The following is a 53,737-nucleotide window of genomic DNA, read 5'->3' as shown; positions in this document are numbered from 1 at the left end:
CGCATGCACCCGGACGACAGGGACAAGGTGGTCAATTTCTGCGTGTCGCAGTCGCAGGCCGGCACCGACCACGAGGCCGACTACCGCGCACTCACCAAGGACGGCGGCTATGTGTGGATACGCGACGTGGTGCACGTGGTGCGCAAGGAAGGCGAGGTCGAAGCGCTGATCGGCTTCATGTTCGACATCAGCCAGCGCAAGGCCACCGAGGAGAAGCTGCTGCAGCTGCAGAAGGAGCTGGAGGAGCTCTCCTACAAGGACGGCCTCACCGGCGTCGCCAACCGGCGGATGTTCGATTCGGTGATGGAAATGGAATGGACCAACGCCCGCCGCGGGCGCCAGCCGCTGTCGCTGATCCTGCTCGACGTCGATTACTTCAAGGAATACAACGACCGCTACGGCCACCTGCAGGGCGACGACTGCCTGCGCCAGGTCGCGCAGACGCTGGGCAAGGTGGCAACGCGGGCGCGCGACTTCGTGGCCCGCTTCGGCGGCGAGGAGTTCGTGCTGGTGCTGCCGGAAACCGATGCCAGGGCGGCGGCGCTGCTCGCCGAGCGCTGCCACAAGGCAATCGAGCAACTGGCGATCCCGCACGAGCGCTCGGCGATCTGCGAGCGACTGACCGTGAGCCTGGGGGTGGGCACCCTGGTGCCGGGTGCGGACGACGACGTCCAGCGCTTCCTCAACCGGGTGGACGGCCTGCTCTACAGCGCCAAGCGCAGCGGCCGCAACCGCTCGGCCTTCGAGGGATGAAGCGTTTGCTGCGGCGGGCGGTGCTGGGCCTGCTGCCCGCCGCCGTCGGCTGCGGCGAGTTCACCGACCCCGCCACCCGGCTGGCCTACGAACTGGAGGCCGGCGCGCAGCGGCTGGGCGACGTACCCGGCGCCACCCTGCAGCTGCAGCACCGCACGCCGTCGAAGGCGGGGGAATGCAGCGGCCCCTACAGCGTGCAGCTCGACAAGGTGGGCGCGCTCATCGTGTGGTGCAAGGACGCCGCCGGCGCGACGGTATCCAGCCACAGCACCTCGTACCACGCGCGCCACGTCGATACGCCCCAGACCTGGCTGCTGGACAAAGCGGCTGGATCGCCGCTGCTGATCGAGCTGGAAAGACGCGGCGACCGTGCCGCGATCCGCCGCGTCGACTAGGCTGCGGCGCCCCGGCCGGGCCGATGGTCCGCTGCCCCGTAGCAGCCGGCGGCGATGATGCGTAAGTGGTCGAATATGCCGACGTAGAAGTCTGCGGCGGCTGCCGCATGGTCGTCGAAGCACAGCCGGGGAATGATCTTCTGTGCGAACTTCGCCGGCTGTCTGCTATCGAACTTTTCTTGGGCAGCACGCCACCGTCTGCAGATCGATGACCGCGTGACACGGAAATGTCACGGCTCATCACCTACTCTTCATAGCAGACGGCTGCGCCGCCCAGGCGAAGCTGCAACCGGCAACAGACCGACCAGAAAGGAGACCACACCATGCAAGCACAGCACACCCATAGCGGCATCCTGTACAGCGCAGGTTGCGAGTTCTTTCCCCCCGTGGACGAAGCCGGCGTAGCCGAAACCCCATGGGACATGCAGCTGAAGGCGGCACTCGACTGGCAGGAGGCGGGCGCCAACAGCGACGGCACCTCATGCCAATGGGAAGATCCACCACGCCTCTGGCACGTGGGCCAGGCCAAGCTCAGCATGCAGACCGTGGTGCGGGTGAACACCCTCAACGTTGCCCTGCGAGAGCGCCTGCTGCAGATCACCAGCGAGATGTCCAACATCGCCATCGCCGAGATGGGCCTGCGCAAGGGCGAACCGGCGGAGGGCGCGGGCGAAGCCGCGGCGAAGCCGTCCTCCACCCCCGAAGTGCTGGATGAAGCCAACGCGCTCAAGCTGATGGCGCTGACCCGCGCCTGGTTCGAGGTGATGGCGATGGCCCAGGCCAGCATGAGCACGCTGACCGGCTACTCGCCGCGCGCCACCGGCGACGCCAGCGGCATGCAGACGCCCTACGCCGCCAGCCCGCTGGTGGAACGGCGCCAGCGCGTGATGCACATCGACTTCGCCGACCGGCGCAAGGCCGGCTGAGGACGGAGCCGATCCGGCGGGGCGGCCGGCAGCCTCAGCGCCGCCCCAGCCCGGTGAAGCCGATGGGATTGCCGGCGTCGTCCGTCACCGAGGACAAACCGCGGAAGGCCTTGGCCTGCACGCTGTCGGGCAGGCGGACGAAGTGGCTGGTCTTCACCAGTTCGTCGCCGTGCATGAAGGCCCAAGTGAAGAACTCGACCGCGCGCCGCACGCCGGGCGCGCTGCTGCGGCGGGGAAGGACGATGAAGGTGCCCATGGTGATGGGCCAGCTCCGGCTGCCGACCTGATCGGTCAGGGTGGCCGAGAAGTCGCCGCTACGCGGCCACGGGCTGGCTGCCAGCGCCGCAGCGAAGCTGTCGATGTTCGCGCTCACGAAGGCGCCGTCGCGGTTGCGCAGCGCGACCGCGGTGAGCGCGTGGCGCACCACGTAGTTGTAATCCACGTAAGCGATTGCGCCCGGCGTGCGCGACACCGCGTCGACCACGCCGCCGCTGCCCTTCACCGCCGTCACCTCGCCTTTCCAGTCGAAGCGGGTGGCGACACCGAAGTCCGCCCGCCAGCGCGGACTGGCCTTGGCCAGATAGTCGGCGAAGTTCCAGGTGGTGCCGGAGCCGTCGCTGCGCACGATCCGCTGGATCGCAAGATCGGGCAGCTTGAGGCCGGGATTGAGGCTGCGGATCGCGGCGTCGTTCCAGCGCCGGATATGGCCGGCGAAGATGTCCGCCAGGGTGGTGCCGTCCAGGCGCAGGGCACCGCCCGCCACGCCCGGCAGGTTCACCACCGGCACCGCGCCGGTGACCGCGGTCGGCACCACCACCATGTCGCGGCCCTGCAAGGCGTCGGCAGCCGGCACCAGGTCGGAAGCGCCGAAATCCGCCTCGCCGGCCAGCACCTTCTTGATGCCGGCCCCGGAGCCGGCCGCATCGTATTCGAGGCGCACGCCACGCTCGGCAGCATAGGCCTGCGCCCAGGTCGCGTAGACGGGCTGCGCGGCGGACGAACCCGCGCCGCGCAGGAGCGCGGCCTCGTCCGCACGGGCGGCGAAGCTACACGCGAAACCGAGGCTCAACAGCAGAAACAGGCGACGCATGAGTGGACGGCCCGGGCAAAAAAACGGGCCGCGATCATCCCACGCCGAGGTTACAGAAATATGCCGCCCGAACTCAGCGCTGGCTTTCCTCCGCTTCGCGCAGGCCCATCCGGTCCAGCGCCGCCGCCAGATGGGCCACGCTGCGGTCCACGTTGTGCAGCTTTTCCAGGCCGAACAGGCCGACGCGGAAGGTGGAGAAATCGGCCGGCTCGTCGCACTGCAGCGGCACACCGGCAGCGGTCTGCAGCCCGAGCGCGAGGAATTTGCGGCTGCTCTGGACCTCCGGGTCGCGGGTGTAGCTGACCACCACGCCCGGCGCCTGATAGCCCGCCGCGGCGACGCTGCGGATGCCGCGGCGCTCGAACAGCTCGCGCACCTTGCGGCCGAGTTCGAGCTGCTCCGCGCGCACCCTGTCGAAGCCGTAGGCGCGGGTTTCCGCCATCGCCTCGCGCAGCCGCAGCAGCGCATCGGTGGGCATGGTGGCGTGGTAGGCGTGGCCGCCGTTCTCGTAGGCCTCCATGATCTGCAGCCACTTCTTGAGGTCGCAGGCGAAGCTGGTGCTGGTGGTGGCGTCGATGGCGGCACGGGCGCGCCCGGACAGCATCACCATCGCGCAGGCCGGCGAGCTGCTCCAGCCCTTCTGCGGCGCGCTCACCAGCACGTCGACGCCGGTCGCTTCCATATCCACCCAGATTGCGCCGGAGGCGATGCAGTCGAGCACGAAGAGGCCGCCGACCTCGTGGGTGGCCTCGGCCACCGCGCGCAGGTAGTCGTCGGGCAGGATCATGCCGGCGGCGGTTTCCACATGCGGCGCGAACACCACGTCCGGGCGCTGGCGGCGGATCGCCGCCACCACTTCCTCCACCGGGCAGGGAATCCACGGCGCCTCGGGTGCGTCTGCCACCCGGCGCGCCTTCAGCACCACCGATTCGGCGGGGATCGCGCCCATCTCGAAGATCTGCGTCCAGCGGTAGCTGAACCAGCCGTTGCGGATCACCAGGGTCTTCTTCCCGGTGGCGAACTGGCGCGCCACCGCCTCCATGCCGAAGGTGCCGCTGCCGGGCACCAGCACCGCCGAGCGGGCGTGATAGACCTCCTTGAGGATGGAGGAGATGTCCTTCATCACCCCCTGGAAGCGCTTGGACATGTGGTTGAGGGCGCGGTCGGTATAGACGACGGAAAATTCCAGCAGGCCGTCGGGATCGATGTCGGGCAGCAGTCCGGGCATGGTGTCTCCTGATTGTTCTCGGGTGCGATGCCTGCAGGCCGGCGCCTGCGGATGGGTGCATTCAGCTTAGCATGCCGGCCACGCGCCACGTTCCATCCCGGCGGCATCGCAACGCCGGCTGCGATGGCCGCGTTTCGGGCGACAATCCGCCCACTCCTGCCCCCGTCGGACACCGCACAGATGGACGCTCCCGGAAAACTGCCGCCACTCCCCGCCCTGCGCACCTTCGAAGCCGCCGCCCGCCTGCTCAGCTACAGCCGCGCCGCAGACGAGCTGCATGTGACCCACGGCGCGGTCAGCCACCAGATCCGCGCGCTGGAGGAACAGCTTGGTCTCGCGCTCTTCGCCCGTCAGGGCCGGACCATGACGCTGACGCCGGCCGGCGCCGAGCTGCTGCACGCCACCAACGCCGCGCTGCGCCAGATCGCCGACGCGCTGGCGGCGATCCGGCGCCAGCGCAATCCCAACCGGCTGTCGGTGAGCGTGATGCCCTCCTTTGCCGGGCGCTGGCTGGCGCCGCGGCTGGCCGCCTTTCTCGACGCCAACCCCGGTTGCGAACTCAACGTGCTGTCGTCGGACGCGATTACCGACTTCGCCCGCGACGGCACCGACCTCGCCATCCGCTGGGGCTTTGGCGGCTATGCCGGGGTGCATTGCGAGCCCTTCATGGACGATGTGATGTTCCCGGTGCTGAGTCCGCACTTCGCCGGTGGCGTGCCGCGCGAGCCGGCGGCGCTCGCCGGCCTGCCGCTGCTGCGCTCGGTGGGCGAGGATTGGCTGCCGTGGTTTCGCGCCGCCGGTCTGGATTGGGACGAGCCGGCGCGCGGGCTGGCGCTGAACGATTCCGGCCTGGTGGTGCAGGCCGCCATCGACGGCCAGGGCATCGCGCTGGCGCGGCGCAGCCTGGCGCTGCGGGCGCTGCGCGAAGGGCGGCTGGTGCGCCCCTTCGACATCGAGGTGCCGCTCCACTACGCGCCGCACCAGGGCCTGCCGCCGGCCGTCGGCCTGGACGCCGAAGGCAACCCGCGGCGCTGGGCCTACTGGCTGGTGATGCCGCAGCGCCGCGCCGACAGCCCGCTGCGCGAGCGCTTCATCGCCTGGCTGCGGGCCGAGGCCGAAGCCGACCGTGCAGCGCTCGCCGGACCCGCGTGAGCCGCGCTCACAGCTGCGTGAAAACAGCTCGTTTGATCCGCGGCGCGCCAGCGGCCACCATTGCCGCCGTCATCACCCCACGCCCCTTCCGACCATGCAACTCGCCCAACTCAACGTCGCCCGCCTGCTCGCCCCCATCGATTCTCCGCAACTGGCCGGTTTCGTGGACCAGCTCGACGAGATCAACGCCCTCGCCGAGGCCAGCCCCGGCTTCGTCTGGCGCTTCGAGGGCGACGCCCGGCTGGGCAACACCAGCGTGCCCGACGACCCGCTGATGCTCATCAATCTGTCGGTGTGGCGCGACGTCGATGCGCTCTTCGCCTTCACCTACCAGTCGCTGCACAAGCGCCCGCTGGGCAGCCGGCGCGACTGGTTCGAGCGCCCCAGCGGCCCTCACCTGGTGATGTGGTGGGTGGCCGACGGCCACCGCCCGCGTGCGGACGAAGCGCTCGCGCGCCTGGCCCTGCTCGGCCGCGACGGCCCCGGACCGGACGCCTTCGATTTCCGCCGCCGCTTCGATGCGGACGGACGCGAGGCGGCCGCCAAGCCGGGCGCCGTCGCAGCCTGACCCAGCACCTGAACCGGCGCCTGAACGGGCGCGCGGATCAGCCCAGGCTGCCGGCGAAGCGTTCGGCGTAGCGCTCCCGCGCGAAGGCCTCGACGATGAAATCGACAAAGGCGCGCGTCTTGGCCGGCATCAGGCTGCGGCCGGGGTAGTAGAGCGAGATCGCGCCGGCATCGGCATACCAGTGCGGCAGCAGCCGTACGAGTTCGCCCCGCTCCAGCAGGGGCAGCGCATCGGGCAGCGCCAGCATCGTCACGCCCAGCCCGAGCGCCGCCGCATCGCGCATCGCCGCCGGATCGTTCACCACGATGGTCTCGGCCAGCGGCGCCGCCATCTCCCGGCCGGCGAGGTCGCGCATCGTCCAGTGGCGCACCCGACCGCTGCGCCCCGAACGCATGACGATGCCCGGCCACCCGGCCAGCCCGGCGGGGTCCACCAGCGGCGCGCGCCCCGCCGCCAACCCCGGCGCCGCCACCGCGACGATGTGCGCCGGCGCCAGCGCGCGCGCCACCACCCCCGGCGTCAGCTCGAAGCCGCCGCCGATGGCGGCATCGTAGCCCTCCGCGATCAGATCCACCTGGCGGTTCTCGAAGTGCCATTCCGGCCGCACGCGCGGATGGCGCGCGAGGAATTCCGGCAGCAGCGGCAGCACATGGCTGAGGCCGAAGGTGGGCGGCAGGCTGAGCTTGAGCACGCCGGCCGGTTCCCCCTGCGCGCTGCCGGCTTCGGCGATGGCCGTCTGCAGGGCGTCGAGATTGCCGCCGATGGCGGCGAGGAAGCGCTCGCCGGCCTCGGTGAGCGTGAGCTTGCGGGTGGAGCGCTGGAACAGCCGCAGGCCGAGGTTGCGCTCCAGCATGGCGACGTTGCGGCTGACCGCCGCCGGCGTCAGCGCCAGCCGGCGCGCGGCGGCGGAGAAGCTGCCGGTTTCGGCGCTGCGGACGAAGGATTCGAGGTTGGCGAGGGTTTCCATCGCCCTACCTTATACTAAAGCTTGAAAATCATTCAAGTAATTACCGGCTAATCAAGCGGCAATGGATCGGCGAAAGTGGCTCCACCTCAACCACACACGGAGCACACAGCCATGTCTTCCCACACCCTTCCTCTCGCCGGCAAGGTCGCCCTCGTCACCGGCGGTTCGCGTTCCATCGGCGCCGCCATCGTCAAGCGCCTGGCCGCCGACGGCGCCACCGTTGCCTTCACCTACAGCGCCTCGCCGGCGCGTGCCGCCGAGGTCGTCCGCGACATCGAGGCCGCCGGCGGCCGCGCGCTCGCCATCGCGGCGGACGCCGGCAATCCGGACGCGGTGCGCGCCGCGGTGGCGCACACGGTCGAAACCTTCGGCCGCCTCGACATCCTGGTGAACAACGCCGGCATCGCGCTCGGCGGCCCGATCGGCGACATCGCCTTCGAGGACTACGAACGCATGATCGCGGTCAACGTCACCGGCGTCTTCGTCGCCACCCAGGAAGCCACCCGCCACATGCAACAGGGCGGCCGGGTGATCCACATCGGCTCGTCGATGACGCGCTACGCCGCCTTTCCCGGCGCCTCGCTCTACACCCTGACCAAGGGCGCGGTCACCGGCTTCAACCGCAGCCTGGTGCGCGACCTCGGCCCGCGCGGCATCACGGTGAACACCGTCCATCCCGGCCCCACCGACACCGACATGAACCCGGACGGCGGCCCGGTCAGCAAGATCGTCGGCCCGGGCATGGCCATCGGCCGCTACGGCCAGCCGCAGGAAATTGCCACGGTCGTCGCCTTCCTCGCCAGCCCCGCCGCCGCCTTCGTCACCGGCGCCGACATCGTCGCCGACGGCGGCTTCACCGCCTGAACCCACCCCCATCCCCTTCAAGGAGCACATCTCATGAAAACCATCGGCATCCTCGGCGCCGGCGCCATCGGTACCGCCTTCGCCACCGCCCTCGCCACCAAGGGCATCCCCGCCGTCATCGCCAACAGCCGCGGCCCGGCCTCGCTGCAGGAACTGGCCGCCAGGCTCGGGCCGACGATCCGCGCCGGCAGCCGCGAGGAAGCCGCCGCGCAGGACATCGTGCTGGTGGCGGTGAATTGGTCGAAGCTGCCCACGGCCCTCGCCGGCCTGCCGGACTTCGGCGGCCGCATCGTCATCGACGCCAACAACCCGATCGAGGCTCCGCTGTTCAAGCCGGTCGACCTGGCCGGCCGCGTCTCCAGCGCGGTGTTCGCCGAACGGGTGCCCGGCGCCCGCGTGGTCAAGGCTTTCAACCACCTGCAGGCGCATTTGCTGGCCAGCGATCCGGCGGCCGAGGGCGGACGGCGCGTGCTGTTCTTCTCGGGCGACGACGCCCGTGCCAAGGCCGAGGTCGGCGCGTTGATCGCGCAGCTCGGCTTCTTCGGCATCGACCTCGGCACGCTGGAGGTCGGCGGCCGCCTCGCCCAGTTCCCCGGCGGCCCGTTGCCGGCACTCAATCTCGTCAAGTTCGACTGACGGCCGGCGGCGCGGCGACCGCCGCGCCGCCGCATCCCCAAGGAGGGCAAACATGTCCAAGACCGTCCTTTTCATTCACGGCGCCTGGCTCACGCCCGCGGTGTGGGCGCCGTGGCAGGCGCGCTTCGAAGCCGCGGGCTATTGCACGGAGGAACCCGCCATGGTCCGCCAGCAGTTGCAGAAATACGCCGCATCGCCCGCCACCACCAAGCTGCTCAGCTTCCCCGGGCGCAACCACTACCTGATCGCGGCGCCCGGCTGGGAGGAGATTGCCGATGCGGCGCTCGCCTGGGCAGATGCGACGACGCGTCGCCCGGCAGTCGAAGGGCCGCACGCGGGAGGCGTGGATGCCGTACCGGCCTGACGCGCACGCGCCGCGGGCGTCCAGCGCTCGCGGCACAAACGCATTGGGCATGTGCTCGACATATTGGCCAGGCAGGATGCCGGAACCGGCTGCGCCGACCGGGCTGCAATTGCCTCCCGGGCGCGGCGGGTTCAACATCCCTTCCGCATACCGAGCACGCGCCCCGATGCCCCTGATCCCCATCACCCATGCTCTCCTCGCGACCAGCCCGGTAGCCGGCTCCGCTTTCCTGCGCGCGCTGTGCGAGGCCAATCTGGCGAATTACCCGGCCGCTGGCCCGGTGTCGCCGTGGATGGCCTACCTGGCGGAGGAAGCGGGCAGCCTGGTTGGCGCCTGCGCCTTCAAGGCGCCGCCCGACGACGACGGCGTGGAGATCGCCTACTTCACCTTCCCGGAAAACGAAGGCCAGGGCGTGGCGACACGCATGGCCGCAGCGCTGATCGCGATTGCCGCCGAACACGGCGTGCCGGTGGTGAGGGCGTCCAGCCAGCCGGACAACCACGCATCCGGCCGCGTCCTCGACAAGCTCGGCTTCGAGCGGGCCGGCAACCTGATGCATCCGGAAGCCGGGGAACTTTGGGTATGGCGGCGCGCCGCCGCACGGACGGCCGCGGGAGAACACCCATGATCCGGATCCGGCCGCTGGCCGAAGGCGAAGCCCGCGCGCTGTGGGCGGTGTTCCAGTCCTCGGTGCGGGAAACGGCCAGCGCAGACTACTCGCCGGCGCAGATCGACGCCTGGGCACCGGCGGTGTATCCGGGTGCGGCGTGGGAGACGCGCATCGCACGCAACGCGCCCTGGGTGGCGGAGCTGGACGGCCGCATCGCCGGCTATGCCGATGTGCAGGCCGACGGCTACATCGACCAGTTCTTCGTGGCGGGCTTCGCCGCCGGCCGCGGTGTAGGCGCCGCGCTGATGCGGGCCATCGAGCAGCATGCGGGCACGCTCGGCCTGGCGCAGCTGTATGCCGACGTCAGCCTGACAGCCCAGCCCTTCTTCCGCCGCCACGGCTTCACGATCGTGAGCGAACAGGTGGTGACGGTGCGCGGCGAGCGGCTGCGCAATGCGCGGATGCGGCGGGTGCTGGCGGCCGGCTGAAAGACGCCGCCGCGGGGCGCAAGGCTTAGTGCACCACCTTGCCGCCATCGCCCAGCATGGCGAAATCGACGTAGCTCGACCCCGGCCGGCCGGGCTGGCCGAAGTCCAGCGTGTAGCCGCCGAGATCGACCTTGCGCATCGCCTGCAGGCTCTTCAGCACCGCGCCGCCGGTCGGCGTGCCCTCGGCGTTGCGCAGCGCGTGCACCAGGGCCTTGGCGGCGATGAAGCCTTCGATGGAGCGGCCGGACAGGTCGGGATCCTTGCTCTGCTCGCGCAGGCGCAGGTATTCGCGGTTCACCTCTATGGTCTGCTGGCTTTCCAGCGGCAGCACCACCGAGAAGGCAAAGCCGCGCGCGCCGGCGGGGCCGAGCTGGGCGAGCAGCTGGCGGGTGTCGATGATGGACAGCCCGTACAGCGTGGCGTCGCCGCCGCGGGCGCGGTACTGGCGCACGAACTCGATCGCCGCCGCGGTGGTAGCGCCGAGGAAGACGACCTGCGGATTGGCCTTGATCATCGCCTCCACCGCCTGCTCCACCTTGATCGTATTGCGCTCGTAGCCGGCCCGTGCGATCAGGCTGATGCCGTTGCGCGGCGCCGCCGCGTCGGCTCCGACGATGACGTCCCGGCCGAGCGCGTCGTCCTGGAACACCAGGCCCACCCGCGTCATGCCCAGCCCGGCCAGGCTCTTGAACAGGCGATTGACCTCGTCGTGGTAGCTGGCCTTGGTGACGAACACGTTGCGCCCGGCGATTGCGCTCGACGCGCCGGACACCGCGCCCACCAGCGGCAGGCCGGCGCGCTGCAGCACGCCGTCGGCGATCAGCGCATCGACGTTGGTGGTGCCGACGGTGCCGATCAGCGCCACCGGCGCTTCCTGCTGGATCAGCTCGCGCACCAGCGCCACCGTCTGCTCGGGCTTCTGCGCGTCATCGCGGGTGGCAAGGCGGATGCGCGCGCCCTTGACCCCGCCCTGCGCGTTGGCCTGGTCGAGGTAGAGCTTGATGCCGGCGTGGATGGCCTTGCCCGTCACCGCCTGCGAACCGGAAAACGGCGCCACCTGGCCGACCACCAGCTCGCGCCCCTGCGCGGCGGCCCCAAGCGGGACAAGGACCGCCAGCACGCTGGCGAGAAGGCGGAATCGGCGGAACAGCGTGGGCATGGGCGTATCGTCCTGGACTGGCACGCTACGCGTGCGGGGGGAGAGCGGCCCATTGTTCGGCGCCCCGTCACCGCCCGGCAATTGCGGATGTCCACAATACGGACCGCCATCGCGCCGAGCCGAAATTGCCTCCAATTTGATTACGACCATCCTCTATAATGAGAGCGGGCACAAAGCGGAGGACGGACATGCGAGTCAGCAGGGAACAGGCGGCGGAGAACCGCGAACGGGTGGTGCAGACGGCCGCGCGGCTGTTTCGCGAGCACGGCTTCGACGGCATCGGCGTGGCCGACCTGATGAAGGAAGCGGGACTGACCCACGGCGCCTTCTACGGCCACTTCGGCTCCAAGGACGACCTCATGGCCGAGGCCAGCGCGCGCGCGCTGGCGGATTCGCTGGCCTACTGGCAGAAGCGCATCGAGACCGCCGGCGACGACGGCCTGCCCACCATCCTGGCCAGGTACCTGTCGCCGGCCCACCGCGACCACCCGGGGCGCGGCTGCGCCTTCGCCGCGCTCGGCGCCGAAGCCCAGCGCCACACGCCGGCGGTGCGGCAGGCGATGACCGCTGGCCTGCGCCCGCTGATCGAGGTGTTCAGCCGGCTGCTGCCCGGCCGCTCCAAGGCCGCGAAGCGGCAGAAGGCGCTCGCCGCCTTCTCCGGCATGGTGGGCGCGCTGGTGCTGGCGCGCGCGGTGGACGACGAAGCCTTGTCCGAAGAGATCCTGCAGGCGGTGGCGACCTCCATCACCGGCACCGAAGCGGCACGCGACACACCATCGCCCGATGTGCCGCAGTCCTGAGCGCCGCGGGCAGTCTCGGGCTTAGTTTCGGACTGAGACTGCCCGTCTCAAGCTTCAGCAGGGTGGCGCATTGCCAGCGCCACGTGCATCGACCGCAAATCATTGTTTTCATGTAACAAGCTTTACGCCAGCGCCTCGCCTGAAAGCAGGAACGCTCCTTGCCATGGATGTCACGGGACCGCAAAGACGGCCACCCGTACCCCCAGAACAAGACGAGGAGATTCCATCCATGCACAGGCAAACCCGATGCGCTTTCGGCTGTACCCGCCTCAAACCCTTCGCCACCGCCCTGCTCGCCAGCCTCGGCCTTTGCGCCGCCGGCACACGGGCGGCGGAAATCGCCACCGATCCCGGCAACTACGCCGCGCTGCTGGCCGGCATCGCGATGGCACACGCAGGCCGCCAACGGCGACGTGCGCCTCGCCGCACAGATGCTGGGCATCAGCCGTGCCACGCTCTACCGGCGGCTGCGCAAGCGCACCGGCTGAGGCGGCCCGCTCAGGCCCGGCGCGGGCGGAACTGGCGGGTGTCGCGGTAGTAGTCGGCCTGCTCGCTGTCCGGCGTCACGCCCGGAATGCCGAGCAGCGGCAGCGGCGAGAACGCACGCGGCGTGAGCGTCGGCAAGGTGGCGGCAAGCTGCGCCGCCAGCCAGGCATCGGTTTCCGTCTGGCGCTCGGCCGCCGGTAGCCGCAGCCAGGCCGGATCGACCACGCGGTGGATGGCCTTGGCACAGAGGCCGAAGAAGGGCTGGCGCAACTGGTCCCAGCTGCCGTGGCCGAAGACGAGGAACCGTGTCGTCTCGCGCAGCGCGGCGCGCCGCTGCCAGAACACCGCCTCCCAGGCATGGGCCGCGAGCAGCGCGGGGATCTCCGCGTCGGTCGTCACCACCACGATGCCGCATTCATCGAACTGGGTCAGCGCGTCCCGCCGCGAGCCGCGCCCCGGCAGCCCGGCCGCCTCGCGCGCAGCGAGTTCGCGCACGTGCAGCGCATTGCAGGCCGATTTCGCCAGCGGCCACACGCACCAGGCGAGCGCATTGAAGAAGTCGTGCCAATCGCCGGCACGGGTGGGCACCTCGCCGCTGGCATGGATGCGCGCCTCGTAGGCGGGCAGCGCATCGTCGGGCGGCACGAAGCGAACCGGCCGACCGCCGCCGCTGACGGCCTGCGGCGCGCTCGCCTCGAGCAGCCGCTGCAGCGTGGCCAGATCCGGCAAGCCGTCGGGGAATCGCCTCAGCATCGGCGCGATCGGCGCATAAAGCGGACGGTCGGCGTAGTCGGCAGGCGTGGCGGCGACGATCATGCGGCAGGCGGGGCAGTGTAAGGGCGTCGATGCGGAACGGTCGGCAGCATAGCAGCGCCGCTCACCGGCCGGCGCGTTGCGCCACCGTGCTTTCGGCCGGCGGATGCGCGATCATGGTGGCATGCGCCCGACACCATCGGCGGCGCGTGGGGAGAAGGACCATGGCGAAACGCAGCTTCCCGCTTTCCAGGGTTTACGGCCTGCTCGAACCCGGCCCGGTGGTGCTGCTCGCCACCAGCCGCGGCGGCGTTCCCAACGTCATGACCCTGTCGTGGCACACGATGCTGGAATTCGAACCGCCGCTGGTCGGCGTCGTGCTCAGCGACCGCGACTACAGCCACGCCAACCTCGTCGCCAGCGGCGAATGCGTGATCGCCATCCCCACCGTGGACCTGGCCGACGCGGTGGTCGGCTGTGGCAACCGGTCGGGGCGCGACACCGACAAGTTCGCCACTTTCGGCCTCACCCCGCGCCCCGCCGCCATCGTGACCGCACCGCTGATCGCCGAATGCCAGGCCAACCTCGAATGCCGGGTGGCGGATACCACGCTGGTGGCGCGTTACGGCTTCTTCGTGCTCGAAGTGCTCAAGGCCTGGATGGACCCGGCGCGCCGCGGCCAGCAGACCCTGCACCACCGCGGCTATGGCCGCTTCATGGTGGCGGGCAACACCATCCGCCTGCCGTCGCGGATGCGCTGAACCCGCCGGCGGACTGCTTCCATCACCAGCCGGCTTCGCCAGGAGATCGTCATGAAGACCTCAACCCTGATCGCCCTGCTGGCGCTCGCCTGCCCGGCCATCGCCGCCGGCGAACCCGGCACGCCCGCGCTGCGCGATCCCACCCGCGGCGAACTGCTCTACGCCACCCACTGCATCGCCTGCCACGACGCCCAGCCGCACTGGCGTGCCAAAAAGCTCGCCGCCGACTGGCCCGGCCTGCGCACGGAAGTCGTGCGTTGGCAGGAGACCGGCGGGCTAGGCTGGAACGAGGACGATATCCGCGAGGTGACGCACTACCTCAATCGGCGCTACTACCACTACCCGGTGCCCTACTGAGGACCGACATCCCCGTTCAGCGCATCTCGAACAGTTCCTGGTGGAAGTCCGCCTGCGCCAGACCGCCGCCGGTGAAGTCGCGCCGCAGCGCGTCGCCGAAGGCGGCCGGGCCGCAGAACCAGACGTCGGCGCTGCGCCAGTCGGGCACCGTGTGGCGGATGCGCTCGGCGTCGAGCCGGCCGTCGCGGGTGCTGACCAGCACGTGCAGTGCGACGCCGGCGCGCTCGGCGTGCTGGCGCAGGCGGCCGATGAAGCCCTCGTCCGGTGCGGCGGTGCTGTAGAAGAGATCGACGTGCTTGCCGTCGGACTGGCCGGCCAGCGCCTGCAGGCGGGCGACGAAGGGCGTGATGCCGATGCCGCCGGCCACCCACACCTGGCGCGGCTTGCTGCCGGCGAAATCGAAGCGGCCATAAGGCCCTTCCACCGTCACCGGATCGCCCACCTTGAGCGTGTCCGGCAGGGTGGCGGTGTAGTCGCCCAGGCCCTTGATCAGGAACACCAGCCGGCCGTCATCCGCCCAGGCCGACGAGATGGTGAAGGGATGCGGCCCTTCGGCCGGGTCGAAGGTGACGAAGGCGAACTGCCCGGCGTCGTGCCCCGGCCAGCGGCCGAGCAGCCGGACGACGACGCGCAGCACGCGGTTGTCCGGGTGGCGCACCAGTTCCTCGATCTCGCCCACCGCCTTGCGGCCGTGGCCGACACGGCGGAACAGCGACAGGAAGGCGGCAACGGTGCCGCCGGCCAGCAGCAGCGCCACCACCGGGCCGACCGGCTCGCGCCAGAAGTCGAACTTCATCAGGATCACCGCATGCCACACCAGCGCCAGGTAGGCGATGGGGATCAGGCGGTGGGTCTTGAAGAAGTGGCGATAGGGAAAGCGCTTGATCAGCGCCAGCGCGATCAGCACCACTACGGCGTAGAAGGCCCATTCGCCGATGGTCTCGGCCAGGTGCGCCTGCTGCTCGAAGAAGCGGAGAACCGGATCGGTCTGCTCCGGCCGCGGCCCGCGCACCGGCCGCTGCAACCAGCCCCAGCCCACCATCCATTTCGTGCCCTTGGCCCAGACAAAATGGATGACGGCCACCACCAGCGCGGTGATGCCCAGCCACTTGTGCAGGCGGTAGCCCTTGTCCAGCCCGCCCAGCCGGGCATCCACCCAGGCAGGCCGCGCGGCCAGCATCATGCCCAGGCTCATGACGCCGATGGCGAGAATGCCGGTGTAGCGCACCATCGCCGCGCGCCAGGGAAAATAGCCCTGCAGGCCGAGCAGGGTCGGTTCGGCCTCCAGCCACAGGGCAGTGAGGACGAGCAGCAGGGCCAGGTAGATGGATTTGATGTTCTTCATGATGCAACCCGTAGCGGAAGTCGGCGCCGCCCCGCGCCCGCGAGCCGCCGCCACCCTTGCACTGTGGCACAACGCATACCCGGACTGTGTATCGCATCGTAGGCGCCGGCCGCTGCTACAGTGTCGCCGCACGACGGGCGGCCCTCCCGCCCGCATGAGGACATGGCGACGATGACGCTGCGCGACCTGCTGCTGGCCCTGCTGGTGATCCTGGTGTGGGGGGCGAACTTCGTCGTCATCAAGGCGGGCGTGGCCGAGGTGCCGCCGCTGCTGCTGGGCGCCCTGCGCTTCACCGCCGCGGCCTTCCCGGCGGTGCTGCTGTTCCGCCGCCCGGCGCTGCCGCTCCGGCTCTATCTCGCCTACGGGCTGACGATTTCGGTGGGGCAGTTCGCCTTCCTGTTCAGCGCCATCCACATCGGCATGCCGTCCGGCCTGGCCTCGCTGGTGCTGCAGTCGCAGGCCTTCTTCACCATGGTGTTCGCCGCGTTCTGGCTGCGGGAAAGGTGGCAGGCACCGCAGGTCGCGGGCCTGCTGCTTGCCGGCTGCGGGCTGGCGTTGATCGGCTCGGCACACGGCGTATCGATGCCGCTCGCCGGCTTCCTGCTCACGCTGCTGGCGGCGACGATGTGGGCCGCCGGCAACATCGTCACCCGGGAGATCGGACACAGTGCCCGCGGCCGGCCGGTCGACATGCAGGCACTGGTGGTGTGGGCCAGCCTGGTGCCGCCGCTGCCCTTCCTGCTGCTGTCGCTGCTGATCGAGGGGCCGGCGCAGATCACGAGCGCGCTGGCGCAATTCAGCCTGCGCTCGGCGGCAGCCGTGGCCTATCTGGCCTGGGCCGCGACCCTGCTCGGCTACGGCATCTGGAGCCGGCTGCTGGCACGCTACCCGGCCAACCAGGTGGCGCCGTTCTCGCTGCTGGTGCCGGTGGTCGGGCTTGCCGCCGGCTGGATGGTCTATGGCGAAGCGCTGCAGCCGGTGCATTTCGGCGGCGGCCTGCTGCTGATGGCCGGGTTGGCGATCAACCTCTTCGGCGCGAAGCTGATTGCGTGCTGGCGGCGCTCCGCCTGAGCGAAGCGCCGCCGCCGGTATCAGACGACGATACTGAGGCGCACGTCGATGTTGCCACGCGTGGCATTGGAGTACGGGCACACGATGTGGGCCGCATCCACCAGTTTCTGCGCGGTGTCGCGGTCCATGCCCGGCAGCGACACTTCCAGGTCCACCTCGATGGCGAAGCCGGTGGGAATGGGGCCGATGCCGACGCTGCCGTTGATCGCCACATCGGCCGGCAGCGCGACCTTGTCGCGGTGGGCGACGAACTTCAGCGCACCGATGAAGCAGGCCGAGTAACCCGCCGCGAAAAGCTGTTCCGGATTGGTGCCGTCGCCGCCGGCACCGCCGAGTTCGCGCGGCGTGGTGAGCCTGAGGTCGAGCACCCCGTCGGACGACACGGCACGGCCGTCACGACCACCGGTGGCTTTGGCATGGGCAACGTAGAGGACTTTTTCGATAGCCATTTGAATACTCCTGGTTTGAGCTTGGGTACTGCACATAGGACGTTGTTGAGTGGTTCGTCCGGACCACATTACACGCTATTAAATAGCGCACTATTTATATATCGCACTGCAACAGCAATCTGCCCTGCCTCACCCGCACGCGGCGGCAAGACGCTCGCGCAAGGTATCCAGCTGCACCTTGAGCTGCACCAGTTCCTCGACCGGGCAGGCCGCCGCACAGAACACCGAACCCGGCACCGGCACCGCCGCCTTCCGCAACGCCCGGCCCTTGTCGCTGAGACGGATGATGACCTGGCGTTCGTCACGGGCATCGCGGGCGCGTGTCAGCAATTCCATCGCCTCCATGCGCTTCAACAGGGGCGTCAGCGTAGCCGAATCCAGATACAGGCGTTCGCCGATTTCCGACACCGTGACATCGTCCCGCTCCCACAGCACCATCATCACCAGGTACTGCGGATAGGTCAGACCGAGTTGGCCGAGCAGCTTGCGGTAGATCTTGTTCATCGCCAGGCTGGTGGCGTAGAGCGAGAAGCAAAGCTGGTCGTCGAGCTTGAGGGAAAGCTCGGGGACTGCGCCTGCGGTGTCGTGTCCGGTGTCCATGGATCACAATATACATAGCGCACTATTTAATAGCAAGTTATTTTTAACGCCCACGCTTGCGCAGCGCCGGCCCGGCGGCGATGCGCCGTTTCAGTGCGTCCGCCGGCACATCCTTCGTCTAGCATGTTTTTCTTTTTGTTCTCAATATCTTGCAGCGCACAATCATGGTGCTGCGCAGCATCACGATGCACCGTTTTAGGAACAATAATTTCATTATTGCGATTCTGAAATTTGTGTTTTAGAGTGATTTCGAAGCGCTGCACCGGCGCCCCCCAATCCACTTACACGAGATTCAGGAGTCATCATGGCCTTGTCTGCGCTTGCACAGCGCGTCGAATGCATCGGCCGCCAGGTAAACCGCGTGGTCGAATGGATCTGCGCCGGCCTGGTCGCCGCCATGGTGCTGGTGGTGTGGCTGGGCGTGGGCGCCCGCTACCTCAGCGAGGGCGGCCTGAGCTGGACCGAGGAGCTCGCCCGCTACCTGATGATATGGGCGGCGCTGCTGGCGGTGTCCTGCGCCGCCTGGTGGCGCGAGCACGTCGGCCTCGATCTGGTCCCCGGCCTCTTGCCGGCCGCCGTGCGGCGCGGCCTCAAGCTCGTCATCGACCTGCTCTGCGTCGGCTTCTTCGCCTTCATGTGCATCTACGGCATCGACATGGCGATAGAGGGACGCAGCCAGTTCTCCACGCTGTTCGGGCTGTCGATGGAGCTGCCCTTCGCCGCGGTGCCGGTGTCCTCGGCGCTCGCCGCCTTCCAGTTCGGTGTGCGCACCCTCACCGATTTCGTCGAACTGCCGCGTGCCGAAGTGGCCGCCACCCCCTACTGAGACCCCGACCATGTGGATCGTCGCAATCGCCTTCTTCGGCCTGATGCTGCTGGGCATGCCCATCGGCGTGGTGCTGGGCATCTCCGGCGCCATCGGCCTGCTGCAACTGGGTGACGCCTCCTTCCTGGCGATGGCGCCCAAGCGCTACTTCGAGGGGCTGGACATGTTCACCTTCATGGCCATGCCCTTCTTCATCCTGGCCGGCGAGCTGATGAACGCCTCCGGCATCACCCAGCGCCTGGTCGCCTTCGCGATGTCGCTGGTGGGCTATCTGCGCGGCGGCCTGGCCCACGCCAACATGGTGGCCTCGGTGCTGTTCGCCGGCATGACCGGCGCTGCGGTGTCGGACGCCGCGGCGATGGGCAACACCCTGGTGCCGGCGATGGTGAAGCAGGGCTACAGCAAGCCCTTCGCCTGCGCGGTGACCGCCGCCGGCTCCATCATCGGGCCGACCATCCCGCCCTCCAACCTGATGGTGATCTACGGCTCCATCATGGGCGTGTCGATCGCCGGCCTGTTCGCCGCCGGCATCGTGCCGGGCCTGCTGATCTGTGCGATCTGCATGGCGGTGATCGGCGCGCTGGGCAGGAAGCTCGGCCTGCCCAAGGGCGAAGGCCGGCCCTCGCTGACGAGCATCCTGAAGAGCTTCAAGGACAGCCTGATCGGCCTCACCATGCCGGCCATCATCCTCGGCGGCATCCTGCTCGGCGTGGTCACGCCCACCGAGGCGGCGTCGATCGCGGTGGCCTACGCCATGTTCGTCGGCTTCGTCATCTACCGCACGCTGGACCTCAAGCAGGTCGGCATCATGCTGATCCGCACCGCGCGCATCACCGGCGCGGTGTTCCTGATCATCGCCGCCGCCTCCATCCTGTCGTGGTGGCTGACCTTCCACCAGATCCCGCAGATGATCGCCCAGGCCATGCTGTCCATCACCGACAGCCGCGCCGGCGTGATCGGCATGATCCTGGCGCTGCTGCTCATCGTCGGCATGTTCCTCGACATCACCGCCGCGCTGATCATCCTCGCCCCGGTGCTCGGCCCGCTCACCGCCGCCGTGGGCATCGAGCCGGTCCATGCCGGGATCATGATCATCCTGGCGCTCAACATCTCGCTGATGACGCCGCCGGTGGGCGCCTGCCTGTTCGTGCTGTGCTCGGTCACCGGCGAAAAGCTCGAACGCATCGCCCGCGCGCTCACCCCCTTCATCCTCGCCGAGGTCGCGATCCTGTTCCTGATCGCCTACTGGTCCGACCTCACCCTGCTCGTCCCCCGCTGGTTCGGTTACGTCAACTAAGTCTGCAAACCCTGGAGCCCCGCCATGAAACTGAAGACCCTGCTCACCGCCGCTGCCGTCTCGCTCGCCTTCGCCGTCGCCCCCGCCCATGCGGAGAAGATCATCAAGCTGCACCACCTGAACGTCGACGACCCCTTCGAGAGCACCACCGGGGCGATGGTCACCGTGTTCAAGAACCTGGTCGAAGCCGGCACCGGCGGCTCGGTGAAGGTGCAGACCTTCCCCAACGGCCAGCTCGGCAAGGACAACGAGGTGCTGTCGCAGGTGAAGGCCGGCCTGGTGCAGTCGGGCGTGTTCTCGGTGGGCGGCTTCGCCAGCGCCTACCCGATGATAGGCGTGCTCGACCTGCCCTTCGTCTTCCCCGACATTTCCTCCACCTACACCGTGCTCGACGGCCCCTTCGGCCAGAAGCTGGGCGCCGACATCGAGAAGAAGACCGGCATGGAAGTGCTCGGCTTCGGTGATTCCGGCGGCTTCTTCGCCATCACCAACTCGAAGAAGGCGATCAAGACCCCGGACGACCTCAAGGGCCTGAAGATCCGCACCCAGACGCTGGAATCGCACAAGCGGGTGATCTCCAGCCTCGGCGGCCAGCCGGCGGCGATCGCCTGGGCCGAGGTCTATACCGCGCTGCAGACCGGCGTCGCCGACGGCCAGATGAACCCGGTTCCCATCATCACCATGGCCAAGTTCAACGAGGTGCAGAAGCACATCACCCTCACCGACCACCTGTTCGCGCCCTACGTCTGGGTGATCAACCGCAAGTTCTTCGACAGCCTGACGCCGGACGAGCAGGCCGTGGTCAAGAACGCAGCCAAGAGCGCCATCGTCGCCAACCGCGGCATCAGCCGCATCATCGAAGCGTCGAACAAGGGCCTGCCGACGCTGGCCAAGACCATGACCGTGACCACCCTCACGCCGAAGGAGAAGGCCGCCTTCCGCGACGCCGCCCAGCCGGCGGTGAAGAGCTACATCGTCGAGACCTTCGGCAAGGAAGGCGAGGACATGCTCGGCGCGCTGCTGCACGCGGTGGACGCGGCCAAGTAAGGACGGGCGAGACATGCACGACGCCACCGCCCTGCTCGACACCCTCGCCACGCTGCCGCTGGCCCACTGCAGCGGCCGCCCGGCGACGGGCGCCTACCCCGACCGCCTCAAGCCCATCCTCAGCCTCGCCGCCCATGCCGAGGCGATGACCGAAATTGCCGACTGGCCGGGCTACGCGCCCACGCCGCTGATCGCCCTGCCCGGCCTGGCACGCGCCGCCGGCGTCGGCGCCATCCACTACAAGCAGGAGGCCGGGCGCTTCGGGCTGGGCAGCTTCAAGGCGCTCGGCGGCGCCTACGCGGTGCTGCGCCTGCTGAAGAAGGAGATCGCCCGCCGCAGCGGCCAGCAGGCCAGCAGCCGCGACCTGCTCGAAGGCCGCTTCCGCGACATCGTCGGCAACATCACCGTGGCCTGCGCCACCGACGGCAACCACGGCCGTTCGGTGGCCTGGGGCGCGCAGATGTTCGGCTGCCAGTGCGTGATCTACATCCACGCCACCGTGTCCGAAGGCCGCCGCGCCGCCATCGCCCGCTACGGCGCCGAGGTGGTGCGCACCGCCGGCAACTACGACGACGCGGTGCGCGCCGCCGACGCCGCGGCGAAGGAAAACGGCTGGTTCATCGTCTCCGACACCTCCTATCCCGGCTACACCGACGTGCCGCGCGACGTGATGCAGGGCTACTCGGTGATGGTCGAGGAGGCGCTGCGCCAGTGGCCGGAAGCCGCGCCGCCTACCCATGTGTTCGTCCAGGGCGGCGTCGGCGGTTTCGCCGCCGCCGTCTGCGCGCAGATGTGGGAACGCCTCGGCGACGCCCGCGGCCGGCTGGTGCTGGTCGAGCCCGACAAGGCCGCCTGCCTCTACGCCTCGGCGCTGGCCGGCGCGCCCACTGCGGTGCATGGCGATCTCGACACCCTGATGGCGGGCCTGGCCTGCGGCGAAGTCTCGCTGATCGCCTGGGACGTGCTCGAAGCCGGCGCCGCCGACTTCCTCACCGTGCCGGATTCCTCCGCGGTGACCTGCATGCGCCTGCTGGCCGACGCGCCCTACGGCGACACTCCGGTGGTGGCCGGCGAATCCGCGGTGGCCGGACTGGCCGGCATGCTGATGGCCGCCGCCCGCCCCGACACCGCCGCCGCGCTCGGCCTCGGCCCGGACAGCCGGGTGCTGTTCTTCGGCAGCGAAGGCGCCACCGACCCGGCGCTGTACGAACAGCTGGTCGGGCGCAGCGCCGAGGCGGTCGAACGGGGCGCGGCATGAGCAGCGCCCGCATCAACGGCGAGCGCCTGCAGCGACGCATCGCCGCGCTGGCCGAGGTCGGCGCCATCGACGGCGGCGGCTGCGCCCGGCTGGCGCTGAGCGATGCCGACCGAGCCGGCCGCGACCTGGTCTGCGGCTGGATGCGCGAACTCGGCCTCGCGGTCACGGTGGACGCCATCGGCAACGTGGTCGGCCTGCGCGCCGGCCGCGTCGATGGCCCGGCGGTGATGACCGGCTCGCACATCGACACCGTGCGCACCGGCGGCCGCTTCGATGGCAACTACGGCGTGCTCGCCGGCCTCGAAGTGGTGGCCGCGCTCAACGAGGGTGGCCTCAGTACCGAGCACCCGCTGGCGGTGGCCTTCTTCACCAACGAGGAAGGTGCCCGCTTCGCACCCGACATGCTCGGCAGCCTGGTCTACACCGGCGGCCTTGCGCTCGACGCGGCGCTCGCCACCACCGGCATCGACGGCGCCAGCGTGGGCGCGGAACTCGCCCGCATCGGCTACGCCGGCCCGGCGCCGGTGCCGGCCGCCGCGCCGCGCGCCTTCGTCGAGCTGCATGTGGAGCAGGGCCCGGTGCTCGACCGCGAAGGGCTGGACATCGGCGTGGTCGAATCGGTGCAGGGCATCTCGTGGACCGAGATCGAAATCCGCGGCACCTCCAACCACGCCGGCACCACGCCGATGGCCCTGCGCCGCGACGCCGGCTGGGCCGCCGGTTCCATCATCAATTTCGTGCGCGAGCTGGCACAGGAACTGGGCGGCGACCAGGTCGCCACCGTCGGCCGCATCGAATTCTTCCCCAATCTGGTGAACGTGGTGCCCAACCGTGCCGTGCTCACCGTCGACCTGCGCAACACCGACGAAGAACGCCTGCGCATCGCCGAAGCCCGGCTCGCCGCCCATCTGGACGCGCTGCGCGACGCCGAGAAGGTGGAGATCTCCACCCGCAAACTGGCACGCTTCGCGCCGGTGCGCTTCGACCCCGCCATGTGCGACCGCATCGAAACCCACGCCCGCGCCCTCGGCCTCGCCACCCGGCGCATGCCCAGCGGCGCCGGCCACGACGCCCAGATGCTGGCCGCCGTCTGCCCCACCGCGATGATCTTCGTCCCCAGCGTGGACGGCATCAGCCACAACGTCCGCGAATACACCCACGCCCGCCACATCGAAGCCGGCGCCCAGGTACTGCTCGCCGTTCTCACCGAACTGGCCGGCGGCACCCAACCCGCAGGAGAACACCCATGAGCCGCAAGACCCTAGTCGGCGCCGCCCAGCTCGGCCCGATCGCCCGTTCCGACACCCGCCGCCAGGTGGTCGCCCGCATGATCGAGCTGATGCGCCAGGCCAAGGCGCGCGGCTGCGACACCGTCGCCTTCCCCGAGCTGGCGCTCACCACCTTCTTCCCGCGCTGGTACTTCGAGGACCAGACCGACATCGACGCCTGGTTCGAACGCGAGATGCCCGGCCCCGACACCCTGCCGCTGTTCGAGGAAGCGAAGAAGCTCGGCATCGGCTTCTACCTCGGCTACGCCGAACTGGCGCAGGAAGCCGACGGTGTGCATCGCTACAACACCGCCATCCTGGTGGACAAGACCGGCGCCATCGTCGGCAAGTACCGCAAGGTGCATCTGCCCGGCCACCGCGAGCACGAACCCTGGCGCGCCTTCCAGCATCTGGAAAAGCGCTATTTCGAACGCGGCAACCTCGGCTTCGGCGCCTGGCGCACCCAGGTCGGCGCGCACCGGGGCATCCTCGGCATGGCGCTGTGCAACGACCGCCGCTGGCCCGAAACCTACCGCGTGCTCGGCCTGCAGGGCGTGGAGATGGCCTTCATCGGCTACAACACCCCCATCCACTACCCGCCGGTGCCGGAGCACGACCACCTGCAGGGCTTCCACAACCACCTGGTGCTGCAGGCCGGCGCCTACCAGAACGGCATGTGGATCGTCGGCATCGCCAAGGCAGGCAAGGAAGAAGGCTGCGACCTGCTCGGCCAGAGCTGCATCATCGCCCCCACCGGCGAGATCGTGGCGATGTGCTCGACGGTGGAGGACGAGCTGGTGACCGCGGAATGCGACCTCGACCGCTGCCGCGAGCTCAAGGACAATGTCTTCAACTTCGGCCTGCACCGCGAGCCGGAAACCTACCGCCTGATCGTCGACACCAAGGGCCCGGTCGAACCGGCGCACTGATCGGGCACCATCATGAACGGGAGCACCGCCATCAAGCGCAGCAAGGGCTTCAAGCCGATCGACGAACGCATCGAAGCGCTCACCGAGGCGCTGCCCGATTCCGAGCGCAAGCTGGCGGAACTGCTCGCCGCTCAGCCAGCGCTGCTCGCCACCCACTCCGCCACCGAGCTGGCGGAGATCGCCGGCAGCTCCAAGGCGGCGGTGACGCGCTTCATCCAGCGCCTGGGCTACGACGGCTTCGCCACCGCGCGGCGCGAAGCGCGCGAGGCCCAACGCTGGGGTGCGCCTGCCTTCCAGGTGGCAACCGACCTTTCCGCCACCTCGGACGACGCCTTCGGCGAGCATCTGCGGCGCGACCTGCAGAACCTCGCCCTCACCTTCGAGAAGCTCGCCGCCGGCGTGGTCGAACCCGCCGTCGCCACGCTGGCCCGCGCGCGCCGCGTCGGCGTGGTCGGCTACCGCAACAGCCATGCGCTGGCGCAGTACTTCGCCCGCCAGCTGGTGCTGCTCAAGGACCATGTCGCCCTGCTGCCGCAGGCCGGCCAGACCGTGGGCGAAGACCTCGCCGGCTTCGGCGCCGACGACATGCTGGTGATCCTCGCCTTCCGCCGCCGCGTGCCCATCGTCGCGCAGATCGCCCGCCTGGCGAAAAAGGCCGGCATCCCGGTGCTGGTGCTGACCGACGCCGCCACCCCGGCGAAAGACGTCGACGCCAACTGGCGCATCGCCTGCGAGACCAGCGGATCGGGCCGCTTCGACTCCTACGCCGCGGCGATGAGCGTGCTCAACCTGCTGGTGTCGGCGCTGGCGCAGCGGCCGGAGGTGCTGGCGGGCAATCGCCTGCGCGCCGCCGAACGGCTGCACGAGGGGCTGGACGAGCTGTAGCCCGCCTCGGGGCGCCCATCGGGCGCCGCCCCCACATCCCCCGGCACCATCGCCCGCGCAAGACTATTCTTCACTTACCTCCCAGCCCGACCGAGCGAGGTAAGCCATGTTCGACAGGCAAGACTTCATCCAGAACTGCATCGCCGCCGCTGCCGAAGGGCAGGCTGCAATACGCGAACTCGTCGCCGAGGCGGTCTCCGACCCCACGCGCATCGCAGCCGAACTCGGCCCGCCGACCCACGCCGGCCTCACGCCCCTGTACCGCTCGAAGACGCTCACCATCATCCACTTCGTGTGGGCACCGTGCATGAGCCTGATGCCCCACAACCACCAGATGTACTCGGTGGTCGGCATCTACGACGGACGCGAAGACAACGTCTTCTGGCGCCGCAAGGCAGCGTCCATCGAGGCCGTCGGCGCCGCGTCGCTGGGCGCGCGCGACGTGGTCACTCTCGCGCCCGATGCCATCCACTCTGTCCTCAACCCCATCGGCAGGATGACCCTCGCCATCCATGTGTATGGCGGCGACTTCTTCGCGCCGGAACAACCGCGCAGCCAGTGGGATCATGAAACGCTGGCCGAGGAGGCCTGGGACGTCGAGAGGGTCAAGCGCATCTTCGCGGACGCGGAACGACGCTTCGGGGTGACGACAGGCTGAGGCCCAGGTGCACGCAGCCGCACTGCAACTTCCTTACCGCTGAAGCGCTTCACCTGCGTGCCCCTCCGCTCCCGATCTCGGGGCCTCTGCGACATCCGCAAGGCGCGACTTTGTCACGAACGACACATCACACTTCTGTCCTGCCAACGAAATCAGCAACTTGCCGATTGGCGCGAAAATTGATTCGGATGCCGGTCATGCCTGCACGCAGTCAATGAGGAACCCATGTCCGAAGTCATCCAGTTCCCGGTCCAGAACAAGCAGCAAAGCTCGGACCTCGAAGCCGTCATCGACAAGGCCCTGGCCGGCATCCCGGACAAGGAGCGGGAGAAGATCCGGTTCGACCTGATCAAGACGGTCGACAGCTATGACGCCTTCTTCACCGAATGGACCCTGAGCCTGCCCGACGAAGGCAACGAAACGCTGAAGAAGCAGATCTACGACATCGCCCATCAGGAGCATGAAAGGAAGATGCGCATGCTTGCCGACATCATCCGGCTCAAGATCCAGGTCCTGGTCGCGGAATACCACAAGCGACGGCTTTGAGCGCGTCGGTGGTTGCCGTCGGCTAATCGACTTTTGCAGCCTCGATATCAAAACCCGCACTTCAACCGCCACATCTCGTCCTTCACCCGCCGCCGCTGCTCCCGCAGCCACTCCTGATACTGCGAGCTTCCGCCCCGGCGCGCGGCCTCGTCGATCCGGTCGATATCGCGCTCCAGCAATTCGCACCGGCCTGCGTTCAATTCCCCAGGGCTTGGGTTCCGTGCGATCAGGCCCACCGTGCCGCCCTCGCGCGCAGTAGCGGTGGCCGGCGCAGGCGGGGGGAGGACGACCTTGGGCGGATTGACGATGCTGAAAGTGCCGCCGGCAAGCTCGCCCTGCCGTGCGCCGCTCGGGCACGGTGCGGCCTGGTAGGTGACCTTGCCCGCGTGCTCGCAGCGCACAAGTGCATTGGCGCCGGGTACAGGACGCGGCACAGCCTGCGGGACTGCCGTTCCACCAGTCGGCGCGGCTGCAGTCGGGGCCGGCAGCACCGCAACGGGTTTGCGCTGCGCGTCCCACCACAGGCCTGCGCCGAGCAGGCCGGCGAGCGCGACGGTCAGCAGGATGGCGAGTGCGTTGTGTTTCATGGCCGGGCACACCGGTCATTCATCGCACGGCCGCGCCGCTGGCGGTCCTTCCTTGCTGAGGGACGGCCGTGGTCTGGTCACTGTCTGCCGGATAAACATCTGACGGTGCGCGGGTGCCGGCGATATTTCGATGCCGGAATGCTATGCCACTCATCACGGATTGATAAGCCGATTTCATCGCCTTGTGTGAAATGGGTATCGGGCGGCTACGACATCGGATCTCCCCGGATCGGCGGAGGGGCACCACGATGCCACCAGCCGGCCCGACGGCAGGGAGGTCCGAACAGAAGCAGGATCGCAATCGAGAGCGGCGCCAACAGCGGCTGCGAGCACGCCATCGGTGACGATGGATCGATGGGATGCCCGCTGAATCAGGGTACCCGGCTCCCGCGCTGCGCGCGTGGATGACCATGGCCGAACCGCGCATGCGTCACGGCGGTCGAACCAGGACCTCCCACCGGACCCCAGCGGATGGACGAACCCGCACCGCCACCCTTGCCGCCGCATGCCGGCCGGCGCCGTTTTCTGGCGCTGGCGGCGCTGGGCATGCTGGGCTTGCCACGCCGGTCTGCGGCCCAGTCCGCCGCATCGTCACGTCCAGTGCCCTCCACCGGCGAACGCCTGCCGGCCATCGGCATGGGAACGTGGATCACCTTCGACATCGGCAGCGGGCGCGGCAACACCGATGCGCGCACCGCGCGCTGGCAAGTGCTGCAGGAATTCTTCGCCGCCGGCGGACGGCTGATCGACTCCTCGCCGATGTATGGCAGCGCCGAGGCGGTATTGGGCGAGTTGCTGCAGCAAAGCCCGGGCGCGGCGGCGCTGTTTTCCGCAACCAAGGTGTGGACGCCGGGGCAGTGGCTGGGCGAGCAGCAGATGGCGCGCTCGCTGGCCTTATGGGGGCTGCCGCGCTTCGACCTGATGCAGATCCACAACCTGCTGGACTGGGAGGCCCACCTGCCGACGCTGCAGCGCATGAAGGCCGACGGCCGGGTGCGCTACATCGGCATCACCACCTCGCATGGCAGCCGCCATGCCGCGTTCGAGCGCATCATGCGGCGCGAGCGCCTGGATTTTGTGCAGTTCACCTACAACATCGCGCACCGCGAAGTCGAGGAAAGGCTGTTGCCGCTGGCGGCCGAACGCGGCTGCGCTGTCATCATCAACCGGCCCTTAGACGGCGGCCGGCTGTTCGACGGCGTGCGCGGCAAGCCGCTGCCGGGCTGGGCGGCGGAAATCGGCTGTGCGAACTGGGCGCAGGTCTTTCTCAAGTTCGTCATTTCGCATCCGGCGGTGACCTGCGCCATTCCCGCCACCTCGCAGCCGGCGCACATGCACGAGAACATGGGCGCACTCGCCGGGACGCTGCCCGACGCCGCGTTGCGCCGGCGCATGGCGGAAGACTTCGAACGCCTGCGCTGACGCACCTTCGGCGCTGCAGACCGCAGCCGGCAGCGCTGGCGAACGATGACCGAGCTCAGCGCCGCTGCATTTCCGCCAACCGCAGGATGAGCAGCCCGAGTTCGCGCCGCACCCGCTCGCGCGCCTCGCCCTCCAGCGTTTCCAGCTGCGCGCGCAGTGCGGCGATCTCCTTGCGCAGGCCGATTTCCGGCGGTGCCATGCCGGCGTTCTTGAGGATGTGGTTGGCCATGCGCTGCTCGGCCGACAGCAATGGCTCCTCGTCGAACACCAGCGGCCGCCCGGCACCGGGCAGACGGTCGAACTCGCCGCGCCTCAGGGCTTCGGCGATGCGTTGTTCGGCGAGGATGTCGAAGACGGAAAGCGACATGGCGGCGGGACGGCGGCCGGCTGGGCGGATAGCGCGAGCTTACGCCGATCGGCCCGCCGTGCGCTCGCCGCCCGCAACGTCGGCTCAGGCCTCGGCGACGCACACCCGGTTGCGGCCGGCGCCCTTGGCGGCGTAGAGCGCGGCATCCGCGCGTACCAGCGCGGCGCTGGCGGTGACGTCGGACGCCAGCGCCGTCACGCCGATACTGACCGTGACGGTGACGCTGCCGGCGTCGGTGTTCGCCGGGTTGAAGCTCAGGGTTGCGCGCAGCCGTTCGGCCAGACGCCGGCCATCTTCCAGCGTGGTGCCGGGCAGCAGCACCGCGAACTCCTCGCCGCCGAGGCGGCCGGCCACGTCGCTGCTGCGCAGGCTGTGACGGATGAGTTCGGCAACGTGCTGCAGCACGCGGTCGCCGACCGGATGGCCATAACTGTCGTTGATGCGTTTGAAATGGTCGATGTCCAGCATCAGCAGCACACCGCGCCGGACCGGCTCACCCGCCCGATCGAACATCGCCTGCTCCAGGCTGGCCATGAAGGCGCGGCGATTGGGCAAGCCGGTCAGCGCATCGGTGGAGGCCAGGGTGGCGAGCATGGTTTCGCGCTGCTTGCGCTCGGTGATGTCGCGTACCAGCCAGAGGTGGCCGAGGTCGTCCTGCTCGCGCAGGATAGGCACCCAGTCGATCTCCAGGTTGCGCCCGCCCTCACCGACCACCTCGATGGTGCGACGCTGTTCGCGCTGCGGGCCGGACCCCGGATTGCGCAGCCAGCCGAGGCCGGCCTCGCCGCCCAGCTGGCGCAGGGCGTCCTGACCCAAGCCCGGCAGCGCCGACGCCGTACAGGGCAGGTCGAGCAACTGGCAGAGGCTTTCGTTGGCCATCACGATGCGCTTGTTCGCGTCCTCCACCAGCACGCCGCCGGGAAAGCGTTCGAGCAGGGTGGTGAGGCGCATGCGTTCGGTTTCGAGTGCCGCTTCGGCCAGGTAGCGTTCGGTGATGTCGATCAGCAGCCAGATCACCGCGCCATCGGGCTGCTCCGGATCGAGCAGGGTGCCGCTGGCGTCGAACCAGCGGGTGCGGCCCAGCGCATCGACCACCGGCCATTCGCAGCGCATCGCGCCCGTGGCCCGCAACTGGCCGTACTGGCTGCCGAAATCACGGTAGCTCGCCTCGCTCACATGCAGGCGGCGGAAATCGAAACCCGTCATATCCTCGCCCGGCAGTCCGAACAGTTCGCGCGCGCGGGCATTGGCGTAGAGCGCCCGGCGCTCGCACGAGGCGACGAAGATCGCGGCCGCGCCCTGGTCGAGCAGGGCGCGCCGCAGCTGCGCGTCGGCGACGCGCTGGCTGATGTCGCTGTAGGTGCCTATCATCCGCAGCGGTTCGGCCCCCTCCCAGTCGACCACCCGGCCGCGGCCTTCCACCCACAACCACTCGCCGGACGCGGTTCGCATGCGGAATTCGTCGGACGCGACCGACGCATCGTGGCGTTGCTTCCCGATCTGGGCGTGCAGGCTGGCCAGCGTGCGTTCGCGGTCGGCCGGATGCAGCCGATCCGCCCAGTCGTCGATCGACAGGCCGGTGCTGTCCGGCGCCAGCCCCAGCATCTCGTAGCAGCGCGCATCCCAGCGCAGGCTGCCGCTGCGCATGTCCCATTCCCACAGCCCGTCGCGCACCGCCGCCACCGTCAGGCGCAGGCGCTCCTCGCTGCGCTGCAGGGCCTCGGACGCCGCGTGCGCCGCGGTCACATCGTGGATGTAGCCGTGCCACAGCGTACCCCCGTCCGCGGTACGTTCGGGGTTGGCCTGGCCGAGCAGCCAGCGCACGGTGCCGTCGGCAAAGCGCACCCGGTACTCGCACCGCCAGGTCGACAGCTGCTCGCCGGATTGCCGGATCGATGCCGACACCCGCTCCACGTCGTCGGGATGCAGGTTGGCGAAGACCTTGTCGGCGGACTCGGCCGCCTCTTCCGGCGTCACCCGGTAGATGTCGGCAATACCGGGGCTGGCGTAGGGAAAGTGACTCGTGCCGTCCGGCCGCAACAGGTACTGGTAGATGACGCCCGGCACCTCGGCCACCAGCTTGGCGATGCGGCCGCGCAGCTCCGCCCGCACGGCCTCCGCTTCCTTGCGTTCGGTGATATCCAGATGCGTGCCGACCACGCGCAGCGCTGCGCCCTTGTCGTCGCGCGCCACCACCCGGCCGCGGTCCAGCACCCATACCCAGTGGCCGTCCCGGTGGCGTAGGCGGTGTTCCGACTCGTATAGCCGCGCTTCGCCGCGCAAGTGGGCACCGAGCGCGGCATGGATCACCTTCCAGTCGTCCGGATGGACCAGTTTCTCCCAGGTCGACACGTCGGCAGCAAGCTCGTCCACCCGGTAACCCAGCATCTGCGCCCAGCGCGTGTCGAAACGGGTGACGCCAGTGCTCACGTTCCAGTCCCAGGCGCCGAGGTCGCCACCGCTCAAGGCGAGTTCCAGCCGCTCGCTGCTCTCGGCCAGGCGCGCGGCGTGGCGCTGCTTCTGCACGAACAGCCAGGTAATCCACAGCGCTGCGATCACCAGCAGCACCGAACCGATGAGATTGCGCTGGCGGCCGTCGTGGATGACCGCTTCCACCGGCGCCAGCGCGTGGGCCTTGTCCAGCCCCAGGCTGATCAGCACCGGATAGGCGCTCGCGCGATGCCAGGCATAGCAGCGCGCCACCCCGTCGACGGGAGAAACGATGTCGTAGGCGCCGCTGGGCTGCGCCCTGTCGGCGAGGAAGGAGCGCTCCGGCGGCACCGAGCGGCCGAGCACCTCGTCCAGCCGGTGGGAGCGCGCCAGGTAGCTGCCGTCGTCGCGCAGCAGCAGCACCACGTCGCTGTCGTCGGGAAAGATCTCGTGGAAGGATCTGGACAGGTATTCGGGAGAGATCGACACCACCACCACGCCGGCCAGCCGGCCGTCGACCACGATGGGCCGCGAGAACTGTACCGACCAGCGCTGCGACACCCGGCCGCGCACCGGGTGGCTGATGAAGAGCCGCGGTGCGGCGCCGTCGAGGTGCGCCTTGAAATGCTCGCGGTCGGCGATAGACACCGCCACCGTCGAGGTCGCGTCGGGCCGGTCGAGGCTGGAGTAGACCATCCTGCCGTCACGATCGGCGACGCTGACCTGCACCAGGGCACCGGCCGGCAAGGCCGCCCCGGCGGTCGCCACCACATTGCGGAAATGCGCCGGGTTGGTGCCCGTCCAGGCATTGGCGAGATTGCGCGCCATGTAGTCGATGTCGCCGATCAACGAGTCGATATGCAGCGCCATCGCCTGTGCGGTTTGCGCCGCCCGCAGCCGCGTCTGGGCACTGGCATCGCGTCGCTGCGTCGCATGGCTGTCGAACAGCATCACCCAGTAGATGGCGAGCGCCAGCGCCAGGATCAGCCAGGCGGCGGACACGCGCATCAGCAGCGGGAGATTGCGACGACGGAAAAAACGGGAAATCGGCCCGTTGCGATCTGACATATGACGAAATTAAGTGAGACGGGCCTTTTCCACAGCGTAAGAATGATAGGGCATGCGCCTCTACGCTGCTGTGGCCTATTACTCAGGTCGTATCCGCCTCCGCTCCGGCGCCGCCATCGACGCGTGGCCACCCTGCCCGGCCTGGGGCAGGCAGAGCTTCACGATGTCGGATTCACGACATCGGCACTGCAACGGTGCATGACCGCAGCACCATGCCAGTGCATTGAAATTTAATACATTTTTCATTTTACAAGCGACCTTCGCTGCCGGAGAATCGCGCCCTTTTCATTCGCAGGCCACCTCGCCATGTACAGCCACGACGCCATTCCGGCCTCCGCCCAGCCCGCTCGACTCGACACCAGCCGCTACGCCTTCGACGGCGACTTCGTCAGCCTCGGCGCCGACATCCTGGTGCAGGACGCGGGATACGCCGCCAGCCGGCCCTGGCTGCTGCAGCTGTGGGCCGCTGCGGCCGACACCGGCCGCGTGAAGCTGGCCGAAGCAGTCTGCCGTGTCGACGGCGCCGGCCCGGATGGCCGCATCCGCCTGCACGCCACCGCGGCCGCCCACCCGCCGGCCGGCAAGGGCGAGCACCGGCTCAGCCTGGTGCTCGCAACCGACGACGGCATCGGCGTCCGCGTGCTCGATCAGGCCGACTTCCCCTGCGACATCGCTTTCGTGCAGCCGAGCCTGGACGGCACGGCCGGCTACCGGATCGACGAGGACGGCATCGCGATCCAGGTGGGCCGCGTGTTCAATCCGCGCCCGGCGGACAACCTCAGCGGCACGCTTGCACTCGAACTGTGGGCCCTGCCGGCTCCCTATCGCGGCGGCGCCTTCAGCGGCATCCAGCTCGGCAGTGTCGCGCTGGGGAGTCTGGCCGGTCAGGCGGAATGGACCGACGTGGCACGCACCCTGCCCCGGCCCAGCCTGCCCGCCGGCAGCTGGCACTTCGCCCTGATGCTGCGCGAATGGACAGGCAACGGCTACCTGACCCGCGACTACAGCAATTTCGCCCTGCCGGTGGACGGTCCGCTGCACTCGACGCTTGCCGCAGCGCCCATCGCCCACGACCTCGACACCGTCGATGCCGTCGAGCAGGCGGCAGCACCGGCGCCCGATGCAGCACCGGCGCCCGATGCAGTACCGGCGCCAGTCGCCGAACCGGCCGCGGCGCGCCCGGCCGACAAGCGCGCAGCCAAGCGCGCGGCCAAGTCCGGCGCCGCGCGTCGCCCGGCGGCCAGCGCCGACAAGAACACGGTGTCGATCAACCACGATCCGGTGGACCGTATCGCCGCGATCAAGGGTCTGCCCACGCGCGTCGCCGAAGCCATCGTCGCCGGCCGCCCGTGGCAGCGCATCGAGGACCTGCGCATGGTGAAGGGCATGGGCGACAAGCTGCTGGACAAGCTGCGCGCCTTCATCCGCCTGTAAGCCGGACGATGCAGGCTGGCCGCGCGCCGGTTGCTCCGGCCGCGGCCGCGCATTTTTGCGCCGCATCAACGAAAGCCGCATTTGCAACGACCAAACGACGATAAAGCTCCACCTACATCCGCTGCCGAGCGATAATGCCGGATTGCGGAAAAACGGAAACGGAAGCACATGAAGCGCGTCGATGATTTTCGCCTGCGGCTGGGCTCTAAGGAACTGGTGCCCATCATGGTGGGCGGCATGGGGGTCGACATCTCGACCGCCGAGCTGTCGCTCGAAGCTGCCCGCCTGGGCGGCATCGGCCATATTTCCGACGCGATGGTGCCCACGGTCTCCGACCGCCGCTTCAACACCAAGTACGTCAAGAACAAGCTGCAGCAGTACAAGTTCAACGTCGCCAATTCCGACAAGTCGGTGGTGCAGTTCGACCTCGGCCTGCTCGCCGAAGCCACCGCGCTGCATGTCGGCAGGACGATGGAAGCCAAGCGCGGTGACGGCCTGGTCTTCATCAACTGCATGGAAAAGCTGACGATGAACGGGCCGAAGGAAACCTTGCGGGTGCGCCTGCAGGCGGCGCTGGATGCCGGCATCGACGGCATCACGCTGGCCGCCGGCCTGCACCTCGGCTCCTTCGCGCTGATCCAGGACCACCCCCGCTTCAACGACGTCAAGCTGGGCATCATCGTGTCCTCGCTGCGTGCGCTGCAGCTCTTCCTGAAGAAAAACGGCCGTACCGGCCGCCTGCCCGACTACGTCGTGGTCGAAGGCCCGCTGGCCGGCGGCCACCTCGGCTTCGGCATGGACTGGGCCAAGTACGACCTCGCCACCATCGTCGCCGAGATCCGCGACTGGCTGAAGGCCGAGCAGCTCGACATCCCGCTGATCCCCGCCGGCGGCATCTTCACCGGCTCGGACGCGGTCGGCTTCCTGGAAATGGGCGCCGCCGCCGTGCAGGTGGCGACCCGCTTCACCGTGACCGAGGAATGCGGCCTGCCGGAAGACGTGCAGCAGGAGTACTTCAAGGCAAGCGAGCAGGACATCGAGGTCAACCAGATCTCGCCCACCGGCTACCCGATGCGCATGTTGAAGAACAGCCCGGCGATCGGCGACGGCATCCGTCCGAACTGCGAAGCCTACGGCTATCTGCTGGACGCCTCCGGCAACTGCCAGTACATCGAGGCCTACAACCGCGAAGTGGCGGCGCACCCGGAAGCGCGCAAGGTCAAGGTGTGGGACAAGACCTGCCTGTGCACCCACATGCGCAACTTCGAGTGCTGGACCTGTGGCCAGTACACCTACCGGCTGAAGGACACCACCCGCCGCAACGAGGATGGCAGCTACCGCATCCTCAGCGCCGAGCACGTCTTCCACGACTACCAGTTCAGCACCGACAACCAGATCGCCCTGCCGGACTGACTGCTGCGGCAGCATGCGGACGGGCGCTCGCCGCGGAGCCGTCGCCATGACCGACACCCTGATCGTCATCACCACCCTGCCCGACGCCGAACACGCGGCCGCCCTGGCCGCGCGCGTGGTGGAAGAGCGCGTCGCCGCCTGCGTGAACATCCTCGCGCCCTGCACCTCGGTGTATCGGTGGCAGGGACAGGTCGAAACCGCCACCGAAGTGCCGCTGCTGATCAAGACCGCCGCTGCGCGCTACCCGGCGCTCGAAGCGGTGATCCGCGCCCATCACCCCTACGAACTTCCCGAGATCGTCGCGGTCCCTGTTGAGCGCGGCCTGCCGGCCTACCTCGACTGGGTCGCCGTCGAGGCCGCGCCCAACTGAGCACGGGCGCCGCAGCACCCGGCGCCCCACCGAACCCCTCCGGACCTGCCTTGCCGTGATCCACCGCCTGCTGACCCTGCTCGCCCTCGTCGCCAGCCTGCTCGCCCTCTCCGCCCACGCCGCCGAACCCATCCAGCCGGAAAAGGCTTTCGCGATGCGCGCCCAGGCCTTCGACGGCCAGACCGTGGAAGTGGTGTTCGACATCGCCAGGGACTACTACCTCTACGGCAACAAGTTCCGCTTCAGCGCCGAACCGGCCACGGTGACGCTGGGCGAGGCCCAGCGGCCGCCGGGCAAGATCAAGGACGACGAATTCTTCGGTAAGGTCGAGACCTACCGCGGCGAACTGCGCATGCTGCTGCCGGTCAGCGCCCCGCCCGGCGTGCGCCGCTTCGAACTCACGGTGAGCAGCCAGGGCTGCTGGGACGGCGGCGTGTGCTACCCGCCGACGCCGCAGCGCGCCTCCATCGATCTCGACGCCGTGCCCGCTGCGGGCAGCGGCAGCCTGCTCGATCGCGCGCTGGCGCAAGCCTCGCCGGCCGACGCCGGTGCGGATACCGCCGGCACGGGCGATGAAAGCGGCCGCATCGCCGGCCTGCTGCGCGACGCCAGCGTGCCGCTGGTGCTGGCCAGCTTCTTCGGCTTCGGCCTGCTGCTCGCCTTCACGCCCTGCCACTTCCCGATGATCCCCATCCTGTCGGGCATCATCGTCGGCGGTGGCCAGCACCTGTCGCGCGGGCGCACTTTTGCGCTGTCGATCGCCTACGTGCTGGGCATGGCGGCCACCTACGCCGCTGCCGGCGTCGCGGCCGGGCTGTCGGGCACGCTGCTGGTCGCCGCACTGCAGAACGTCTGGGTGCTGTCCGCCTTCGCGCTGGTCTTCGTGCTGCTGTCGCTGTCGATGTTCGGCTTCTACGAACTGCAGATGCCGAACGCACTGCAAAGCCGGATCGCCGACACCGCCAGCCACAACAAGGGCGGCCACCTCGGCGGCGTGGCCGCGATGGGCGCGCTGTCGGCGCTGATCGTCGGCCCCTGCATCGCTGCACCGCTGGCCGGTGCCCTGCTCTACATCGCCCGCAGCGGCGATGCGGTGCTGGGCGGTGGAGCCTTGTTCGCGATGGGCCTGGGGCTGGGTGCGCCGCTGCTCGCCGTCGGCATGGCGACGCGCTCGGTGCTGCCCAAGGTCGGCCCGTGGATGGACGGCGTGAAAAAGGCCTTCGGCGTGATCCTGCTCGGCGTGGCGATCTGGCTGCTGATGCCGGTGCTGCCGCCGCTCGCCGGCATGCTCGCATGGGCGGCGCTGCTGCTGTTCTCGGGCATCTTCCTGCATGCGCTCGACCCGCTGCCGCCGCAGGCCAAGGGCTGGCAACGCTTCTGGAAGGGCGTGGGCGTGGTGCTGGCTATAAGCGGCGCCGCCATGCTGATCGGCGCCCTCGCCGGCTCGCGCGACCCGCTGCAGCCGCTGGCGGTGCTGCGCGCCGAAGCCGCGGCAGCCAAGGCTGCGCCGGCGTTCGAGAAGGTCGACTCGATCGCCGAGCTGGACGCCCGCCTGGCCAGCGCCGGCAGGCCGGTAATGCTCGATTTCTACGCCGACTGGTGCGTGTCCTGCAAGGAGATGGAGCGCTACACCTTCCCCGACGCGCAGGTGGCCGCGCGCATGGACCGGATGCTGCTCCTCAAGGCCGACGTCACCGCCAACAGCGAGGCGCACAAGGCGCTGCTCAAGCGCTTCGGCCTGTTCGGCCCGCCGGGCATCATCTTCTTCGATGCCGCCGGGCAGGAGCGCGACGGCCTGCGCGTGGTGGGCTACATGAAGGCGGAGGCTTTCGCCGGCATCCTCGACACCGCGCTGCGGTAGCAAGAACCGGGCGCCGGCTTTCGCCCGTTTTCGCCTACAATCCCGCTTTCCCCTTTTCCGTCAGTCCCTTCATGTTCTCCGGCATCGTGGCCGCTTGCGGCCGTATCGAACACATCGAGCCCCTCGCCGATGGCCTGCGCCTGACCGTGGACACCGCCACGCTCGACCTTTCCGACGTGCAGATCGGCGACAGCATCGCCAACAGCGGCGTCTGCCTTACCGTGATCGAGCGCGACGGCCAGCGCGTCAAGTTCGACGTCTCGCGCGAGACCCTCAACTGCACCGTCGGGCTGGATGCCGTCGGCAACGAGCTCAACCTCGAAAAGGCGCTGCAGCTGTCCGACCGCCTCGGCGGCCATCTGGTCACCGGCCATGTGGACGGCGTCGGCGAAGTGCTGAAGTTCGCGCCGGTGGGCGAAAGCCACGAACTGGTTATCCGCGCCCCCGGCGCCATCGCCGGCTACATCGCGAAGAAGGGCTCGGTCACGGTCAACGGCGTCAGCCTCACGGTGAACCGTGTCGAAGGGCCGGACTTCTCGATCAACCTGATCCCGCACACCGTGGCGGTGACCAACCTCAAGCACCTCGAGCCGGGCAGCCGGGTCAACCTCGAGATCGACCTCATCGCCCGCTACGTCGAGCGCATGCTCGCCTGGCGCGAAGAAGAATCCAAGGACAAGGCATGAGCGCACTCGCCCCGATCACCGACATCATCGCCGACATCCGTGCCGGCAAGATGGTCATCCTCGTCGACGAAGAAGACCGCGAGAACGAAGGCGACCTGGTGATGGCCGCCGAATTCGTCACGCCCGAGGCGATCAACTTCATGGCCAAGTACGGCCGCGGCCTGATCTGCCTGACGCTCACCGACGAACGCTGCCGCCAACTCGGCCTGCAGCAGATGGTGCGCGACAACCGCACACCGCACGGCACCGCCTTCACCGTGTCGATCGAAGCGGCCACCGGCGTCACCACCGGCATCTCGGCGCACGACCGCGCCCGCACCGTGCAGGTTGCGGTCGCCCGCCACGCCAAGCCGGACGACATCGTGATGCCCGGCCACATCTTCCCGCTCACCGCACAGAAGGGCGGCGTGCTGATCCGCGCCGGCCACACCGAGGCCGGCTGCGACCTCGCCCAACTCGCCGGGCTCGAACCCGCCGCGGTGATCTGCGAGATCCTCAAGGACGACGGCACCATGGCCCGCCTGCCGGATCTGGTGGAATTCGCCGCCGAGCACGGCCTCAAGATCGGCGCCATCCGCGACCTGATCGAGTACCGCGCGGCCACCGAGCACCTGGTCGAGAAGGTCACCGAGAAGGACGTCGACACGCCGCACGGTCGCTTCCGCCTGTCCGCGTTCGAGGACCGCACCTCGGGCGACATCCACTTCGCGCTCACCCGCGGCGACATCCGCCCGGACGCCGAAACCCTGGTGCGGGTGCACGAGCCGATCTCGGTGGTCGACTTCCTCGACCCGGCCAGCGGCCGCCACAGCTTCGCGGTAAACGATGCGCTGGCCGCGATCGCCCAGGCCCAGGCCGGCGCCATCGTGCTGCTCTACCGGCCGCAGTCCGGCCAGGACCTGCTCGCCAACCTCACCGGCACCGCGGCCGAACGCCCGGTGAAGTGGGATCCGCGCCTGTTCGGCGTCGGCGCCCAGATCCTCAAGTCGCTCGGCGTCGGCAAGATGCGCCTGCTCGCCAACCCACGCAAGATCCCGAGCATGGCCGGCTTCGGCCTCGAGATCACCGGCTTCGTCGACAAGACCTGACCCCTCGGGCGCCCGCACACGGCGCCTTCATCACACTAACAGAACAGACAAACACACCATGGCCCGCTACGACAACATCGCTGAATTCGAACCCGACCTGGACGGCAAAGGCCTGCGCGTCGGCATCGTCATGAGCCGCTTCAACCAGGACGTCTGCGAAGGCCTGCTGTCAGCCTGCACCGCCGAACTGCTCAAGCTCGGCGTCTCGCCTGACCTCATCCGCATCGCCACCGTGCCGGGCGCGCTGGAAATCCCCCTGGTGCTGCAGAAGATGGGCCTCTCCGGCAAGTTCGACGCGCTGGTCGCGCTGGGTGCGGTCATCCGCGGCGAAACCTACCACTTCGAGCTGGTCTCCAACGAAATGGGCGCCGGCATCACCCGCATCGGCCTGGATACCGGCGTGCCCATCGCCAACGGCGTGCTCACCACCGAGGACGACGACCAGGCGCTGGCCCGCATGCAGGAAAAGGGCAGCGACTGCGCGCGCACCGCGGTCGAGATGGCCAATCTGCTGAAGGTCGTGCAATGAGCACCAAGATGGCGCGTCGCCGCGCCCGTGAACTCGCCCTGCAGGGCGTCTACCAGTGGCTGCTGTCGGGCAATTCGCCGCAGGTGGTCGAAGCCCACGTCGAATCCGAAGCGGAGAACTTCGACAAGGTCGACCGCGAGCTTTTCGTGATGCTGCTGCGCGGCACGCTGGACAACGTGGAAAGCCTGCAGGCGGAGTTCGCCCCCTTCATTCACCGCCCGATAGACGAGCTGTCGCCGATCGAGCGCGCCATCCTGCTGCTCGGCACCCACGAGTTGAAGCACAACATCGAAACGCCCTACCGCGTGGTCATCAACGAGGCCATCGAGCTCGCCAAGGGCTACGGCGGCACCGACGGTCACCGCTTTGTCAATGGCGTGCTCGACAAGCTCGCTGCACAGCTGCGCGCGCTGGAAGTCGAAGCTGCACGCGCAAAGAAAGATGGTGCTGCCGGCTCCGCCTGAACAGACATCACGTCCATCGGGCCAGGTCCGGCCCGAAACAAAAAACCCGCCTCACGGCGGGTTTTTGCTTTGGGGCGTCGTACGTTCAGCCGCGCGGACCACGCTCGCGGCGGTCACCATGGCTGCGCTCGCCGCGGGAGGGATGACCGTCGCGGCCATAACCACCGCTATTGCCGCGGCCGGCGTAGCCACCACCCGGCTTGCCACCGCTGCCGAAGCGCGGACGACCGGCACCGGCAGGGCGCGGCGCGGACGGACGGCGCGGCGCCGGCTCCAGCCCCGGGATGGTATGCACTTCGAGACGATCACCGGTGAAGCGCTCGATCGCGCGGATCAGGCCGGTTTCACGCGGACCCGACAGGGTGATCGCGATACCGTCGCGACCGGCGCGGCCGGTACGGCCGATACGGTGCACATAGTCCTCGACCTGACGCGGCGGATCGAAGTTGATGACGTGGCTGATGCCGGCGACGTCGATGCCGCGGGCAGCCACGTCGGTCGCCACCAGCACGCCGATGCGGCCCTGGCGCAGGCGCTGCAGGGTGCGGTTGCGCACCGTCTGGTGCATGTCGCCATGCAGCGCGGCGGCGGCGAAGCCCTTTTCCTGCAGGCTGAGCGACAGCTCGTCGGCGCTGCGCTTGGTCGCGGTGAACACCACGGCCTGTTGCAGGCCGTCGGTGCCGAGCAGGGCTTCGAGCAGGCGGCTCTTGTGGCCCATGTCGTCGGCGAACATCAGGCGCTGCTCGATGTTGCCGCGCTTGGCCTCGGTCGTGGCGATCTCGATGCGCTGCGGATTGCGGGTGAGCTTGTTGGCAAGCGCACCGACCACGCCGTCCAGCGTGGCGGAGAACAGCAGGGTCTGGCGCGAAGCGGGGGTCGCGCCGACGATGGCCTCGATGTCCTCGGCGAAGCCCATGTCCAACATGCGGTCGGCTTCGTCGAGCACCAGCACCTCGATGTCCGACAGCTTGAGCTTGCGGCGATTGAGGTGGTCCAGCAGGCGGCCCGGCGTGGCCACGATCACGTCGACCGGACGGCTGAGCTGCTTCACCTGGGCGAAGAAAGGCGCGCCGCCGACCAGGCAGGCGGTATTGAGCCAGCGCAGTGCGCGGCCATAGGTCTTGACCGCCTGCTCGACCTGTTGGGCGAGTTCGCGCGTCGGGGTCAGCACCAGCACGCGCGGGCCGCTGCCCGGCGCCGGACGACGGCCGGCCAGGCGATGCAGCGACGGCAGCGTGAAGGCAGCGGTCTTGCCGCTACCGGTATGCGAGGACACCAGCAGGTCGGCACCGGCGATGGCGGCGGGAATCGCCTGCATCTGCACCGGGGTCGGCGTGGTGTAACCGCTTTGTTCAATGGCGGAAATGAGTTCTTCGGCGAGGCCGAGGCTCTGGAAAGTCATGTGTCTTCCTTATTTCGGACCAGCTTGTGGCCGGACCGGGTTCGGACCCGCGAAAACGGGTCGCATGGCATCGCACCGCCCGGACTCGTGGTAAACGAGAACGGGGCGCAAAGGCGACAAGCGCGCGATGGGCGTGGGCCGGTCGACTACGGCATGGAAAACGAACACATGCCGGCTCGACCGCGCATCGGCACCAACCGGTTGTCACGATGCCAGACGATCGGAAGAACGAATGGAGTTCGGCGGGAGGTCGGAGGCGATGGGGCTGTGGATACAGTCCCTGGGGCCGGATCGGCGGGAGAGTCCCGCGACAGAATCACCATGGCCCTGCTGCTGCATTGCACAACGGGGCGGATTATAGCGTCTTTTTGTCGACGCGTCGGAAAAAAATGCAAGCGGCCCGGCAACTTACGTTAACCGGGCCGCCGAATGACGGAAAACGTCAGGGGGTATTACTTGTTGACTGCGGCCTTCAGCGTGGCGCCGGCAGTGAACTTGGGCACGCTGGAAGCGGCGATTTCGATCGTCGCGCCGGTTTGCGGGTTACGGCCGGTGCGGGCAGCACGCTCGGAGACCTCGAAGGAGCCAAAGCCGGTGAACGCCACTTTTTCACCCTTGCCGAGTTGCTCGGAGATGATGTCGAGCACGGCAGACAGGGCGCGGTCAGCTTGAGCGCGGGATACATCCAGACGGTCGGCCAGGGCTTCGACGAATTCACCTTTGTTCATGCTTTTCCTCGATTGGTATTAGGGAAGTGATGTGGTTCTACGGGCCGGATTCTAGCACCGTCGCGGGATTCGGGGCAGCTCGTAACATCCTGACGTAGCATTCTGCATACAATTTCCGCCCCGCGCGAAAACATCCGATCGCACCGCCACTACGACTTTCGTTCAACGAACCGGAATCCTTCGCGGACGAGCCGGTTTTCGCCGCGAAAACCCGGGCATCGGACATCGCGGGACACCCGCCTCAGGTTGCCGGCCTCAAGTCGCCAACATCTCCTGATGCTTGCCGCCCAGCCCCAGGTAAGCCTCGATCACCCGCGGATCGTCCTTCAGCTGCGCCGCCGGCCCTTCCATCGCGATCTGGCCGGTCTCCAGCACGTAGGCGTAGTCCGCCACCTGCAGCGCCGCGCGCGCGTTCTGCTCGACCAGCAGGATCGACACCCCGCGCCGTCTCAGCTCCGCGATGATCCGGAAGATCTCGCGCACGATCAGCGGCGCAAGCCCCAGGCTCGGTTCGTCCAGCATCAGGAGCTTCGGTTTGGCCATCAGCGCGCGGCCCACCGCCAGCATCTGGCGCTCGCCGCCCGACAGCGTGCCGGCGAGCTGGCTGCGTCTTTCCTTCAAGCGCGGGAAGAGGTGATACACCTCCTCCATGGTCTGGCCGTGGTCGCGCTTGCCCATGCGGTAGCGCTGGAAGGCGCCCAGCGTCAGGTTGTCCTCCACCGTCATCTCGCCGAAGAGTTCGCGCTTTTCGGGCACGAGGTTCATGCCGCGCGCCACCATGCGTTCGACTTCCGGCACCGCTTCGATGCTGCCGTCGAACTGGACTTTGCCCTTGGAGTTGAGCACGCCCATGATCGCGGAGAGCATCGTCGTCTTGCCCGCGCCGTTGGGGCCGATCACGGTGACGATCTGGCCTTCGCCCACCGTCAGGTTGGCATTGGTGAGCGCTTCCACCTTGCCGTAGGCCACGCACAGGTCCTGGATCTCCAGCACCTTGTTCTTGGTTTCGTTCGCCATGATTTACTCCACCCCGCCCAGGTAGGCTTCGAGCACCTTCGGGTCTTTCTGCACGTCTTCCGGCAGGCCTTCGGAGATCTTCTCGCCGAACTCCATCACCACCACCCGATCGACCAGGCCCATCACGAAGTCCATGTCGTGTTCGACCAAGAGGATGGCCATGCCTTCGGCCCTGAGCTTCTTCATCAGGTCGCCGAGCGCTTCCTTCTCCTTGAAGCGGAGCCCCGCGGCGGGCTCATCGAGCAGCAGCAGGCAGGGGTCGGAACAGAGCGCGCGGGCGATTTCGAGGATGCGCTGCTGGCCGAGCGCGAGGCTGCCGGCTTCGTCGAACATGTGTTCCGCGAGGCCCACGCGCTCGATCTGGCGGGCCGCTTCTGCCAGGAGGCGCGACTCTTCTTCGCGGTCCATGCGCCAGGCCGAGCTGATCACGCCCTTGTCGCCGCGCAGGTGGCCGCCGATGGCGACGTTCTCGAGCACGCTCATGGTCGGGAGCAACTTCACGTGCTGGAAGCTGCGGCTCATGCCCATGCGGGCGATCTCGCGCGAGTCGTGACCGGCCACCGGCTTGCCGCGGAACAGCACCTCGCCCGAGGTCGGGGTGTCGACCCCCGAGATCTGGTTGAACATGGTGCTCTTGCCTGCGCCGTTGGGGCCGATCAGCGCGAGGATCTCGCCCGCGCGCACTTCGAGGCTCATGTTGTTGTTGGCGACCAGGCCGCCGAACTTGCGGGTGACGTTCTTGGCTTCGAGGATGAGCTCGCCCTTCTTGGGCAGTTCGCGGCGCGGCAGCTCCTTGGCGGCGGCGTCCAACGTCTTCCTCTTCGCTTTGACCGGGACGAGCTTGGTGAGGATGGGCCACAGGCCGTCGCGGGCGCGTTGCAACACCACCACCATCATCAGGCCGAAGACGATGACTTCGAAGTTGCCCGACTGGCCGAAGAGCTTGGGCAGCAGGTCCTGCAGCCACTGCTTGAGCACGGTGATGACGCCGGCGCCCACCAGCGCGCCCCAGACGTGGCCGGCACCGCCGACCACCGCCATGAAGAGGTACTCGATGCCGATGTGCAGGCCGAACGGGGTCGGATTGACGAAGCGCTGCATGTGGGCGTAGAGCCAGCCCGAGGCGCAGGCGTGCAGCGCGGCGATCACGAAGATGATCATGCGCGAGCGCGAGGTATCGACCCCCATCGCTTCGGCCATCACCATGCCGCCCTTCAAGGCGCGGATGGCACGGCCTTCGCGGGAATCGAGCAGGTTCTGGGTGGTGAAGACCGCGGCGAGCAGGAAGACCCAGATGAGGTAGAAGATCTCTTCACCCTGGTCGAGCACCCAGCCGAAGATGGAAATCGGCGGAATGCCGGTGAGACCGGTGTGGCCGCCCAGGCTTTCCATGGTGCCGAACAGGAAGTACAGCGAAATCCCCCAGGCGATGGTGCCCAGCGGCAGGTAGTGGCCGGAGAGCTTGAGGGTGAGGGAACCGAGCACCACCGCGACCACCGCGGTGAAGACCAGGCCCACCCCCAGCGCCAGCCAGGGCGAACCGCCGGCCCAGGCGAGCCAGGCGGGCAGATCGGTGGCGGTGCACAAGAGCGCGGTGGTGTAGGCGCCCAGCCCCACGAAGGCGGCCTGGCCGAAGCTGGTGAGGCCGCCGACACCGGTCAAGAGCACCAGGCCGAGCGCCACCATGGCGTAGAGGCCGATGTAGTTGAGCAGCGTGACGTAGAAGGGCGGCAGCACCAGCGGGGCCACCGCGAGCAGCGCGAGGAAGACGCCGAGGATGACGCGGGGAGAGAACATGGCGGACCCGGTGGTCGGTTGTTGGGCAGGCACCACGGTGAGGGGCGGCCGGGCGGCGGACTTCGCCGCGGGCGGGCTCACGCGGGATTCGGGCAGCGGCGCGCTCATTCTTCTTCCTCCAGGTGGTGGCTGGTGAGCGAGCGCCACAGCAGCACCGGGATGATCAGGGTGAAGACGATGACTTCCTTGTAGGCGCTGGCCCAGAAGGACGAGAAGGCTTCGAGCAGGCCGACCAGCACCGCGCCGACGGCGGCCAGCGGGTAGCTGCCCAGCCCGCCGATGATGGCGGCGACGAAGCCCTTCAACCCGATCAGGAAGCCGGTGTCGTAGTAGATGGTGGTGATCGGGGCGATCAGCACGCCCGACAGCGCGCCGATGAAGGCGGCCAGCACGAAGGTGAGCTTGCCGGCGAGCGCGGGCGAAATCCCCATCAGCTGGGCGCCGACGCGGTTGATCGCGGTGGCGCGCAGCGCCTTGCCGTAGAGGGTGCGCTCGAAGAACTGGTAGAGCGCGGCGATCAGCGCGAGGGAGGCTACGATCACCCAGATGGTTTGCCCCGACACCAGCAGCGGGCCGACTTCGAAGCGGGCTTCACTGAAGGGCGGCGTGCGCTGGCCTTCGGCACCGAAGAACAAGAGCCCCAGGCCGACCATGCCCACATGCACCGCGACCGAGACGATCAGCAGGATGAGCACCGGGGCGGAGGCGATCGGCTGGTACACCACGCGGTACATGAAGGGCCCCATCGGCACCACCACCGCGAGCGCGAGCAGCACCTGCGCGGCCAGCGGCAGCGTCTTGAGCGGCAGCGCCATCAGCAGCCCCGCGAGCACCAGCGGATAGGCCAGGTTCCAGCCGACGATGCCGCCGAGCTTCTTCGTCTGGCCCGACTGCAGCGCCGCACGGCCGTCGAGCAGCGCTGCGATCACCCCCAGCGCCACCAGCAGCCACACCGTCGCCGGCACCCCGCCCGCCTGCATCATCGCCAGCGTCAAGGCGCCATAGGCAACAAACTCCCCTTGCGGGATGAAGATCACCCGCGTGACCGCAAACACCAGCACCAAGGCCAGTGCCAGCAGCGCGTAGATCGCTCCGTTGGTGATGCCGTCCTGTCCCAGCAACAGCGCTATCTGAAAATCCATGGCGAACCCCTGCGACACTGCCGCCCCGGCGGGATGGCGTGCCCTGCTGTTTCATTCTCTGTCGGGATGAATGCAACGCGGGAACAGGACGTCCCCGCGCCGGCCCGGGCGCGCCTCTTACGCACCCGGACCGCTTCTTGTGCGGCTTACTGAACCAGCTTCCAGGCGCCGTTCTGGATCTGCACCATGACGCGGGCGCGCTGGTCGAAGCCGAGATGGTCGGTCGCGCTCATGTTGAAGATGCCGTGCGCGCCCGCTTGCTCCTTGACGCCTTCGAGCGCATCGCGCAGCGCGGCACGGAACTCCTTGGTACCCGGCTTGGCCTTCTTCAGCGCGACCGGGGCGGCGGCGGAGAGCAACACGCCGGCGTCCCAGGCGTGGGCGCCGAAAGTGGATACCGAACCCTTGCCGTGAGCGGCCTCGTACTTGCCGATGTACTCCAGCGCGGCCTTCTTCACCGGGTTGCTGTCGGGCAGCTGGGCCGCGACCAGCACCGGACCGGCAGGCAGGAAGGTGCCCTCGCAATCCTTGCCGCAGACGCGCAGGAAGTCGTTGTTGGCAACACCGTGGGTCTGGTAGTACTTGCCGGTGTAGCCGCGTTCCTTCAGCGTCTTCTGCGGCAGCGCGGCCGGGGTGCCGGAGCCGGCGATCAGCACGGCGTCGGGCTTGGCGGCCATGACCTTGAGCACCTGGCCGGTGACCGAGGTGTCGGTACGGTTGAAGCGCTCGTTGGCGACGATGTTGAGCTTGCGCGCTTCGGCCACCGACTTGAACTGCTCATACCAGCCTTCGCCATAGGCGTCGGCGAAACCGATGAAGGCGACGTTCTTCACCCCGTTGCTGGTCATGTGCTCGACGATGGCGGTGGACATCTGCGCGTCGTTCTGCGGCGTCTTGAACACCCAGCGCTTCTTGTCATCGACCGGCTCGACGATGCGCGCGGAGGCGGCCATCGAGATCATGGGCGTGGCGGCTTCGGCGGTCACGTCGATCATCGCCAGCGAGTTCGGCGTGATGGTGGAGCCGAGCACCACGTCCACCTTGTCCTCCGACAGCAGCTTGCGGATGTTCTTCACCGCGGTGGTGGTATCCGAAGCGTCGTCGAGCACGATGTAGTTCACCTTCTCGCCGCCGAGGGTGGTCGGCATCAGCCCGATGGTGTTCTTCTCCGGAATGCCGAGCGAGGCCGCCGGGCCGGTCGCCGACACGATCACGCCGACGTTGATGTCGGCCTGGGCTGCGGTGGCGGCAAAAGCCAGGCCGATGGCGGCCAGCAGGGTGTGCTTCAGTTTCATGGTGTCTCCTCCTTGTGTTTATTGCGTTGCCGGTTTGAGCTTGAGCTTTGTTGTTCGGCTACGTCGGGCGAAAAATTATCACATTGCTAACTCATTTGAAAATATCAAATTTCGCACACGAACGATCCGCCGTTCAAACCCGCTCGATGATCATGGCGATGCCTTGGCCGACGCCGATGCACATGGTGCACAGGCCGTAGCGGCCGCCGGTGGCTTCGAGCTGGCGCATCGCGGTGAGCACCAGGCGCGCACCCGAGGCACCGAGAGGATGACCGAGGGAGATGGCACCGCCATTGGGGTTAACGCGGGCGTCGTCGTCGGCCAGCCCGAGCTGGCGGGTTACCGCCAGGGCCTGCGCGGCGAAGGCTTCGTTGAGTTCGATGACATCCATCTGGTCGAGGCTGAGGCCGGCCAGGGCCAGCACCTTGCGCGAGGCCGGCGCCGGGCCGATGCCCATGATGCGCGGCTCGACGCCGGCAGTGGCCATCGCCACGATGCGGGCGCGCGGCTTGAGGCCGTACTTCTCGGCCGCCGCCGCGGACGCCAGCAGCAGCGCCACCGAGCCGTCGTTGGTGCCGGAGGCATTGCCGGCGGTGACGCTGCCGTCGGGGCGCACCACACCCTTCAGCTTGGCCAGCGCCTCAAGCGAGGTTTCGCGCGGATGCTCGTCGGCGGTCACGCGCAGCGGCTCGCCCTTCTTCTGCGGAATCTCGACCGGCACCAGTTCGCCGTCGAAGAAGCCGCGCGCCTTGGCCGCGGCATAGCGCTGCTGGCTGCGCAGCGCGAAAGCGTCCTGGTCGGCACGGCTGACCTTGAAGTCGGTGGCGACGTTCTCGGCGGTTTCCGGCATGGAGTCGATGCCGTACTTGGCCTTCATCAGCGGATTGACGAAGCGCCAGCCGATGGTGGTGTCTTCGACCTTGGCCACGCGCGAGAAGGCGGTGTCGGCCTTGCCCATGACGAAGGGCGCGCGGCTCATGCTCTCGACGCCGCCGGCGATCATCAGCTGGGTTTCGCCGGTGCGGATCGCACGCGCAGCGGTGCCGACCGCGTCCATGCCGGAGCCGCACAGGCGGTTGATGGTGGAACCCGGCACATCGACCGGCAGCCCGGCAAGCAGGCCGGCCATGCGCGCGACGTCGCGGTTGTCCTCGCCGGCCTGGTTGGCGCAGCCGTAGTAGATGTCGTCCACCGCGGCCCAGTCGACACCGCCGTTGCGGGCGATCAGGGCCTTGATCGGGAGCGCGGCAAGATCGTCGGTACGCACGCCGGACAGGGCGCCGGCATAGCGGCCGATGGGGGTGCGGATGCCATCGCAGATGAAAACTTCGGACACGGGCTGTTTCTCCTTTTGTTCTCTTGGGACGTCGGGGTTGAAAACGGATTCAGGCGGTATCGGCGGTGCTGCGCGCCTTCTTCGCACGGCCCGGCATCTGGGCCACCAGGCCCTTGACGCCGTTCAGCAGGATGGTGGTGACCACCGGCGCCATGTCGGCATAGGTCAGCCGGCCATCGGCGGACAGCCAGGTGAAGGTCCAGTTGATCATGCCGAACAGGATCATCGCGACCGGCTTGTCGAGCTTGCGCTTCTTGAGGCCGGGCTCGACGCGCTCGATCGCCGCGGCGAAGGCCGACACCACCGCGCGTTGCTTGCCGACGACATGCTCGGCCTGCTCCGCCTTGAGGAACTTCACGTCCTGCACCAGCACCACGTGCTGGCTCTGCGAATGCTCGTACTCTTCCATGAAGCGCGTCACCAGCGCCGCCAGTTGCGGCTCGGCGTCGAGCTCCTGCGCCTCCACCCCCGCGACGATCGCCAGCAGCCGGTCCATGTAGCTGTCGGCGATGTCGAACAGGATGTGTTCCTTGTCGCGGTAGTAGTGGTAGAGCAGCGGCTTGGACACGCCGCAGGCCGCCGCCAGCTCCGCCATCGAGGCGTTGTGGAAGCCCTTGTCGGCAAACAGCCGCGCCGCCTCCTGGAGGATGGCTTCGCGCTGCAGTTCGAAGGTGGGAGATTTGCCCCTGGCCATGGTGTAGTTCCGATCCGTACGAGTAAAACCGCCCCCCGCCGGAATCCGTTTCCGCCGTCTTATCTGTCGTCGTAGCTGATGACCACGCGCTCGGTGAGCGGGTGGGCCTGGCAGGTGAGCACGTAGCCCGCGTCAATGTCCGGCTGCTCGAGCGTGTAGTTCTTGTCCATGCGGACCTTGCCTTCGAGCACCTTGGCGCGGCAGGTGCAGCATACCCCACCCTTGCAGGAGTACGGCAGGTCCATCCCGGCGCGCAGCGCCACATCCAGGATGGATGGGTCTTCGGCGCGGAAGTCCATCTCGCGCTTGAGGCCATCGACGATCACGGTGATGCGCGCCTGCGGCGCGTCGCCCGCCTCGACATGATGCTTGGGTGCGCTGTCGGGCACGCCGAAACGTTCGAGGTGGATGCGCTCCTGCGCCAGGCCGCCGGCCTTCAGCGCGGCCTCGACCTCGTCGATCATGCCGCCGGGGCCGCAGACGAAGGCGGCGTCGATGTCGGCCACCGGGATCAGGGTGTCGAGGAAGGCGGCGACGCGGGCCTGGTCGAGCCGGCCGTTGAACAGCGGCACTTCCTGCTCCTCGCGCGAGAACACGTTGTACAGCGCGAAACGGGTCAGGTAACGGTCCTTCAGGTCTTCCAGGGCCTCGGCGAACATGGTGCTGCTCTGGCGGCGGTTGCCATAGACCAGGGTGAAGCGGCTGTTCGGCTCGGCACGCAGCGTGGTCTTGATCAGCGACAGGATGGGGGTGATGCCGCTGCCGGCGGCGAAGGCCACGTAGTGCTTGGCGTTGGCCGGATCGAGCGGCGCCGAGAAACGGCCTTCCGGCGTCATCACCTCGAACACGTCGCCGACGCGGATGGCATCGACCGCCCAGCTCGAGAAGCGGCCGCCGTCGACCTTGCGGATCGCCACCCGCAACTCGCCGTCATCGACGCCGGAGCAGATGGAATAAGAGCGGCGCACTTCCTCGCCGCCGACCACGGCCTTGAGGTTGAGGTGCTGGCCCTGGACAAAGCGGTAGTCCTCGGCGAGTTCCGCCGGCACCTCGAAGCGCAGGCTGACCGAGTCCGGGGTTTCGCGCCGCACTTCGGCGATCTTGAGGGGGTGGAACGTGGGTTTCATGTCTTGTCTCCGGCTTCCGGCTCTCGCGGCGGGATCAGATCGGTTTGAAGTATTCGAAGGGTTCGAGACAGCTCTTGCAGCGCCAGGTGGCCTTGCAGGCGGTGGAGCCGAATTCCGACAGCCGCTCGGTGTCGGTGGAGCCGCAGCGCGGACAGGTCAGCGTCTTCTTCACGAAGCGGATCGGCTGCACGCCGCCCACCGCGGCGCGGCCGGTCGGCGGCACGATGCCGTAGGCGCGCAGCTTCTCGCGCGCCGCCTCGCCGATCCAGTCGCTGGTCCAGGCCGGGTCCAGCCGCGTCTGCAGTTCGACGCTGGCGGCACCGGCGGCGAGCAGCGCATCGCGCACCGTACTGCCGATCACCTCGGTGGCGGGACAGCCGGAATAGGTCGGCGTCACCACCACGGTCACCGCATCGTCGTCGCAGCGCAGTTCGCGGATGATGCCGAGCTCGGTCACCGAGACCACCGGGATCTCGGGATCGGGCACCGCATCGAGCGCCTGCCAGGCCTGGGCTTCGGTCAGCATCATCATTCGACTCCAGGACGTGTGGAAAAGCCGTAGCAGGTGGGCCGCGCAGCAGGCTTATCCATACGTCGACTCACCACTGCGCGCCGGGATAGGTGCGCTGCATGTACTGCATGGTTGCCAGCATGTGGCCGAGGTGCTCGCTGTGGCGACCGAACTTGCCGTAGCTCTTGAACGGCGTCCGGGCCGGCACCGTCAGCGTGGCCTCGTTCAGCACCGGCACCACCGCAGCTTCCCACTCGGCTTCGAGTTCGCCCCAGGCCGGGCCGACACCGGCGGCGGCCACCGCGTCGTCGGTCGGGTTGGCGGCGAAGAGTTCGGCGGTGTAAGGCCACAGGTAGTCGAGCGCGGCCTGCGCCTTGTCGTGCGACACCGCGGTGCCGTCGCCGAGGCGGATCACCCATTCGCCGGCGTGGCTCATGTGGTAGCGCGCTTCCTTCAGGCTCTTGGCGGCGATCGCGGCCAGTTCGCTGTCGCTCGACTTCGACAGGCGCTGGTAGAGCAGCACCTGGAAGGCGGAGAACAGGAAGTTGCGCACCACGGTACGGCCGAAGTCCTCGTTGGGCAGCTCGGCCAGGGTGACGTTGCGGTAGTCGCGCTCGATACGCAGGAAGGCGAGCTGGTCCTCGTCGCGGCCCTTGCCTTCGAGCTTGCCGGCGTGGGTCAGCAGCAGGCGGGCCTGGCCGATGAGGTCGAGCGCGGTGTTGGCGAGCGCCATGTCCTCTTCCAGCACCGGCGCGTGGCCGCACCACTCGGACAGGCGCTGACCGAGGATCAGCGCGTTGTCGCCGAGGCGCAGCACATACTCGATGTGGGCAGCGTTTGCAGTGTTCTGTTGGGTCATCTCGGCCACCGCTTACATGTGATTGACTTCGTCGGGCAGCTGGTAAAACGTCGGATGCCGGTAGATCTTGTCCTCGGCCGGGTCGAACAGCTCCGGCTTGGCATCCGGGTCCGACGCGATGATGTCGGCGGCCTTCACCACCCAGATCGACACGCCTTCCTGGCGGCGGGTATAGACGTCGCGCGCCACCTGCAGCGCCAGCGTGGCATCCGGCGCGTGCACGCTGCCGCAATGCTTGTGATCGAGACCGTTACGGCTGCGGACGAAAACTTCCCACAGCGGCCATTCCTTGCGTTCCATGTTTTGTCCCCTCTCTATTGATCTTGATCGATCAGGCTGCGGCCTTTTCGCGCGCCGCCTGCTTTTCCGCATGCGCCAGCGCCGCTTCGCGCACCCAGGCGCCGTCTTCCCAGGCCTTCACCCGCTCCGCCAGGCGGTCGACGTTGCACTGGCCGTGGCCGTTCACCACCGCCCAGAACTCGTCCCAGTCGAGCGCGCCGAAGTCGTAGTGGCCGCGTTCGGCATTCCACTTGAGTTCGGGGTCGGGCAGGCTGACGCCGAGCACTTCGGCCTGCTTCACCGTGGCGTCGACGAACTTCTGGCGCAGGTCGTCGTTGGAGATGCGCTTGATGCCCCAGCGCGCGGAATCCGTATGCACGCTGTCCTTGTCGTGCGGGCCGAACATCATGATCGACGGCCACCACCAGCGATTGACCGCGTCCTGCACCATCTCGCGCTGTTCTTCGGTGCCCTTCATCATGGTCAGCAGCAGGTCGTAGCCCTGGCGCTGGTGGAAGGATTCCTCCTTGCACACTCGGATCATGGCGCGGGCGTAGGGGCCGTAGCTGCACTTGCACAACGGGATCTGGTTCATGATCGCGGCGCCGTCCACCAGCCAGCCGATCACGCCGATGTCCGCCCAGTTGAGCGTCGGGTAGTTGAAGATCGAGCTGTACTTCGCCTTCTTGCTGTGCAGCGCTTCGAGCAGTTCGTCGCGCGACACGCCCAGGGTTTCGGCGGCGGCGTAGAGGTAGAGGCCATGGCCGCCTTCGTCCTGCACCTTGGCGAGCAGGATGGCCTTGCGCTTGAGGCTGGGCGCGCGGGTAATCCAGTTGCCTTCGGGCAGCATGCCGACGATTTCCGAGTGGGCGTGCTGGCTGATCTGGCGGATCAGGGTCTTGCGGTAGGCCTCGGGCATCCAGTCCTTGGCCTCGATGAAGCCGCCGGCGTCTATCTTGGCGTCGAACTCGGCCTGGTACTCCGGGTTCTCCACCGCGCGCAGCGGCTTGGCGTCGGCATTCTGCTGGGGAATATCGAGAGCTTGCGTATACATGGTGCGCTCCTTGTCTTTCGAACGCGGCGGGGCGGAATGGCCCCGCCGCTGCAAATCAGGCTTTCGGACGGTGGTCGATGACGCGCTTGGCCTTGCCCACGGTCACGCGCTCGATCGAGAAGGGTTCGCCGACGATGACCTTGGCCGACACGCCGATCAGGCTCTTGATGTGGTGGGTCAGCTCCTTGGCGAGCGCTTCCTTCTGTTCCGGGTGACGGCCGACATTGGCGTCCGGGTTGAT

Annotated in this window: 59 protein-coding genes (2 of these 59 running past the window's edge); 33 read left to right on the top strand and 26 right to left on the bottom strand. The window is 68.4% G+C overall.

Features of this window, described 5'->3' with window-relative positions; translation table 11 throughout:
* The 3 genes from CJ010_RS02210 to CJ010_RS02195 all read left to right on the top strand — a co-directional run.
* A protein-coding gene (locus tag CJ010_RS02210) for a sensor domain-containing diguanylate cyclase (protein WP_141016526.1) crosses the window boundary here: on the top strand, nt 1-753 show its 3' portion. It extends 186 nt beyond the left edge of the window; only the last 753 of its 939 coding nucleotides appear in the window; its start codon lies beyond the left edge, outside the window; the stop codon is at nt 751-753.
* The gene (locus CJ010_RS02205) at nt 750-1,148 is read left to right on the top strand and encodes a hypothetical protein (RefSeq protein WP_141016525.1); all 399 of its coding nucleotides are present in this window, start codon (nt 750-752) and stop codon (nt 1,146-1,148) included. Before CJ010_RS02210 ends, CJ010_RS02205 begins: the two co-directional genes overlap by 4 nt.
* Before the next feature lie 323 nt (nt 1,149-1,471).
* A complete protein-coding gene (locus CJ010_RS02195) occupies nt 1,472-2,074 on the top strand; it encodes a hypothetical protein (RefSeq protein ID WP_141016524.1) in 603 nt (200 codons plus the stop codon).
* A gap of 34 nt (nt 2,075-2,108) precedes the next feature.
* Here CJ010_RS02195 and pstS read toward each other — a convergent pair whose 3' ends face one another.
* Nucleotides 2,109-3,164: a phosphate ABC transporter substrate-binding protein PstS gene (pstS, locus tag CJ010_RS02190; protein WP_141016523.1), complete on the bottom strand. Its 1,056-nt coding sequence runs from the start codon at nt 3,162-3,164 to the stop codon at nt 2,109-2,111.
* A gap of 73 nt (nt 3,165-3,237) precedes the next feature.
* Complete coding sequence (locus tag CJ010_RS02185) at nt 3,238-4,392, bottom strand: aminotransferase class V-fold PLP-dependent enzyme (protein ID WP_141016522.1); 1,155 nt, start codon at nt 4,390-4,392, stop codon at nt 3,238-3,240.
* Nucleotides 4,393-4,572: 180 nt separating this feature from the next.
* Here CJ010_RS02185 and gcvA point away from each other — a divergent pair, with 180 nt between their 5' ends.
* Both gcvA and CJ010_RS02175 read left to right on the top strand, forming a co-directional pair.
* Entirely contained in the window at nt 4,573-5,544 is a 972-nt protein-coding gene (gcvA, locus tag CJ010_RS02180) for a transcriptional regulator GcvA (protein ID WP_141016521.1), read from the top strand.
* 94 nt (nt 5,545-5,638) lie between these two features.
* Nucleotides 5,639-6,112 carry a DUF3291 domain-containing protein gene (locus CJ010_RS02175; RefSeq protein ID WP_141016520.1) on the top strand — a complete coding sequence of 158 codons (474 nt, stop codon included), beginning with the start codon at nt 5,639-5,641 and terminating at the stop codon, nt 6,110-6,112.
* 37 nt (nt 6,113-6,149) lie between these two features.
* Here the strand turns inward: CJ010_RS02175 and CJ010_RS02170 are convergent, their stop codons facing one another.
* The gene (locus tag CJ010_RS02170; protein ID WP_141016519.1) at nt 6,150-7,079 is read right to left on the bottom strand and encodes a LysR family transcriptional regulator; all 930 of its coding nucleotides are present in this window, start codon (nt 7,077-7,079) and stop codon (nt 6,150-6,152) included.
* A 111-nt stretch (nt 7,080-7,190) separates the two neighbouring features.
* Between CJ010_RS02170 and CJ010_RS02165 the strand changes: the two genes are divergently transcribed.
* The 5 genes from CJ010_RS02165 (at nt 7,191) to CJ010_RS02145 (ending at nt 10,041) form a co-directional block, all read left to right on the top strand.
* Nucleotides 7,191-7,943: a 3-oxoacyl-ACP reductase family protein gene (locus CJ010_RS02165; RefSeq protein ID WP_141016518.1), complete on the top strand. Its 753-nt coding sequence runs from the start codon at nt 7,191-7,193 to the stop codon at nt 7,941-7,943.
* A 33-nt stretch (nt 7,944-7,976) separates the two neighbouring features.
* Complete coding sequence (locus CJ010_RS02160; RefSeq protein ID WP_141016517.1) at nt 7,977-8,579, top strand: NADPH-dependent F420 reductase; 603 nt, start codon at nt 7,977-7,979, stop codon at nt 8,577-8,579.
* A gap of 52 nt (nt 8,580-8,631) precedes the next feature.
* Nucleotides 8,632-8,943: a hypothetical protein gene (locus CJ010_RS02155; RefSeq protein ID WP_141016516.1), complete on the top strand. Its 312-nt coding sequence runs from the start codon at nt 8,632-8,634 to the stop codon at nt 8,941-8,943.
* 166 nt (nt 8,944-9,109) lie between these two features.
* On the top strand, nt 9,110-9,571 hold the full coding sequence (locus CJ010_RS25080) for a GNAT family N-acetyltransferase (RefSeq protein ID WP_168224886.1): 462 nt from the start codon (nt 9,110-9,112) through the stop codon (nt 9,569-9,571).
* Complete coding sequence (locus CJ010_RS02145; protein WP_141016514.1) at nt 9,568-10,041, top strand: GNAT family N-acetyltransferase; 474 nt, start codon at nt 9,568-9,570, stop codon at nt 10,039-10,041. The genes CJ010_RS25080 and CJ010_RS02145 overlap by 4 nt, the downstream gene beginning before the upstream one ends.
* A gap of 25 nt (nt 10,042-10,066) precedes the next feature.
* Here the strand turns inward: CJ010_RS02145 and CJ010_RS02140 are convergent, their stop codons facing one another.
* Nucleotides 10,067-11,200 carry an ABC transporter substrate-binding protein gene (locus tag CJ010_RS02140; protein ID WP_141016513.1) on the bottom strand — a complete coding sequence of 378 codons (1,134 nt, stop codon included), beginning with the start codon at nt 11,198-11,200 and terminating at the stop codon, nt 10,067-10,069.
* A 188-nt stretch (nt 11,201-11,388) separates the two neighbouring features.
* Between CJ010_RS02140 and CJ010_RS02135 the strand changes: the two genes are divergently transcribed.
* Both CJ010_RS02135 and CJ010_RS25685 read left to right on the top strand, forming a co-directional pair.
* A complete protein-coding gene (locus CJ010_RS02135; protein ID WP_141016512.1) occupies nt 11,389-12,000 on the top strand; it encodes a TetR/AcrR family transcriptional regulator in 612 nt (203 codons plus the stop codon).
* Nucleotides 12,001-12,167: 167 nt separating this feature from the next.
* Nucleotides 12,168-12,488, top strand: coding sequence for a helix-turn-helix domain-containing protein (locus tag CJ010_RS25685; RefSeq protein WP_371415700.1), 321 nt, complete (start codon nt 12,168-12,170; stop codon nt 12,486-12,488).
* A 10-nt stretch (nt 12,489-12,498) separates the two neighbouring features.
* Here the strand turns inward: CJ010_RS25685 and CJ010_RS02125 are convergent, their stop codons facing one another.
* On the bottom strand, nt 12,499-13,302 hold the full coding sequence (locus CJ010_RS02125; protein ID WP_141016510.1) for a DUF3025 domain-containing protein: 804 nt from the start codon (nt 13,300-13,302) through the stop codon (nt 12,499-12,501).
* Between the two features lie 161 nt (nt 13,303-13,463).
* Between CJ010_RS02125 and CJ010_RS02120 the strand changes: the two genes are divergently transcribed.
* Together CJ010_RS02120 and CJ010_RS02115 are read left to right on the top strand one after the other, a co-directional pair.
* On the top strand, nt 13,464-14,000 hold the full coding sequence (locus CJ010_RS02120) for a flavin reductase family protein (RefSeq protein WP_141016509.1): 537 nt from the start codon (nt 13,464-13,466) through the stop codon (nt 13,998-14,000).
* A gap of 51 nt (nt 14,001-14,051) precedes the next feature.
* Complete coding sequence (locus CJ010_RS02115; protein WP_141016508.1) at nt 14,052-14,357, top strand: hypothetical protein; 306 nt, start codon at nt 14,052-14,054, stop codon at nt 14,355-14,357.
* Nucleotides 14,358-14,373: 16 nt separating this feature from the next.
* On the opposite strand, the gene CJ010_RS02110 is transcribed toward CJ010_RS02115, so the two are convergent.
* Nucleotides 14,374-15,702, bottom strand: a complete 1,329-nt coding sequence (locus tag CJ010_RS02110) for a ferric reductase-like transmembrane domain-containing protein (protein WP_141016507.1) — start codon at nt 15,700-15,702, stop codon at nt 14,374-14,376.
* A gap of 171 nt (nt 15,703-15,873) precedes the next feature.
* Here CJ010_RS02110 and CJ010_RS02105 point away from each other — a divergent pair, with 171 nt between their 5' ends.
* Nucleotides 15,874-16,773, top strand: a complete 900-nt coding sequence (locus CJ010_RS02105) for an EamA family transporter (protein ID WP_141016506.1) — start codon at nt 15,874-15,876, stop codon at nt 16,771-16,773.
* Between the two features lie 20 nt (nt 16,774-16,793).
* Here CJ010_RS02105 and CJ010_RS02100 read toward each other — a convergent pair whose 3' ends face one another.
* The 3 genes from CJ010_RS02100 to CJ010_RS02090 form a co-directional block, all read right to left on the bottom strand.
* Entirely contained in the window at nt 16,794-17,222 is a 429-nt protein-coding gene (locus CJ010_RS02100; protein ID WP_141016505.1) for an organic hydroperoxide resistance protein, read from the bottom strand.
* Between the two features lie 129 nt (nt 17,223-17,351).
* Nucleotides 17,352-17,822, bottom strand: coding sequence for a MarR family winged helix-turn-helix transcriptional regulator (locus CJ010_RS02095; RefSeq protein ID WP_141016504.1), 471 nt, complete (start codon nt 17,820-17,822; stop codon nt 17,352-17,354).
* 26 nt (nt 17,823-17,848) lie between these two features.
* Nucleotides 17,849-18,085, bottom strand: coding sequence for a hypothetical protein (locus tag CJ010_RS02090; protein WP_141016503.1), 237 nt, complete (start codon nt 18,083-18,085; stop codon nt 17,849-17,851).
* A gap of 41 nt (nt 18,086-18,126) precedes the next feature.
* On the opposite strand from CJ010_RS02090, the gene CJ010_RS02085 reads away from it, so the two are divergent.
* The 9 genes from CJ010_RS02085 to CJ010_RS02045 all read left to right on the top strand — a co-directional run bounded on the left by CJ010_RS02085 (nt 18,127) and on the right by CJ010_RS02045 (nt 26,536).
* Nucleotides 18,127-18,648 (top strand): TRAP transporter small permease, encoded by a 522-nt coding sequence (locus CJ010_RS02085; RefSeq protein WP_141016502.1) that lies wholly within the window; start codon nt 18,127-18,129, stop codon nt 18,646-18,648.
* Between the two features lie 10 nt (nt 18,649-18,658).
* Nucleotides 18,659-19,945 (top strand): TRAP transporter large permease, encoded by a 1,287-nt coding sequence (locus CJ010_RS02080; RefSeq protein ID WP_141016501.1) that lies wholly within the window; start codon nt 18,659-18,661, stop codon nt 19,943-19,945.
* Nucleotides 19,946-19,969: 24 nt separating this feature from the next.
* On the top strand, nt 19,970-20,992 hold the full coding sequence (locus tag CJ010_RS02075; protein WP_141016500.1) for a DctP family TRAP transporter solute-binding subunit: 1,023 nt from the start codon (nt 19,970-19,972) through the stop codon (nt 20,990-20,992).
* Between the two features lie 13 nt (nt 20,993-21,005).
* The gene (locus tag CJ010_RS02070) at nt 21,006-22,250 is read left to right on the top strand and encodes a diaminopropionate ammonia-lyase (RefSeq protein WP_141016499.1); all 1,245 of its coding nucleotides are present in this window, start codon (nt 21,006-21,008) and stop codon (nt 22,248-22,250) included.
* Complete coding sequence (locus CJ010_RS02065; protein ID WP_141016498.1) at nt 22,247-23,500, top strand: Zn-dependent hydrolase; 1,254 nt, start codon at nt 22,247-22,249, stop codon at nt 23,498-23,500. Before CJ010_RS02070 ends, CJ010_RS02065 begins: the two co-directional genes overlap by 4 nt.
* Nucleotides 23,497-24,447: an N-carbamoyl-D-amino-acid hydrolase gene (locus tag CJ010_RS02060; protein ID WP_141016497.1), complete on the top strand. Its 951-nt coding sequence runs from the start codon at nt 23,497-23,499 to the stop codon at nt 24,445-24,447. Before CJ010_RS02065 ends, CJ010_RS02060 begins: the two co-directional genes overlap by 4 nt.
* Nucleotides 24,448-24,459: 12 nt before the next feature.
* Complete coding sequence (locus CJ010_RS02055) at nt 24,460-25,332, top strand: MurR/RpiR family transcriptional regulator (RefSeq protein WP_141016496.1); 873 nt, start codon at nt 24,460-24,462, stop codon at nt 25,330-25,332.
* A gap of 106 nt (nt 25,333-25,438) precedes the next feature.
* A complete protein-coding gene (locus tag CJ010_RS02050) occupies nt 25,439-25,990 on the top strand; it encodes a hypothetical protein (RefSeq protein ID WP_141016495.1) in 552 nt (183 codons plus the stop codon).
* Between the two features lie 225 nt (nt 25,991-26,215).
* A complete protein-coding gene (locus tag CJ010_RS02045; protein ID WP_141016494.1) occupies nt 26,216-26,536 on the top strand; it encodes a hypothetical protein in 321 nt (106 codons plus the stop codon).
* Between the two features lie 47 nt (nt 26,537-26,583).
* Here the strand turns inward: CJ010_RS02045 and CJ010_RS02040 are convergent, their stop codons facing one another.
* Nucleotides 26,584-27,123: a hypothetical protein gene (locus CJ010_RS02040; protein WP_141016493.1), complete on the bottom strand. Its 540-nt coding sequence runs from the start codon at nt 27,121-27,123 to the stop codon at nt 26,584-26,586.
* A gap of 471 nt (nt 27,124-27,594) precedes the next feature.
* Here CJ010_RS02040 and CJ010_RS02035 point away from each other — a divergent pair, with 471 nt between their 5' ends.
* Entirely contained in the window at nt 27,595-28,545 is a 951-nt protein-coding gene (locus tag CJ010_RS02035; RefSeq protein WP_205754876.1) for an aldo/keto reductase, read from the top strand.
* A gap of 55 nt (nt 28,546-28,600) precedes the next feature.
* Here CJ010_RS02035 and CJ010_RS02030 read toward each other — a convergent pair whose 3' ends face one another.
* Together CJ010_RS02030 and CJ010_RS02025 are read right to left on the bottom strand one after the other, a co-directional pair.
* Nucleotides 28,601-28,912: a DUF1992 domain-containing protein gene (locus CJ010_RS02030; RefSeq protein ID WP_141016492.1), complete on the bottom strand. Its 312-nt coding sequence runs from the start codon at nt 28,910-28,912 to the stop codon at nt 28,601-28,603.
* An 84-nt stretch (nt 28,913-28,996) separates the two neighbouring features.
* Nucleotides 28,997-32,350 carry a PAS domain-containing protein gene (locus tag CJ010_RS02025; RefSeq protein ID WP_205754875.1) on the bottom strand — a complete coding sequence of 1,118 codons (3,354 nt, stop codon included), beginning with the start codon at nt 32,348-32,350 and terminating at the stop codon, nt 28,997-28,999.
* 366 nt (nt 32,351-32,716) lie between these two features.
* On the opposite strand from CJ010_RS02025, the gene CJ010_RS02020 reads away from it, so the two are divergent.
* From CJ010_RS02020 to nusB, 8 genes are all read left to right on the top strand, one after another.
* Nucleotides 32,717-33,844, top strand: coding sequence for a helix-hairpin-helix domain-containing protein (locus tag CJ010_RS02020; RefSeq protein ID WP_141016490.1), 1,128 nt, complete (start codon nt 32,717-32,719; stop codon nt 33,842-33,844).
* A 168-nt stretch (nt 33,845-34,012) separates the two neighbouring features.
* Nucleotides 34,013-35,257, top strand: a complete 1,245-nt coding sequence (locus tag CJ010_RS02015) for a nitronate monooxygenase (RefSeq protein ID WP_141016489.1) — start codon at nt 34,013-34,015, stop codon at nt 35,255-35,257.
* A 46-nt stretch (nt 35,258-35,303) separates the two neighbouring features.
* A complete protein-coding gene (gene cutA / locus CJ010_RS02010; protein ID WP_141016488.1) occupies nt 35,304-35,627 on the top strand; it encodes a divalent-cation tolerance protein CutA in 324 nt (107 codons plus the stop codon).
* A 58-nt stretch (nt 35,628-35,685) separates the two neighbouring features.
* Nucleotides 35,686-37,488 carry a protein-disulfide reductase DsbD gene (gene dsbD, locus CJ010_RS02005; protein WP_141020532.1) on the top strand — a complete coding sequence of 601 codons (1,803 nt, stop codon included), beginning with the start codon at nt 35,686-35,688 and terminating at the stop codon, nt 37,486-37,488.
* A gap of 71 nt (nt 37,489-37,559) precedes the next feature.
* Entirely contained in the window at nt 37,560-38,174 is a 615-nt protein-coding gene (locus tag CJ010_RS02000) for a riboflavin synthase (protein WP_141016487.1), read from the top strand.
* Nucleotides 38,171-39,262, top strand: a complete 1,092-nt coding sequence (ribBA, locus tag CJ010_RS01995) for a bifunctional 3,4-dihydroxy-2-butanone-4-phosphate synthase/GTP cyclohydrolase II (RefSeq protein ID WP_141016486.1) — start codon at nt 38,171-38,173, stop codon at nt 39,260-39,262. The genes CJ010_RS02000 and ribBA overlap by 4 nt, the downstream gene beginning before the upstream one ends.
* Before the next feature lie 58 nt (nt 39,263-39,320).
* The gene (ribH, locus tag CJ010_RS01990; RefSeq protein WP_141016485.1) at nt 39,321-39,791 is read left to right on the top strand and encodes a 6,7-dimethyl-8-ribityllumazine synthase; all 471 of its coding nucleotides are present in this window, start codon (nt 39,321-39,323) and stop codon (nt 39,789-39,791) included.
* Entirely contained in the window at nt 39,788-40,255 is a 468-nt protein-coding gene (gene nusB, locus CJ010_RS01985; RefSeq protein ID WP_141016484.1) for a transcription antitermination factor NusB, read from the top strand. The genes ribH and nusB overlap by 4 nt, the downstream gene beginning before the upstream one ends.
* Nucleotides 40,256-40,340: 85 nt before the next feature.
* Here the strand turns inward: nusB and CJ010_RS01980 are convergent, their stop codons facing one another.
* From CJ010_RS01980 to paaK, 14 genes are all read right to left on the bottom strand, one after another.
* Complete coding sequence (locus tag CJ010_RS01980) at nt 40,341-41,657, bottom strand: DEAD/DEAH box helicase (RefSeq protein WP_141016483.1); 1,317 nt, start codon at nt 41,655-41,657, stop codon at nt 40,341-40,343.
* A gap of 452 nt (nt 41,658-42,109) precedes the next feature.
* A complete protein-coding gene (locus CJ010_RS01975; RefSeq protein WP_141016482.1) occupies nt 42,110-42,385 on the bottom strand; it encodes an HU family DNA-binding protein in 276 nt (91 codons plus the stop codon).
* A 255-nt stretch (nt 42,386-42,640) separates the two neighbouring features.
* Nucleotides 42,641-43,402, bottom strand: a complete 762-nt coding sequence (locus CJ010_RS01970) for an ABC transporter ATP-binding protein (RefSeq protein WP_141016481.1) — start codon at nt 43,400-43,402, stop codon at nt 42,641-42,643.
* A gap of 3 nt (nt 43,403-43,405) precedes the next feature.
* Nucleotides 43,406-45,199, bottom strand: a complete 1,794-nt coding sequence (locus CJ010_RS01965) for an ATP-binding cassette domain-containing protein (RefSeq protein WP_141020531.1) — start codon at nt 45,197-45,199, stop codon at nt 43,406-43,408.
* A 104-nt stretch (nt 45,200-45,303) separates the two neighbouring features.
* Nucleotides 45,304-46,341, bottom strand: coding sequence for a branched-chain amino acid ABC transporter permease (locus CJ010_RS01960; RefSeq protein ID WP_141016480.1), 1,038 nt, complete (start codon nt 46,339-46,341; stop codon nt 45,304-45,306).
* Nucleotides 46,342-46,487: 146 nt separating this feature from the next.
* Nucleotides 46,488-47,636 (bottom strand): ABC transporter substrate-binding protein, encoded by a 1,149-nt coding sequence (locus CJ010_RS01955; protein WP_141016479.1) that lies wholly within the window; start codon nt 47,634-47,636, stop codon nt 46,488-46,490.
* 133 nt (nt 47,637-47,769) lie between these two features.
* A complete protein-coding gene (pcaF, locus tag CJ010_RS01950; protein ID WP_141016478.1) occupies nt 47,770-48,972 on the bottom strand; it encodes a 3-oxoadipyl-CoA thiolase in 1,203 nt (400 codons plus the stop codon).
* Between the two features lie 49 nt (nt 48,973-49,021).
* Complete coding sequence (locus CJ010_RS01945; RefSeq protein ID WP_141016477.1) at nt 49,022-49,666, bottom strand: TetR/AcrR family transcriptional regulator; 645 nt, start codon at nt 49,664-49,666, stop codon at nt 49,022-49,024.
* Between the two features lie 59 nt (nt 49,667-49,725).
* The gene (gene paaE / locus CJ010_RS01940) at nt 49,726-50,793 is read right to left on the bottom strand and encodes a 1,2-phenylacetyl-CoA epoxidase subunit PaaE (RefSeq protein ID WP_141016476.1); all 1,068 of its coding nucleotides are present in this window, start codon (nt 50,791-50,793) and stop codon (nt 49,726-49,728) included.
* A 34-nt stretch (nt 50,794-50,827) separates the two neighbouring features.
* On the bottom strand, nt 50,828-51,319 hold the full coding sequence (gene paaD, locus CJ010_RS01935) for a 1,2-phenylacetyl-CoA epoxidase subunit PaaD (protein WP_141020530.1): 492 nt from the start codon (nt 51,317-51,319) through the stop codon (nt 50,828-50,830).
* Between the two features lie 73 nt (nt 51,320-51,392).
* Nucleotides 51,393-52,163, bottom strand: coding sequence for a 1,2-phenylacetyl-CoA epoxidase subunit PaaC (gene paaC / locus CJ010_RS01930; RefSeq protein WP_141016475.1), 771 nt, complete (start codon nt 52,161-52,163; stop codon nt 51,393-51,395).
* Nucleotides 52,164-52,175: 12 nt separating this feature from the next.
* A complete protein-coding gene (paaB, locus tag CJ010_RS01925; RefSeq protein WP_141016474.1) occupies nt 52,176-52,463 on the bottom strand; it encodes a 1,2-phenylacetyl-CoA epoxidase subunit PaaB in 288 nt (95 codons plus the stop codon).
* Between the two features lie 31 nt (nt 52,464-52,494).
* A complete protein-coding gene (gene paaA, locus CJ010_RS01920; RefSeq protein ID WP_141016473.1) occupies nt 52,495-53,496 on the bottom strand; it encodes a 1,2-phenylacetyl-CoA epoxidase subunit PaaA in 1,002 nt (333 codons plus the stop codon).
* Between the two features lie 55 nt (nt 53,497-53,551).
* On the bottom strand, nt 53,552-53,737 hold the final stretch of the coding sequence (gene paaK / locus CJ010_RS01915; protein WP_141016472.1) for a phenylacetate--CoA ligase PaaK. The gene runs 1,137 nt beyond the window's last position; only the last 186 of its 1,323 coding nucleotides appear in the window; its start codon lies off the right edge, out of view — the gene reads right to left on this strand; its stop codon occupies nt 53,552-53,554.

Origin of the sequence: Azoarcus sp. DD4, assembly GCF_006496635.1 — a bacterium.
Classification (GTDB): Bacteria; Pseudomonadota; Gammaproteobacteria; order Burkholderiales; family Rhodocyclaceae; genus Azoarcus.
Note: the sequence above shows the minus strand (reverse complement) of the source record. Positions and strands in the feature narration are given on the sequence as shown.

What these genes read in the sequence shown, in the direction of transcription:
- CJ010_RS02205 (WP_141016525.1), top strand. Translation starts at nt 750, where the DNA reads ATGAAGCGTTTGCTGCGGCGGGCGGTGCTGGGCCTGCTGCCCGCCGCC.
- CJ010_RS02195 (WP_141016524.1), top strand. Translation starts at nt 1,472, where the DNA reads ATGCAAGCACAGCACACCCATAGCGGCATCCTGTACAGCGCAGGTTGC.
- pstS (WP_141016523.1), bottom strand. Translation starts at nt 3,164, where the DNA reads ATGCGTCGCCTGTTTCTGCTGTTGAGCCTCGGTTTCGCGTGTAGCTTC.
- CJ010_RS02185 (WP_141016522.1), bottom strand. Translation starts at nt 4,392, where the DNA reads ATGCCCGGACTGCTGCCCGACATCGATCCCGACGGCCTGCTGGAATTT.
- gcvA (WP_141016521.1), top strand. Translation starts at nt 4,573, where the DNA reads ATGGACGCTCCCGGAAAACTGCCGCCACTCCCCGCCCTGCGCACCTTC.
- CJ010_RS02175 (WP_141016520.1), top strand. Translation starts at nt 5,639, where the DNA reads ATGCAACTCGCCCAACTCAACGTCGCCCGCCTGCTCGCCCCCATCGAT.
- CJ010_RS02170 (WP_141016519.1), bottom strand. Translation starts at nt 7,079, where the DNA reads ATGGAAACCCTCGCCAACCTCGAATCCTTCGTCCGCAGCGCCGAAACC.
- CJ010_RS02165 (WP_141016518.1), top strand. Translation starts at nt 7,191, where the DNA reads ATGTCTTCCCACACCCTTCCTCTCGCCGGCAAGGTCGCCCTCGTCACC.
- CJ010_RS02160 (WP_141016517.1), top strand. Translation starts at nt 7,977, where the DNA reads ATGAAAACCATCGGCATCCTCGGCGCCGGCGCCATCGGTACCGCCTTC.
- CJ010_RS02155 (WP_141016516.1), top strand. Translation starts at nt 8,632, where the DNA reads ATGTCCAAGACCGTCCTTTTCATTCACGGCGCCTGGCTCACGCCCGCG.
- CJ010_RS25080 (WP_168224886.1), top strand. Translation starts at nt 9,110, where the DNA reads ATGCCCCTGATCCCCATCACCCATGCTCTCCTCGCGACCAGCCCGGTA.
- CJ010_RS02145 (WP_141016514.1), top strand. Translation starts at nt 9,568, where the DNA reads ATGATCCGGATCCGGCCGCTGGCCGAAGGCGAAGCCCGCGCGCTGTGG.
- CJ010_RS02140 (WP_141016513.1), bottom strand. Translation starts at nt 11,200, where the DNA reads ATGCCCACGCTGTTCCGCCGATTCCGCCTTCTCGCCAGCGTGCTGGCG.
- CJ010_RS02135 (WP_141016512.1), top strand. Translation starts at nt 11,389, where the DNA reads ATGCGAGTCAGCAGGGAACAGGCGGCGGAGAACCGCGAACGGGTGGTG.
- CJ010_RS25685 (WP_371415700.1), top strand. Translation starts at nt 12,168, where the DNA reads ATGTCACGGGACCGCAAAGACGGCCACCCGTACCCCCAGAACAAGACG.
- CJ010_RS02125 (WP_141016510.1), bottom strand. Translation starts at nt 13,302, where the DNA reads ATGATCGTCGCCGCCACGCCTGCCGACTACGCCGACCGTCCGCTTTAT.
- CJ010_RS02120 (WP_141016509.1), top strand. Translation starts at nt 13,464, where the DNA reads ATGGCGAAACGCAGCTTCCCGCTTTCCAGGGTTTACGGCCTGCTCGAA.
- CJ010_RS02115 (WP_141016508.1), top strand. Translation starts at nt 14,052, where the DNA reads ATGAAGACCTCAACCCTGATCGCCCTGCTGGCGCTCGCCTGCCCGGCC.
- CJ010_RS02110 (WP_141016507.1), bottom strand. Translation starts at nt 15,702, where the DNA reads ATGAAGAACATCAAATCCATCTACCTGGCCCTGCTGCTCGTCCTCACT.
- CJ010_RS02105 (WP_141016506.1), top strand. Translation starts at nt 15,874, where the DNA reads ATGACGCTGCGCGACCTGCTGCTGGCCCTGCTGGTGATCCTGGTGTGG.
- CJ010_RS02100 (WP_141016505.1), bottom strand. Translation starts at nt 17,222, where the DNA reads ATGGCTATCGAAAAAGTCCTCTACGTTGCCCATGCCAAAGCCACCGGT.
- CJ010_RS02095 (WP_141016504.1), bottom strand. Translation starts at nt 17,822, where the DNA reads ATGGACACCGGACACGACACCGCAGGCGCAGTCCCCGAGCTTTCCCTC.
- CJ010_RS02085 (WP_141016502.1), top strand. Translation starts at nt 18,127, where the DNA reads ATGGCCTTGTCTGCGCTTGCACAGCGCGTCGAATGCATCGGCCGCCAG.
- CJ010_RS02080 (WP_141016501.1), top strand. Translation starts at nt 18,659, where the DNA reads ATGTGGATCGTCGCAATCGCCTTCTTCGGCCTGATGCTGCTGGGCATG.
- CJ010_RS02075 (WP_141016500.1), top strand. Translation starts at nt 19,970, where the DNA reads ATGAAACTGAAGACCCTGCTCACCGCCGCTGCCGTCTCGCTCGCCTTC.
- CJ010_RS02070 (WP_141016499.1), top strand. Translation starts at nt 21,006, where the DNA reads ATGCACGACGCCACCGCCCTGCTCGACACCCTCGCCACGCTGCCGCTG.
- CJ010_RS02065 (WP_141016498.1), top strand. Translation starts at nt 22,247, where the DNA reads ATGAGCAGCGCCCGCATCAACGGCGAGCGCCTGCAGCGACGCATCGCC.
- CJ010_RS02060 (WP_141016497.1), top strand. Translation starts at nt 23,497, where the DNA reads ATGAGCCGCAAGACCCTAGTCGGCGCCGCCCAGCTCGGCCCGATCGCC.
- CJ010_RS02055 (WP_141016496.1), top strand. Translation starts at nt 24,460, where the DNA reads ATGAACGGGAGCACCGCCATCAAGCGCAGCAAGGGCTTCAAGCCGATC.
- CJ010_RS02050 (WP_141016495.1), top strand. Translation starts at nt 25,439, where the DNA reads ATGTTCGACAGGCAAGACTTCATCCAGAACTGCATCGCCGCCGCTGCC.
- CJ010_RS02045 (WP_141016494.1), top strand. Translation starts at nt 26,216, where the DNA reads ATGTCCGAAGTCATCCAGTTCCCGGTCCAGAACAAGCAGCAAAGCTCG.
- CJ010_RS02040 (WP_141016493.1), bottom strand. Translation starts at nt 27,123, where the DNA reads ATGAAACACAACGCACTCGCCATCCTGCTGACCGTCGCGCTCGCCGGC.
- CJ010_RS02035 (WP_205754876.1), top strand. Translation starts at nt 27,595, where the DNA reads ATGGACGAACCCGCACCGCCACCCTTGCCGCCGCATGCCGGCCGGCGC.
- CJ010_RS02030 (WP_141016492.1), bottom strand. Translation starts at nt 28,912, where the DNA reads ATGTCGCTTTCCGTCTTCGACATCCTCGCCGAACAACGCATCGCCGAA.
- CJ010_RS02025 (WP_205754875.1), bottom strand. Translation starts at nt 32,350, where the DNA reads ATGCGCGTGTCCGCCGCCTGGCTGATCCTGGCGCTGGCGCTCGCCATC.
- CJ010_RS02020 (WP_141016490.1), top strand. Translation starts at nt 32,717, where the DNA reads ATGTACAGCCACGACGCCATTCCGGCCTCCGCCCAGCCCGCTCGACTC.
- CJ010_RS02015 (WP_141016489.1), top strand. Translation starts at nt 34,013, where the DNA reads ATGAAGCGCGTCGATGATTTTCGCCTGCGGCTGGGCTCTAAGGAACTG.
- cutA (WP_141016488.1), top strand. Translation starts at nt 35,304, where the DNA reads ATGACCGACACCCTGATCGTCATCACCACCCTGCCCGACGCCGAACAC.
- CJ010_RS02000 (WP_141016487.1), top strand. Translation starts at nt 37,560, where the DNA reads ATGTTCTCCGGCATCGTGGCCGCTTGCGGCCGTATCGAACACATCGAG.
- ribBA (WP_141016486.1), top strand. Translation starts at nt 38,171, where the DNA reads ATGAGCGCACTCGCCCCGATCACCGACATCATCGCCGACATCCGTGCC.
- ribH (WP_141016485.1), top strand. Translation starts at nt 39,321, where the DNA reads ATGGCCCGCTACGACAACATCGCTGAATTCGAACCCGACCTGGACGGC.
- nusB (WP_141016484.1), top strand. Translation starts at nt 39,788, where the DNA reads ATGAGCACCAAGATGGCGCGTCGCCGCGCCCGTGAACTCGCCCTGCAG.
- CJ010_RS01980 (WP_141016483.1), bottom strand. Translation starts at nt 41,657, where the DNA reads ATGACTTTCCAGAGCCTCGGCCTCGCCGAAGAACTCATTTCCGCCATT.
- CJ010_RS01975 (WP_141016482.1), bottom strand. Translation starts at nt 42,385, where the DNA reads ATGAACAAAGGTGAATTCGTCGAAGCCCTGGCCGACCGTCTGGATGTA.
- CJ010_RS01970 (WP_141016481.1), bottom strand. Translation starts at nt 43,402, where the DNA reads ATGGCGAACGAAACCAAGAACAAGGTGCTGGAGATCCAGGACCTGTGC.
- CJ010_RS01965 (WP_141020531.1), bottom strand. Translation starts at nt 45,199, where the DNA reads ATGTTCTCTCCCCGCGTCATCCTCGGCGTCTTCCTCGCGCTGCTCGCG.
- CJ010_RS01960 (WP_141016480.1), bottom strand. Translation starts at nt 46,341, where the DNA reads ATGGATTTTCAGATAGCGCTGTTGCTGGGACAGGACGGCATCACCAAC.
- CJ010_RS01955 (WP_141016479.1), bottom strand. Translation starts at nt 47,636, where the DNA reads ATGAAACTGAAGCACACCCTGCTGGCCGCCATCGGCCTGGCTTTTGCC.
- CJ010_RS01945 (WP_141016477.1), bottom strand. Translation starts at nt 49,666, where the DNA reads ATGGCCAGGGGCAAATCTCCCACCTTCGAACTGCAGCGCGAAGCCATC.
- paaE (WP_141016476.1), bottom strand. Translation starts at nt 50,793, where the DNA reads ATGAAACCCACGTTCCACCCCCTCAAGATCGCCGAAGTGCGGCGCGAA.
- paaD (WP_141020530.1), bottom strand. Translation starts at nt 51,319, where the DNA reads ATGCTGACCGAAGCCCAGGCCTGGCAGGCGCTCGATGCGGTGCCCGAT.
- paaC (WP_141016475.1), bottom strand. Translation starts at nt 52,163, where the DNA reads ATGACCCAACAGAACACTGCAAACGCTGCCCACATCGAGTATGTGCTG.
- paaB (WP_141016474.1), bottom strand. Translation starts at nt 52,463, where the DNA reads ATGGAACGCAAGGAATGGCCGCTGTGGGAAGTTTTCGTCCGCAGCCGT.
- paaA (WP_141016473.1), bottom strand. Translation starts at nt 53,496, where the DNA reads ATGTATACGCAAGCTCTCGATATTCCCCAGCAGAATGCCGACGCCAAG.